This is a genomic window from Lentzea sp. NPDC004782 (assembly GCF_040609115.1).
In the GTDB taxonomy this organism is placed as follows: domain Bacteria; phylum Actinomycetota; class Actinomycetes; order Mycobacteriales; family Pseudonocardiaceae; genus Lentzea.
The window spans coordinates 122,032-167,579 of record NZ_JBEXJN010000017.1 but is presented as its reverse complement, the minus strand read 5'-3'; the positions used below and the strand labels follow the sequence as shown (position 1 = coordinate 167,579).

Annotated in this window: 38 protein-coding genes, 2 tRNA genes and 1 pseudogene; 19 read left to right on the top strand and 22 right to left on the bottom strand. The window is 66.8% G+C overall.

The genetic code is table 11. The features are described from left to right. Positions 1-98 precede the first annotated feature (98 nt). Both ABZV40_RS18485 and ABZV40_RS18480 read right to left on the bottom strand, forming a co-directional pair. Positions 99-770 carry a hypothetical protein gene (locus ABZV40_RS18485; protein ID WP_355442424.1) on the bottom strand — a complete coding sequence of 224 codons (672 nt, stop codon included), beginning with the start codon at positions 768-770 and terminating at the stop codon, positions 99-101. Positions 771-1,016: 246 nt separating this feature from the next. Continuing rightward, positions 1,017-1,229, bottom strand: a pseudogene (locus ABZV40_RS18480) (zinc-ribbon domain-containing protein); the annotation flags it as partial. Positions 1,230-1,809: 580 nt separating this feature from the next. Between ABZV40_RS18480 and ABZV40_RS18475 the strand changes: the two are divergent. Beyond that, the gene (locus ABZV40_RS18475; RefSeq protein WP_355442405.1) at positions 1,810-2,415 is read left to right on the top strand and encodes an HNH endonuclease; all 606 of its coding nucleotides are present in this window, start codon (positions 1,810-1,812) and stop codon (positions 2,413-2,415) included. A 231-nt stretch (positions 2,416-2,646) separates the two neighbouring features. Then, positions 2,647-3,945: a hypothetical protein gene (locus ABZV40_RS18470; protein ID WP_355442402.1), complete on the top strand. Its 1,299-nt coding sequence runs from the start codon at positions 2,647-2,649 to the stop codon at positions 3,943-3,945. 87 nt (positions 3,946-4,032) lie between these two features. Here ABZV40_RS18470 and ABZV40_RS18465 read toward each other — a convergent pair whose 3' ends face one another. Together ABZV40_RS18465 and ABZV40_RS18460 are read right to left on the bottom strand one after the other, a co-directional pair. Then, entirely contained in the window at positions 4,033-5,001 is a 969-nt protein-coding gene (locus ABZV40_RS18465; protein WP_355442399.1) for a bifunctional lytic transglycosylase/C40 family peptidase, read from the bottom strand. 4 nt (positions 5,002-5,005) lie between these two features. Further along, positions 5,006-5,911 (bottom strand): replication-relaxation family protein, encoded by a 906-nt coding sequence (locus ABZV40_RS18460; RefSeq protein WP_355442395.1) that lies wholly within the window; start codon positions 5,909-5,911, stop codon positions 5,006-5,008. 263 nt (positions 5,912-6,174) lie between these two features. Between ABZV40_RS18460 and ABZV40_RS18455 the strand changes: the two genes are divergently transcribed. Beyond that, positions 6,175-6,813: a hypothetical protein gene (locus tag ABZV40_RS18455; RefSeq protein ID WP_355442392.1), complete on the top strand. Its 639-nt coding sequence runs from the start codon at positions 6,175-6,177 to the stop codon at positions 6,811-6,813. Positions 6,814-6,945: 132 nt separating this feature from the next. Here ABZV40_RS18455 and ABZV40_RS18450 read toward each other — a convergent pair whose 3' ends face one another. Together ABZV40_RS18450 and ABZV40_RS18445 are read right to left on the bottom strand one after the other, a co-directional pair. After that, positions 6,946-9,486, bottom strand: coding sequence for a type IV secretion system DNA-binding domain-containing protein (locus tag ABZV40_RS18450; RefSeq protein ID WP_355442390.1), 2,541 nt, complete (start codon positions 9,484-9,486; stop codon positions 6,946-6,948). Between the two features lie 55 nt (positions 9,487-9,541). Continuing rightward, positions 9,542-10,375 carry a hypothetical protein gene (locus tag ABZV40_RS18445; protein ID WP_355442388.1) on the bottom strand — a complete coding sequence of 278 codons (834 nt, stop codon included), beginning with the start codon at positions 10,373-10,375 and terminating at the stop codon, positions 9,542-9,544. Between the two features lie 381 nt (positions 10,376-10,756). Here ABZV40_RS18445 and ABZV40_RS18440 point away from each other — a divergent pair, with 381 nt between their 5' ends. Genes ABZV40_RS18440 through ABZV40_RS18430 form a run of 3 tightly spaced genes read left to right on the top strand, consistent with a single transcriptional unit; the run spans position 10,757 to position 13,933 of the window. After that, positions 10,757-11,842, top strand: a complete 1,086-nt coding sequence (locus ABZV40_RS18440; RefSeq protein ID WP_355442386.1) for a tyrosine-type recombinase/integrase — start codon at positions 10,757-10,759, stop codon at positions 11,840-11,842. Positions 11,843-11,846: 4 nt separating this feature from the next. Continuing rightward, positions 11,847-12,158, top strand: a complete 312-nt coding sequence (locus ABZV40_RS18435) for a helix-turn-helix transcriptional regulator (protein WP_355442383.1) — start codon at positions 11,847-11,849, stop codon at positions 12,156-12,158. After that, complete coding sequence (locus ABZV40_RS18430; protein ID WP_355442380.1) at positions 12,155-13,933, top strand: hypothetical protein; 1,779 nt, start codon at positions 12,155-12,157, stop codon at positions 13,931-13,933. Before ABZV40_RS18435 ends, ABZV40_RS18430 begins: the two co-directional genes overlap by 4 nt. Positions 13,934-13,998: 65 nt before the next feature. Here the strand turns inward: ABZV40_RS18430 and ABZV40_RS18425 are convergent, their stop codons facing one another. From ABZV40_RS18425 to ABZV40_RS18405, 5 genes are all read right to left on the bottom strand, one after another. Then, entirely contained in the window at positions 13,999-15,828 is a 1,830-nt protein-coding gene (locus tag ABZV40_RS18425; RefSeq protein ID WP_355442377.1) for a DUF87 domain-containing protein, read from the bottom strand. After that, complete coding sequence (locus ABZV40_RS18420; protein WP_355442375.1) at positions 15,828-17,039, bottom strand: PrgI family protein; 1,212 nt, start codon at positions 17,037-17,039, stop codon at positions 15,828-15,830. Before ABZV40_RS18420 ends, ABZV40_RS18425 begins: the two co-directional genes overlap by 1 nt. Beyond that, a complete protein-coding gene (locus ABZV40_RS18415) occupies positions 17,036-18,601 on the bottom strand; it encodes a hypothetical protein (RefSeq protein WP_355442372.1) in 1,566 nt (521 codons plus the stop codon). The genes ABZV40_RS18420 and ABZV40_RS18415 overlap by 4 nt, the downstream gene beginning before the upstream one ends. A 335-nt stretch (positions 18,602-18,936) precedes the next feature. Further along, on the bottom strand, positions 18,937-19,260 hold the full coding sequence (locus ABZV40_RS18410) for a hypothetical protein (protein ID WP_355442421.1): 324 nt from the start codon (positions 19,258-19,260) through the stop codon (positions 18,937-18,939). 149 nt (positions 19,261-19,409) lie between these two features. After that, on the bottom strand, positions 19,410-20,342 hold the full coding sequence (locus ABZV40_RS18405) for a hypothetical protein (RefSeq protein WP_355442369.1): 933 nt from the start codon (positions 20,340-20,342) through the stop codon (positions 19,410-19,412). 784 nt (positions 20,343-21,126) lie between these two features. On the opposite strand from ABZV40_RS18405, the gene ABZV40_RS18400 reads away from it, so the two are divergent. From ABZV40_RS18400 to ABZV40_RS18375, 6 genes are all read left to right on the top strand, one after another. Further along, positions 21,127-21,912: a hypothetical protein gene (locus tag ABZV40_RS18400; protein WP_355442366.1), complete on the top strand. Its 786-nt coding sequence runs from the start codon at positions 21,127-21,129 to the stop codon at positions 21,910-21,912. Between the two features lie 64 nt (positions 21,913-21,976). Then, the gene (locus ABZV40_RS18395; RefSeq protein WP_355442364.1) at positions 21,977-22,792 is read left to right on the top strand and encodes a DNA methyltransferase; all 816 of its coding nucleotides are present in this window, start codon (positions 21,977-21,979) and stop codon (positions 22,790-22,792) included. A gap of 272 nt (positions 22,793-23,064) precedes the next feature. Next, positions 23,065-23,529, top strand: a complete 465-nt coding sequence (locus ABZV40_RS18390; protein ID WP_355442360.1) for a recombinase family protein — start codon at positions 23,065-23,067, stop codon at positions 23,527-23,529. Positions 23,530-23,668: 139 nt separating this feature from the next. Further along, the gene (locus ABZV40_RS18385) at positions 23,669-24,241 is read left to right on the top strand and encodes a site-specific DNA-methyltransferase (protein WP_355442357.1); all 573 of its coding nucleotides are present in this window, start codon (positions 23,669-23,671) and stop codon (positions 24,239-24,241) included. Beyond that, positions 24,238-25,092 carry a site-specific DNA-methyltransferase gene (locus ABZV40_RS18380; RefSeq protein ID WP_355442354.1) on the top strand — a complete coding sequence of 285 codons (855 nt, stop codon included), beginning with the start codon at positions 24,238-24,240 and terminating at the stop codon, positions 25,090-25,092. The genes ABZV40_RS18385 and ABZV40_RS18380 overlap by 4 nt, the downstream gene beginning before the upstream one ends. Next, on the top strand, positions 25,074-25,361 hold the full coding sequence (locus ABZV40_RS18375; protein ID WP_355442351.1) for a helix-turn-helix domain-containing protein: 288 nt from the start codon (positions 25,074-25,076) through the stop codon (positions 25,359-25,361). Before ABZV40_RS18380 ends, ABZV40_RS18375 begins: the two co-directional genes overlap by 19 nt. 354 nt (positions 25,362-25,715) lie before the next feature. On the opposite strand, the gene ABZV40_RS18370 is transcribed toward ABZV40_RS18375, so the two are convergent. Beyond that, positions 25,716-26,399 (bottom strand): hypothetical protein, encoded by a 684-nt coding sequence (locus ABZV40_RS18370; protein WP_355442348.1) that lies wholly within the window; start codon positions 26,397-26,399, stop codon positions 25,716-25,718. Between ABZV40_RS18370 and ABZV40_RS18365 the strand changes: the two genes are divergently transcribed. After that, a complete protein-coding gene (locus ABZV40_RS18365; protein ID WP_355442418.1) occupies positions 26,313-27,134 on the top strand; it encodes a site-specific integrase in 822 nt (273 codons plus the stop codon). The genes ABZV40_RS18370 and ABZV40_RS18365 overlap by 87 nt on opposite strands. Here the strand turns inward: ABZV40_RS18365 and ABZV40_RS18360 are convergent. Further along, positions 27,096-27,169: transfer RNA gene (locus ABZV40_RS18360), tRNA-Lys, on the bottom strand. The two genes, ABZV40_RS18365 and ABZV40_RS18360, sit on opposite strands and share 39 nt — an antisense overlap. A gap of 281 nt (positions 27,170-27,450) precedes the next feature. Here ABZV40_RS18360 and ABZV40_RS18355 point away from each other — a divergent pair. After that, positions 27,451-28,584, top strand: coding sequence for an Ig-like domain-containing protein (locus ABZV40_RS18355; protein ID WP_355442346.1), 1,134 nt, complete (start codon positions 27,451-27,453; stop codon positions 28,582-28,584). A gap of 156 nt (positions 28,585-28,740) precedes the next feature. After that, the gene (locus ABZV40_RS18350; protein ID WP_355442343.1) at positions 28,741-30,741 is read left to right on the top strand and encodes a PQQ-dependent sugar dehydrogenase; all 2,001 of its coding nucleotides are present in this window, start codon (positions 28,741-28,743) and stop codon (positions 30,739-30,741) included. A gap of 1 nt (position 30,742) precedes the next feature. On the opposite strand, the gene ABZV40_RS18345 is transcribed toward ABZV40_RS18350, so the two are convergent. The 3 genes from ABZV40_RS18345 to orn all read right to left on the bottom strand — a co-directional run bounded on the left by ABZV40_RS18345 (position 30,743) and on the right by orn (position 33,244). After that, a complete protein-coding gene (locus tag ABZV40_RS18345) occupies positions 30,743-32,368 on the bottom strand; it encodes an ABC-F family ATP-binding cassette domain-containing protein (protein ID WP_355442340.1) in 1,626 nt (541 codons plus the stop codon). Between the two features lie 131 nt (positions 32,369-32,499). Then, positions 32,500-32,572 (bottom strand) — tRNA-His (locus ABZV40_RS18340). Between the two features lie 66 nt (positions 32,573-32,638). Next, on the bottom strand, positions 32,639-33,244 hold the full coding sequence (orn, locus tag ABZV40_RS18335; protein ID WP_355442337.1) for an oligoribonuclease: 606 nt from the start codon (positions 33,242-33,244) through the stop codon (positions 32,639-32,641). A 72-nt stretch (positions 33,245-33,316) separates the two neighbouring features. Between orn and ABZV40_RS18330 the strand changes: the two genes are divergently transcribed. Further along, on the top strand, positions 33,317-34,831 hold the full coding sequence (locus ABZV40_RS18330; protein ID WP_355442334.1) for a helicase HerA-like domain-containing protein: 1,515 nt from the start codon (positions 33,317-33,319) through the stop codon (positions 34,829-34,831). On the opposite strand, the gene ABZV40_RS18325 is transcribed toward ABZV40_RS18330, so the two are convergent. Then, positions 34,763-36,043 (bottom strand): MFS transporter, encoded by a 1,281-nt coding sequence (locus tag ABZV40_RS18325; protein ID WP_355442331.1) that lies wholly within the window; start codon positions 36,041-36,043, stop codon positions 34,763-34,765. The two genes, ABZV40_RS18330 and ABZV40_RS18325, sit on opposite strands and share 69 nt — an antisense overlap. Before the next feature lie 71 nt (positions 36,044-36,114). Here ABZV40_RS18325 and ABZV40_RS18320 point away from each other — a divergent pair, with 71 nt between their 5' ends. After that, positions 36,115-37,056 carry a helix-turn-helix domain-containing protein gene (locus ABZV40_RS18320; RefSeq protein ID WP_355442328.1) on the top strand — a complete coding sequence of 314 codons (942 nt, stop codon included), beginning with the start codon at positions 36,115-36,117 and terminating at the stop codon, positions 37,054-37,056. Here the strand turns inward: ABZV40_RS18320 and ABZV40_RS18315 are convergent. Continuing rightward, positions 37,035-38,576 carry a PH domain-containing protein gene (locus ABZV40_RS18315; RefSeq protein ID WP_355442325.1) on the bottom strand — a complete coding sequence of 514 codons (1,542 nt, stop codon included), beginning with the start codon at positions 38,574-38,576 and terminating at the stop codon, positions 37,035-37,037. The two genes, ABZV40_RS18320 and ABZV40_RS18315, sit on opposite strands and share 22 nt — an antisense overlap. After that, positions 38,573-38,998 (bottom strand): PH domain-containing protein, encoded by a 426-nt coding sequence (locus ABZV40_RS18310; protein ID WP_355442415.1) that lies wholly within the window; start codon positions 38,996-38,998, stop codon positions 38,573-38,575. Before ABZV40_RS18310 ends, ABZV40_RS18315 begins: the two co-directional genes overlap by 4 nt. A 344-nt stretch (positions 38,999-39,342) precedes the next feature. Between ABZV40_RS18310 and ABZV40_RS18305 the strand changes: the two genes are divergently transcribed. Further along, on the top strand, positions 39,343-40,581 hold the full coding sequence (locus ABZV40_RS18305) for a helix-turn-helix transcriptional regulator (RefSeq protein ID WP_355442322.1): 1,239 nt from the start codon (positions 39,343-39,345) through the stop codon (positions 40,579-40,581). 213 nt (positions 40,582-40,794) lie between these two features. Here the strand turns inward: ABZV40_RS18305 and ABZV40_RS18300 are convergent, their stop codons facing one another. The 3 genes from ABZV40_RS18300 to ABZV40_RS18290 form a co-directional block, all read right to left on the bottom strand. After that, positions 40,795-42,123: a LuxR C-terminal-related transcriptional regulator gene (locus tag ABZV40_RS18300; protein WP_355442319.1), complete on the bottom strand. Its 1,329-nt coding sequence runs from the start codon at positions 42,121-42,123 to the stop codon at positions 40,795-40,797. A gap of 168 nt (positions 42,124-42,291) precedes the next feature. Then, entirely contained in the window at positions 42,292-43,794 is a 1,503-nt protein-coding gene (locus ABZV40_RS18295) for an AMP-binding protein (protein WP_355442316.1), read from the bottom strand. A gap of 53 nt (positions 43,795-43,847) precedes the next feature. Beyond that, positions 43,848-44,048, bottom strand: a complete 201-nt coding sequence (locus ABZV40_RS18290) for a hypothetical protein (RefSeq protein ID WP_045317853.1) — start codon at positions 44,046-44,048, stop codon at positions 43,848-43,850. A gap of 189 nt (positions 44,049-44,237) precedes the next feature. Here ABZV40_RS18290 and ABZV40_RS18285 point away from each other — a divergent pair, with 189 nt between their 5' ends. After that, positions 44,238-45,425, top strand: a complete 1,188-nt coding sequence (locus tag ABZV40_RS18285) for an FAD-dependent oxidoreductase (RefSeq protein ID WP_355442312.1) — start codon at positions 44,238-44,240, stop codon at positions 45,423-45,425. The last annotated feature ends 123 nt before the right edge of the window (positions 45,426-45,548 follow it).

Below are 45,548 nucleotides of genomic sequence, written 5' to 3'. Positions count from 1 at the left end.
GTCGCGAGGGTGTCAATGTCGGTCGTCACAACCCGTACATCGACACCCTCGCCCCAGGTCTCCAGGTGCCTACCCCTTGGACTTACTCATCTAGCGCGCTAGTCGGTCCGCGGGGTGAGGTCAACGATGTGGACGCCCGCGACTGGCCGGACTGGTCCACGGTGCCACCGCACCCAGATCGGAACGCCACCCGCTCGATGTGCGAACTGCAACTTCTCCGCACTCCACCCCTTGTTCGTCGAGTCGATCTCGACCACCAGGTCGGGCAAGCCTGGTCGCTCGATGACCAGATCGACAATCCCCGACAGCGAGCCACTTTCCCGTATGACCGGTACAAACACCTCGCGGTGGCAGATCCAGCGGTGCCCAGCACGCCTGCTCGCACATGCCCACCGCACGATGAGCTCGGTTAGCTCAGCAGTCCCCGCGGCCACACCTCCTTCGCTAACAGCCTTAGCGACTGCCTGTGCCCGATCGCGCAGACGCTTGCCAAGGCTCGCTGCAGTTGTCGAGCCATCGACGGGACTGGGAGCCTCCATGCCGGCGATGTGGCGGATACCGGCAATCCAGAACTCCTTGTCCGTCAAGCCGATGTGCGCGACAGAGCGTGGTTCATCGCTTAGCGTCGAGAGCATCGCCAAGGCGTCTTCGACTTGCTCGCTCGCTCGCCGCATGAACCAGCTGAATGAGCGGCAATCGCCTTGTCTCACCTTCACTAGGGCCTCTTCCCCGCTACACCACCACTTCGAGCGCCACTCGCGGTACAGCACGGGTGGCAGTGCGGCTGAAGCTTGCGCGGCAAGCCTTGTGAACAGGAGCTCGGCCTGTAGTTCTGACACGAGGAAGGCTGTGGAGCCGTCAACGCCGGTGCGGATGTACGGGCTGCTTAGCTGCGACCAAGCCACTTTCTCGCAAGCGTGACACCTGCGCTCAGGCCGCGCTTCATACGCCGTCACGATCAGTTGATGGCCACACCGAAACGTTGTATCCCGCCAGTGGCCTGTGCACTGATGGCACGCGGCAAGGTCACCGCTCTTCCAACGGTCTGGGCGCACTCGATCAGCCACGGGCTCGCGCCACTCATGACCATCCTGGCAAGCCCACCAGACGTCGAGGACGCTCGTGGCTGGCGTGCCTGTTGACGTTCTCTTCCCGTTCTTCGTCGGATGCCACGTAGCGGCTACGGACGGGAACAACGCAGCCAACGACTGTGCCGGTCTGGAGCCCACAACTCGGACAGTACGCCGAAGGCGGTCCAGCGGACGGTCGTCGCTCGTTCCTCGGCGTTCGGCGTAAGCATGGCGCTGCTACCAGCGAACACAGGGAACCGAGCACCAACGGACCCATCATGCGCAAGGTCAGGCACTGACGTCATCGTCAGCCGCCGAAGCGGTGATCGGATCACACGGGGACCTGAGCTGAGGCGAAGCTCCAGCCGCGGCCGGGCTTGGCACCAATGTCGGTGCCTCCTGCCATTGTGGGCGCATGTGGGTACCTGTAGATGATGTAGCTGGGTGCAAGACCTCGTTGAGGCTGGACCATGATGGCTACTTCTGTGCTCTGCTGGCTTGTAGACCACGCTCAAGCTCCCGTCAGGATTCCTGGGAATACCGCAACTATGAGGAAGCGCTTGAGCTGCTGCTTGAGCGGCTACGGCGTATGCAGGCAGTGGTCGAGTGGGTAGCTGCTCGTGCGCGTCGAGGTCCTCAGTCACAACATGGGGCCAACAACCTGAAGAACGGTCCCATACCCTTGGCGACCGTAAAATCGATAAGCGACCTCCGCCGCGAGATTCTTACCCTTGATGACTTGAATGACTATCCTGTGCCGAAGCGGAGAATGGTTGAATTCGGGCCTATCCGTGAGTACGTAGAGCTATGTTTCTCCGTGCCTGGGTTCGGGGCTTCGGACATCGACCTCCTGGCTGCAAAGTTGAGTGTGCCGTCACTGCGGGAACCCGTGTGTGACGACATCTCGATTTCCCTCAATGGGCCCGCCTCCTTTGACGGGGAACTTGAGGGTGAGGCGTGGGTGCATGTCAGGCGCGAGCAAGTCAAGTTGCGAAAAATTCTGACAGGCGACGGCGAAAGTGCCTGCTGTGCAATATGTGGCGACCGGTATCCGTTGGAGCTTCTCGTTGCCGCGCACATCAAGAAGCGTTCATTGTGTAGTGAAGAGGAACGTCGCGACCTCTTCAACGTGGCCATGCTTGCCTGCGTCCTAGGCTGTGACGCCCTTTACGAAGCTGGCTGGATTACCGTTAGTGGTGCCGGATACATTCAAACTGCTGATTCCTTGGAGCCTTCCGCGCTAAAGAGTCGTCTCATCGCCTTGGAAGGCAAGCGATGCACGGCACACTCTGCAGGTTCGGAGCAGTATTTCGCCTGGCACCGCTCGACGGTCTTTCGGGCATAGAGGACGTATGTCTCGCCGCGCTGACTGAGCATCAGTAGGCACGAGCGCGATGAGGCAGCGCCAAGATCCAGGTTCGCAAGGCTAGTGCATTTGGGTGAGTTGCTGGCGTGGGCGCTTGTGACAGATGAAAGCAACGGGTAGTTAACGATCATTGCCTAACTCAATTCCGGTCAGAACACTACGGGGGTGAGCGTGAGTCAAGCGCCCGACGGGAACCAATTTTCGCCTCGCATGAAAGGCGGTCAAGTCGCCAGCCGTATCGAAACTCAAGATTCGGTTGCCTTGATAGTCGCGATTGAAGCTATCGGTGGTCGATTGGCTGATGCTCCCTACGATGTCGTTGAGCGAGTCGGCAGGGTCTCGTTCGAGAAAGTGGATGACATCGAGGTTCGATGGGATCACGGTGTTATCGTCGTAAGTGTCAAGGATAAATCTCTCGGTCTTTCAGATCTGAAGGCTGAACTTGTACGGTTTGCGGCCCTTGGCATGTCTTCGAGCTACATGTACGCAGCCTTTAGAATCGAGGCTCCATCTCTGTCGGGCTCAGGGGCGCGCACGTTTGCAGACGATCTAGAACGGTTACATTCGGTTGCTGCGTCCGGTATCATCAGCGAATGGATCCAATGCCGGAACGACTTTGATTCTGTTTACGGCATCAGTGCCAAGGTTGCCGCCAATACAGTACTCTCTGTGCGGGACCTGCGTCGTGATGCGGCGACAACTAGGGCGATTTTTGCTAGTACGTTCCGATCTGTCTTTCCTGTTCAAAACTTCAGTGACGTGGCTCTTGTTTCGCTATTCGATGAGTATACGTCTTCGCACATGGCAAAATCGCGTCGTCGCCGCCGAACCGTCCTGCTCCGCGAGCTGCAGGACGCGATCTTGCTTCCTCTGCTTCCTGTGGACTTCATTGCGTCATCGTCGAGCTATCTTCGGACTCCGATAGGCTACGTGCTTGATCCAAGAAGGCAGGTAGCGAATGCGCGGGACTACTCACTGAAGCGTGCAGCATATAAGAATATCCTTCGCCGCTGGTGGAAACATACTTGGAAGATGACTCTCGCCGACTTCCTCTACCGCGGGCCAATTAGGTGTCCAATGTGCAACCATGCTGTGGTGCGTGCAATGATCGGTACTAGGGGGTTTGTCTGCTCTGGGTGTGGGTATCAGCCATTTCTGACAGTGCTATACGCGTGTGACTGCCGTAGTGCAGTTCCTCTAGTTCGCCAGCCCTCGACGGATGGGTTGGCGGTGTTCACTGAGCTAGTTTCGGAGATTCGGCGGGAGCCTCGTACGTGCGACAACTGCAATCGGAGAATCTTGCCGGAGAACATGTTTGGACGCATCTTTGGTTTTTCGGCACCATGGCCGGTTGAGAGCTTCAGTCAGAAGATGCTGATTGATTTCAGAATATCGATTGGCTGGAATGGTTTCCAGTTCAGAGTGCCCGGAGAGACCCCCTTGACCCTGCTTAACAAGGGCGCTTGGGACCCTGCAGACCCTGACGCGTTCAATCCAAGCGTGCAATAGAGCGGGTGGGTACTCGAGGTTCCTTCGGACGGAGAGACGGTCCCCAGGGTCGACAAGTGATCATGTGGCGGCCACGGTATAAGGAGGTTAAGCATGTGCGGAAGTCGTATCAGCTATGCCTCCGACTGGCCGCGAAGCGGCCAGGTAGTCGTCGCCGGCCCAGCGGTACGGAGCAATGGTGACCGGTTGTCCGAACGTCGGTGCATGCACCATTTTCCCTGCGCCGATGTAGAGACCGACGTGGTGAACGTTGCTTGGTGTGCCGTAGAGGACCAGATCTCCAGGTACCAGCGGCTGCCCGTTAGGGACTAGTGGTCCGGCCTGGTATTGGGCTTGGGTGTGGCGGGGGAGCTTGATTCCTGCTGCGGCGTACGCAGCAGTGGTCAGACCGGAGCAGTCCCATCCGGATTCGCCGTTGCCGCCCCAGACGTACGGGTCGCCGAGCTGGTCGCAGGCAAACCGAATGGCGATGGCTACAGCTGGGTTGGGCGCCTGGACGTTGTTGCAGTCGCCCGTACCGACCATGGCGACGCGGTACTTGCGCGCTTGTTCGAGGACGTCGTTCACGTACCAGTCTGCGTTGTTGTAAGCGAAGATCGCTTTACGGAGATCCTTGGGGGCACCCGAGTCACACAGGTAGTAGGCCGCGGCGTAGACGGCGTCGTGCTTGTTCCAGGGTGACGGCGGGTGACTACCACCTGGGGGAAGCGGGTGCCTGGCTGCGACAGTGTCGAAGGTTGGTTGAAGGAACTGCATGGGGCCGCGCGCTCCTGCGACGTTCTCTGTTCCGTCGGCGACTCCGGTCAGGGAGCTGCGGCCATGGTTGCTCTCGATCTTGCCGATGGCGGCGAGGATCGACCAGTCGAGTCCAGGACATGCCTGTGTTGCTGCTTGGTAAAGGGCGAGGTAGTCGCTGGGGATGTCGGTGAGTGCTTCCTGGCTGGGTTGGTTGCCACTGTTGCCGAATAGAGCGCCGACGACGGCGTAGCCGGCGCCGCCAACGGCAACGGGGATGGCGATCACTGCAGCGAGGGTGGCGGCGATGACGATCTTCACGTTGTCACCTCGGAGAGCAGTTCGCTGAAAGTGGGGGTGGAAGGGGGTTCGGTGCCGCAAGTTCTGTGAGTGAGTGGCGTGGCGAGAACGCATCCGACGACGGTGTTGCTGCGGGCGGGATGGCGTGTGGCCAGAGCTGAGCGAGATCCAGAAGCCGTAGTCGGCCGAGGCGCTGCGATGTTGTTCCGGAGACCGGCAGCCACCTGGCGACTGCCGGGTTGTTCTCGCCTGCCACGCCAGAAACGTCTGCAGCGCTTGTGGCTACTGGCACCAGCGCGGGGCGGTCCAGTTCGGACAGTGCGAGTGCGAGCGCCGTGCGGGCGGAGGTCTCACGGCGGTTGGTGGGCAGCCACACCAGGACTGGTGTGGTGATTCCCGTTGTGGTGGCGAGCTTGGCGTAGTCGTGAAGCTTGCGTGCGAGCTTGCCAAGTTCCTCTGTGCCGAAATCGAACTCGAGGAAGAACTCGATCTGCTGGCCGTCTTCGCGCCAGCGGCCGTAAGCGTCGGGGCGGACCATGTCGCCGAACAGGCGCTTGCAGCGCAGCTCGGACCACCATGCCGTGAGCCGCCCGCGTGCACCTGGCCGGCGACTGAGGGCGATCAGCTTCGTGAAGAAGCTGTTCGTGCCCACGGTGTGTGCCAAGCGCAGGGAGTGGGCGATCCCTATGGCGTCCTCGTGTCGGTAGCGCAGTTTCCTGGGGTCGATGCCGTCTTCGTAGGCCAGCGCGACTGAACCGGCGATGTCGAGCACGTAGTGCATCGGCGCGGTGCCGGAGGTAACGAACGGCTGGAACCTGTCCACCACCCGCCACTTGTAGAGATCCAAGAGTCGGTGGTTGGCTGAGCGCGTGCTTGGGTAGCAGAGCTCGACGATCTGCTGGGTGGTTAGGACCTTGTGCTCGGCCAGCATCCGTGCGAGCCATCGGTCGCGAAGGGTGAGCCGACTCGCGAGCTGGGCGTGATGCTGTCCGGTGGTGGCTGCGCGTGGCGTGGGCCGCTGAGGCATGTGTCCGCGGAGTGCTCGCTGCGGAGTTTGATTCGAGATCATGAGTAGGAAATTCCGTTCAATTAGGGGACTTATGTCTGGGAGTTGGTGGGGGCGGTTGTGTGGCGCGGCGGGCGCTTTTTGTAATCCGGTGGTGCGGGTAAGAAAGTTGCTCCATACTGCTCTGTGTGGGAGAACAGCAGCCGATGCCGCCTGAATGGGACGACCTGCGTGACGACTCGCCAAGGCCTGACGAATGGAGTCTTCAGGCCCCCGAGTTCGGTCCGCGGGTACGTGAGTGGCCGGACATCCTTGATGACGCCTACCGGCGTCCTGACGAGGACGGGCGAGGTGAGCCCAGAGGCTATGACACGGCCGACATGCAGCAGCTCCGCGGTCTAATCATGGTCCAGGCGGCTGAAACTGAAGCCGTACTCGGCCGCATTCTGTGTGTGCTGGATCCGCAGGAAAATCCTGGAAGGATGATGGCTGGCGCGCTGCTGAAGAAGATCTGGGACAAGCTTTGTGACCGTGACAAGGTTGCTTTCCAATCGCATGTGCGCCAGATTCGCAAGGCGCAAGCGAGGCGCAATCATGCTGTCCATAACAGGGTTGACACCGGCTACAGCTGGGTTAATTACGCCGGTGGCGGTGGTGAATGGGTTCCTGTGATCACCACGATGGGGGTGGAAGCCTGCGACGAGCAGGAGTTGAGTCACGATCTGGCGCTGCAGCAGACGTCAACCGTCGTCGCGATCAAGATGCTTCATGCGCTGTCGTGCTCCGAGCACGATCCGGCCGACGAGTGCCCTCGTTGGTGGGGGTAGCAGGTGAGGGAGGCTGAATGAGTCGACCACCCAGATGCTTGAGCTGGCCCGCGCCCACGGCGGGGCCGTAAACGATGTGCCGTGCGCAGTAGGCCCAGGCTTTGGGCACGTCCTGGAGACCCAGTAGGCGGATCATGCTGTCCTGCGAGGATCCGCAGCGGTGTTCGTGAGGGTGGGTATGGCATCACCAGGATCGATGACTGGCGCGCGGGTGTTGATTCTCGCTGCCTGACGGATCTCCTTTGCCCGTCCGGGGATCGCGGGCCGCAGCTTCTCAGTAACCATGGTGAACGCGGGCGCTTCCTCTCCGCCCATGACCAGACGAACGGCAGCGTGGTAGACGCCGAGGTTGGACAGGTCGTGATCGGAGAGCCGTGGCGTGGTGTGGCGTGCGAGCCGCCTTGCGTCCTCTGGGCTGGCGTTGAAGAAAATCTTCGATCGGGCGTTGGTGCTGATGCCTTCTTCGAGCTCCTTCGGTAGCTGCCCGAGATACTGATGTGCCAGCGTCATGGACAGGCGGTAGCCACGAGCCTCGGCGAGCATGTCCTCCAACGGGTACGCGAGGTTCAGGAAGTTATGACACTCGTCGACGTACAAGCCGCAGTCACGGCGTAGGCGCTGTGGAACACGAGCGCGGCGACTGGCCGCCTGCCAGGTGCGAGCCACGACGATCGAGCCAACCAGTCGCGCGGTCTCCATGCCCAATGCATCGCGACCGATCCGGACAAGGCAGATACCGCCGGTGTTGAGCACGTCGTCCATGTCCACTGTGGATGCACCGCCAGCGATGGCGGCGCGGACGAAGGGTCGCAGCAGGAATCCGCGGACCTTGTTCATCAGCGGCGCGATCACTTGGGCTCGGCTGGCCTCCGACAGGTCGTCGTACCAGGACCAGAAGCCCTTAAGCACCTCATCGTTGATTTGGCCGCATGCCAGCTGCCGGAATGACGGCATGGTCAGCAGCTTGGGCAGATCGGTGAGCGTCGGTGTGCCTGGCATCGCGGTTAGCGTGAGCAGTCCGGCGCGCAAGATGTCATCGGTGCGTGGTCCCCACGAGGAGGCGTAGATCCGGGAGAAGATGCTGACGAGGTTGTCGACCGCGCGAGCCTTGTCCGTTCCCTCCAACGGGTTGAGGATCGGTGGGCGGGACTTGCTGTCGGCGTCGAACAGCACGACCTTGTGGCCGAGCTCCTGAGGTAGTCGCATCAGGATGTCCGAGACAAGGTCCCCCTTGGGGTCGACCACCACGACGCCGCGGCCTGCCTCGGCGTCGTCGAGGATCATTCGTGCCATCAGCTCGGACTTGCCGGAACCGGTGGCTCCGATGATGTGCACGTGGTGGCGTGCATCGGCGACGTGCAGGCCGATCGGGCGGGAGTGTCCGGAATCCGACAAGCCGAGTGGCTTGATGAGGTCACCGGTCGTGGCGATGCCGGGTGGGGGTGGCACGGCCTTAGCACCGGCTCGCTGCAGGCCTGGAGTGGCGTCGTCGGTCGGCAGGTGTGCGATCGCGGCGAGCTCCGGAATGGACAGTAGATCACCTTTGTTCAACCGGCGTTCCGCGAGCGTCGTGATGGGCTGGCGCAGCCTGACGCGGCGGTAGTAGTTGTGCTCGGAGTAGGCGGAGAACGCGGAGGCGATCGCGTGTCCGCGGCCCCGCAGCACTTCCCGCACGGCTTGGATCTCGCCAGGCGTCGTGTCGGCGGGCACGGTGGTGCCCACGGCGTAGCGGATGCGGGTTTCGAACTGGTTGGTGCGTAGCTTGTCCACGACCGCGCGGTCCTGGGCGGCGTACTCGAGGCTGGTCTGCCGGTCCAGCTGCGGGGTTCGCGTGCTGGTGGTGGGCCTGGCGGTTTTGCCGGGTGTGATGGCGTCGAGCAGCCGACCGATCAAGTTGGCTGAGCTGCCCGTGTGCACGTGGCGCGCTGCTCTGCGTGCTTTGGCCACCCGGTGCCCGGCGACCGGTCGTGCGAGGACCTGGACGCAGGCGCGCTCGTGTGGTCCGAGCCCGACAGGTGCGCCGAGTAGCGCCCGGAGCGGGTCGGCTGGGTGTTCGATGCGGATGGGCAGCGCCTCGGAACGCGCGAGCCGGAGCTCACCGCCGATCGCTATGACCTGGCGGGCCGCAGCGGCGCTAAGCGGGATCGGAGGCTTAGCTGGAGCCGTGCGGGTGTGTGCACCGGGCCACGCAGCTTCGATCGCGCGTTCGACCATGCCGGGTGGTACGAGACCAGGTACCCAGAATCGGATCTGGAGGCCGTCGTCGGTGAACGTCAGCTCGAACCCGAGGTGGGGCTGGCCGCTGAACCGGCGCAACCATCCCGGTCGAAGCAGGCCGACGAGGTTCGACCACACCGTGAGCGCGCCGGACGGGTCGACAGTCGGTGGTGCCAGCACCGTGATCACTCGGGCGTCAGCGGCCAGTTTGTCGTGGTAGCGGAGACGCCACTGTCGCCGGGCGATGGCGGCTGCCGCGACGGCGAGCGCGATGATCGGCCCGACGATCGGGCCCCAAGCAGTCGCGAGGTCACGCAGGTAGGCCAGGGCATTGCGGAACACGCCGAGAGGGTCGCGCAGGTAGTCGCCGACCGGTGAGCCGAGAACAGCCACGTGCAGCGCGTCCCGCTGTAGCTGGAGCAATGACAGCGGTGCGGCGATGATCGGATAAGACATCGGGAGCTCCCATCAACGATCGCGACGGATCGAGGCATGTGCAGGGCGTGTCGGGTCAAGCCGCTTCCTGCTGTTCGATCGGCGTTTGCACGTGGTCGGGCGTGCGAGGCTTGGTGGTGGGCCGGGTGTTGTCGACTGCCAGGCGCAGGTGTCGGCGAGCCGTGCGTTCTGCGTCGACTTCGGCCTGCCACTCGGAGAACCTGCGCCCAGCCAACCGTTTGAGGTAAGCGGGAATCTGATTTGCTGGGACGCCTACAAGTCGCGGGCCGAGGACTGCCAGCAGGTCGCTGGCTTCCTGCGACGCCCATCCGGCGCTGGCGATCGCTTGCGCGTCGGGGAACACGTCGGCCACGCGATCCACGCCGGGGTCCAGGGCAGCGTCTTGTGTTCCGCCATAGGAGTAGACCCACAGGAAGTTCGCGGGTGGGTTCGGCTCGACAAGACGACGGAACCTGTCGACTTCTTTGGTGTACGCGTAGAAGTTCACGTCCGGACGGGCGTGGCAGATCCGCAGCCAGGCCAGCAGGTAGGGATCGGAGAAGAAGTCACCGCTGTCGTGAATCCGGATCCATGCTCCGTGGAACTTCGCCGCGCTTAGCTCGGTGAGCATGGAGCTTTCCCAGCCAGCCAGGTCGTCCAGGACGAACGTGAGATTCGCCCGGTGCTTGGCTTGCACGACCGGCCATGTGTACGTGCCATGGCGGGCGTAGCACGCTTGCGCGCAGACTCCTGCGCTAGGACAAGTCTTGACGGCTCGGCCGTCGGCTAGGCGCACTGCCAAGGCGGGTAGTGACCAGTTCCATGCGCCGATCTTGCGCATCTCGCTGTTCTGGGTGAGCAGCCGTGTAGGTCGGTCAGCGTTCTGGGAGCCGGGCAGTGAAGCGGGCATGGGTGTCCCCTAAGAGGTGAGTCGGCGGTCGAGTTAGACGGTGCGGCGCAGGGACTAGGTCAGGCGGCGTCGAGTTCGATCTGGGAGGCATCGCCATCGTCGAAGGAGTCCGACTTTTCGTCGTCGGTGGCGAGCTCGACGAAGGAGTTCGTGATTCCTGAAGAGTTGTCGGAATATCCGGCGAGTTCTGCTGGGCTGTGCCGGAAGTTCCCTGAGTTTGTTCAGACAGTGCGTTGGCCCTGAGTGACGTTGCGCTGGCCAGAAGCAGCGGCCCAGGCTGCTGCGGGTGTTCGAAGGAACTTCAGGATTCCTGAAGACTTGTCGAGATTTGGGGCGTATCGTCACTGCTGGCCGACTCAGGGATGGGCCGCGGAGGTGCCCATGGCACTGGCGGTGGTGCGGTCGCTGGCCGCTCCACGACGACTTGATGATGTTCAGGACGCGCAGGACTTCGAGCAGGAGCTCGTGGACCAGTACTTGCTGGCCTCGGTTGGCGCGGGCTTGGGCGATAGCGCGGTGGGCAACGACCGCGCGGTGTTGTTCGAGTTCATCGGGTTCCTGGGGCGTCCGGTCTGGACCGCGCAGCCCGATGACGCGGATCGTTTCCTTGCTCACCAACGTGTTCACCTCGATCGTGCGCGAATCACTGTGCAGCACAAGGCCTGGGCCATCGGCCACTTCTTCGACTTCCTGATCGCCCGCTACCAGACCGACATCGAGCTGCTGACTGGACACGTCGTCACCCAGCCGATCGACGAGTACAACCGGCCCGCCAAGGCCGACTACGGACAGCCGCGCATCCCTCCCTCCGACGAGGAAGTCGAGGCACTGTTCGGCGCGTGGCGGGATTCCTTGCAGCACAAGCGGAAGTTCCTGATCGCGGCCCGCGACTACCTGGCGGCGTCGTTGTGGCGCCGGGCCGGCTTGCGGATCCGCGAGACCTACATGCTCGACATCCGCGACTGGCGGCGCGACCTGGGCGAGTTCGGCAAGCTGCATGTCCGGTTCGGCAAGGGCAGCCACGGTCGTGGCCCGAAGTCCCGGCTGGTGCCCGCGATCAACTCGGTGGCCGCCCTGCTGGACTGGTGGCTGGTCGATGTGCGGCACCAGTTCGGTGATGACTGGCAGGACCCGGATGCGCCGTTGCTGCCCAGCGAACGCGGCGACACCTTCACCGGCTGCTGCAGGCGGGCGTGCGACCAGTCGTTGCGCGACGGTTTGGCCGAGGCGACCCGGTTGTGGTTGCCGGGCTGGGTGGGCCGTCTGACGCCGCACACGCTTCGTCACTACTGCGCCTCGTCGTTGTACGGGCGCGGCATGGATCTCAAGGCGATCCAGGAGATCCTCGGGCACACGTGGCTGTCGACCACGACCCGCTACATCCACGTCCGGGACGAGCACATCGAGCACGCGTGGGCCAGGGCCAACCGCCGGGTGGCCGCCCGGCTGGGACAACAGGAGGGGTGAGCCGATGCGGTGGGAGCTGCGGATGGTGGCCGCGCAGCGGGGGATCTGGAAGTCCACCGAGATGCGCCGCCGCCTGGGTGAGGCAGGCTTGGAGATCAGTGCCGGCAAGATGTCGGCGCTGTGGACCGGCACGCCGACGTCGATCCGGCTCGACGACCTGGACGTGATCTGCGCGGTGTTGCAGTGCGACGCCGCCGACCTGCTTGTCTGCGAGCCCGAACAGGTCGCCGCGCGCAAGCCAGAGCCGCCTGAACCGGTGCCCGGTTCGGTGATCACGCCGAGGCTTGGGCGGCACCGGTCGGTGCCACCGGCGTGACCGGCCGCCCGCACCGCTGCGAGGTGTGCGGAGTACGCCCGCCCGCCATGGTCGGCGTGCCGTTCTGCTTCCAGTGCTGGCCCGGCGGGCCGGTCACTCCGCCACCGTGCCGCAAGTGCGGGTCCACACAGGACTACTACATGTCGGGGTTGTGCGCCCGGTGCCACACCCACGCGCCCGGTGAACGCTCGCCGGTGTGGCGCCAGCCCGGACCGCTCGTCCAGCCCCGTGTGGTGGTCGATGCCTGCCCGGACTGTCACGCCTGGGGTGTGACCCGCACCTACGGCTGGCTGTGTTCCGCATGCCGTTCCTGGCGGGAAACCCACCCCCAGGTGGGAGACTGCCGCACCTGCGGGCAGCATGTCGCCCTCAATGCTCAGGGCTCGTGCCGGTTGTGCCGCAAGACCCGCAGCCTGCTCGCTTACCGCCTGGGCTGTCGGCCTGCCGCCATCAGCCTCGCGGAGGCCAACCGGCACGGCCAGCAATTGTTTCTCGCCGGCTTGTGGCATCGCACCGGACACGGCCGTCGTCCCTACGCCCGCACCACGATCCCGCCGGACATGGCTCTCCTGCGTCCTGTCACCTACGCGCAGCTGGTGCTGTGGGAGTTGCCTCGCGACTTGAAGACCGGACTGCACAAGGGTTTCCCTCCACCACCGGATCCCGCCCGCATGGCGGCGTGGCACGCGTTCGTGCGCGAGTTCGCGGACACTCACGGCTGGGGCATCAACGTCACCGAGCAAGTGCACCGTGCGTTCCGCATGCTGCTGGGCATGCAGAACACTCCTGGCGCGGCGATCCGCGCGAGCGAGGTGCTGCCGTTGTCGGGCATTCGCCACCCGGTGCGGCCTGTTCTCGACGTGCTGGCCGCGGCCGGGATGCTCGCCGACGACCGGGTGCCTGCGGTGGTGCGCTGGTTCGACACCCAGATCGCCCTGCTGCCCGAACCGATGCGCCGCGAACTCGCCGTGTGGTTCGACGTCGCCCGCCACGGCAGCCCGACGCCGCCAAGGTTCACACCTCGGGACGACCGCACCGTGCGCGCTCAGCTGTCCTTCGCGATGCCAGCCCTGCGCACCTGGGCACACGCCCACGACTCGCTGCGCGAGATCGGCCGCGACGACGTCCGCGCGGTCCTGCCCGCCAGCGGCAGCCCACGCTCGACCACGCTGCAAGGCCTGCGGTCCATCTTCCGGATTCTCAAGGCCCGCAAACTGACCTTCATCAACCCCACCGCGCGCATCAGCGTGCCCACCCCGGACAAACCGGCCCCACCGGCGATCGACCTCACCGCCCTGCGAGAAGCACTCGACTCCGAGGACGCCACCCGAGCCGCACTCGCGGCACTGCTGGCCTTCCACGCCATCCGCATCCACCAGCTGTGCACGATGCATCTCACCGACGTGCACGACGGTCGGCTGTACATCGACGACCGTGTTATCCCGCTGGCGATTCCAGTCCGGCTGCGGCTGACCGCCTACCTGAACTACCGGCAACGACACTGGCCCGGCACGGCCAACCAGCACCTGTTCATCCACTACCGCAACGCCACCACGACCAGCCCGGTCACACCGTGGTGGATCCGTAAGCGCCTCGGCATGAGCGCCCAGTCCATCCGCCAGGACCGCATCCTCGACGAGGCGCACGCCAGCGGCGGCGATGTCCGCCTGATCTGTGACCTCTTTGGACTGTCGATCGCCGGCGCCTACCGCTACACCGCCACCGTCGACCACCCTGGCATCGCCGAGTACGCCCGAACAAGCATGCCCACCTGACCACACAACGGTTCCCGGCGCCGGCACCATCCCCAGGTTCCGCGAACTCCGGTACGCGTCTACCGTCATGACAGGTCCACCCACCCTGAGTTCGTTTCGGAATCCTGAAGAGTTGCGAGGAACTCCGGGGAAGTCGTGACCAGGTAGTGCTCGGCCGGCGACGCGATGGACTGGAACGCCACCCTTTGCGTTCCGGTCGACAAGAGGCCTTGGCCGCGGTCCGCGGAGAGCAAGAACTGGCGCTCACCCATGGACAGATCGAAGGTGCGGCAGATCTCGTCTATGGCTTGCGAGGCCTGCCGCAGCAGGATCTGCGTGGCCGCGTTCGCGACCACAGCCTTACCCAGATCCGAGCCGAGCACGTCGGCGGTGTCCTGCGTGGCGACCGTGAGACCAGCCCACTGCTTACGCGACGCCTTGGCCATCCTGAAGAGGAACTCGGCGCCCGCAGGTTCTTTCATCAACAGCCATGCCTCGTCGACCACGACCAGCCGCGGTTTGCGGATGGCAGGGTTGGAGACCTGCCGCCACACCGCGTCCAGCGTGAGCAGGGTGCCGATCGGCTTGAGCTCGTCGGCGAGATCCCGCAGCGAGAACACCACCAGATGTCCCTCAGGACGTGTCGACGTCGGCCCGGAGAAGAGGCCGGAGAACGCGCCCGCGACATACGGGTGCAGGCGCGCCGAAAGCTCGACGCCTGCCGGTTCTTCTCCCTGGACGAGAACCTCCGCGAGGTCTCGCAGCAGCGGTGCAGGGCGGGTCCAGGTCCGCGGATCCGAGGTGATCCCGGCGCGCTGGTAGGTCGCGGTGATCGCCCGGTCCAGTGCCGCGCGTTCGGGGGCGGCCAGTTCGCTGCCCAACAACACGGAGATCACGGTGTGCAGGAACAACGACCGGCGGATCAGCGCATCGCGGGGCGCGGTGCGGCGTCCGTCTGGGCGAGTGTGGATCGGCAGGTCCAGCGGGTTAAGCCGAACCTGCTCAGCGCCGAGGTGGACATAGGTTCCGCCGACTGCCGATGCGAGTCGGGCGTATTCGTCCTCGGGGTCGATGACGTGGATCTCGATGCCGCGGTACAGCGACCGCAGCAGCTCCAGCTTCACCAAGTACGACTTGCCAGCACCGGAGCGCCCGAGGATCACGGAGTTGTGGTTGTCCAACGCGAACCGGTCGTGGTGCACAAGCCCTTGGCTTCCGACGTTGAAGCCGTAGAGCACTCCGGTGGGCGCGGCGACGGAGGTCGGGTCCGGTGGCGGCAGGTCCGGTGAAGTGAAGGGGAACGCCGCGGACAATGCGCTGGTGTCGAAGGTGCGGCGCATGCCGACGAGGTCCAGGCCCATCGGCAGACTGGTAACCCAGCCCTGCAAGCTGCGGTATGTGGTCGGTTTGCAGTCCAGCAACAGAGACGCTGCCAGCGCACGTACGGCGGCGATCTCCTCGTTGAGGGCTTCCTCGGTCGGGGCGTGGACCGTGAGGTACAGGCCCATCCGGTACAGCTTGCCCTCGCCGCGGGCGACCCGTGCGGCCAAGTCGTAGGCGTCCTCAGTTGCCGCTTCGACCTGAGGGTCGAGCAGTCGTCCCTTCTCGCTCGTGTGCCGACGTCCGGACTCGAGTTTGGACAGCTGCTTCTTCAGGCGGTCGGCTGCGGTGACCGGGTCTATCGGCTCGATGTGCAGCGACACGTCCACACGGCCGGGATAGGTCAGCAGCGGCTGCAGCCATCCGTTGTGCACTTCACGCGGATAGCCGGTGACTGCGAACGACGAGACCCACTCGCCACCGACCTCCAGCGCGCGTGGGTGCACCGAGATGGCGTCCGGGGTAAACGCGCCCGCTCGCCCGAGCGGTGGCCGAGTAACCGAGCGCTTAGCTCGGCGCTTGTCCTTGGCCTTCATCAGCGGAACCTCCTTACTGCGCTGTCGTAGTCGTCGACTTCTTCGGAGGTGTCGTCGAAGTCGTTGCCCCAGCCGTCGTCTGCGTCGGAGGACTGCTCGTGAGAGGTGAGGACGGACGGGCCAAACGCGTTCTCGTCCCAGCCCTCGGCAGGAACAGTGGTGATGACCTCGTCCGACGCGGCCAGCCCAGCGCTTGGCGAAACCAGGCTGTCGGGGTTGCAGGCCGCGGCCAGCACCGCAGTGGCCTGCCCTGCATCGAGCGGTGTGACCGTGATGCCGGAGGGTGAGAGCAGCTCGACCGCCTCTCCGAGCCGACGCGCCAGCCGTGCTTCTGAGGCGCGCCGGGTGGCGTCGTCGACCAGACTGGCTTGCTTAGCGGCGCGGCGTCGGGCCGCCAGCGCTGCTAGCGGTGAGACACCCCCGAGCCCGTCTGCCGGGCCACCAGCGACCAGCGGCTCTCGCAGGATCAACAAGACTTGACGACGAAGCAGTTCGGTCGCGCGGCCGAGTTGGTCGAGGTACTCGGCGTGCTCGCGCGCCGCCTGCTCCAGCGCCGGATGTGGCAAGCCACCGGCTTGTTCGCGAAGCTCGGCGACCTGCCCGGACAGGTCCAGCCGTTCCGCGCGGATGAGCACCTGCACGGGTGCGGTGAGCGAATGCAGATACCGCCCGAAACTGGCCACCAAGGACTCCTGCTCCGCAGGCGTGCGGAGCCCGAAGTTGATCGTGGAGCACACCGCGACCACCGCGACGCCGTCCTTGCCGAGATCGATGACGCCGGTATCGGTGACCGCCTCCGCTGGCAGCCGCAACGCGGCCGGCGACACCACAGCTGTTGAGCTGTGAGGCGTGTTGGCATTGCCGTGGCCGCCTATGTTCGCTTGGTGGGCGAGCCACTCTGGCGCCGGATGGACACCTTCTGGTGCGGTGACCCGGTACCGCGGACTCACACGTTGCCGCAGTGCTGCCAACACCAGTCGGTCCATAGTGATGCCGTCGCGCTGACCGAGCGCGAGGAATGCGGCGGTCACTCCGATCGGGATGGCACCGATGAGGAACACTGTCAACGGAACGAAGCCTCGGGTGATCGTGTACGTCCCGTACAACACGACTCCGGTGACGGCGAGGATGAGCAGCTGCCGCGCGGTCAGCGAACCAATGACCCGGTCCTCGCGATCGACGTCGGCGGGAATCCTTACCGGAAAACTCATTTCCCGTCACCTCCTGGGGCGGGCTTGGGCGCACGGAACACCGGCGGCGGAACTGAGTGCGTCCGCCGGTAGGCGTCACCGATGCGAGGCTCTGGCTGTGCCTGCCGGAACACCGGTGCTGCAGGCGCGGATGCGGGCTTGGCAGGGCTTGAGGGCTGAGGCGGTGTCGGTCCGGCTGTTTGGAACCGCAGTTGCGGCGGTACTGACGCCACACGAATCGGGCGAGCCGGTGCCGGTGCAGGACCACGGTGACGAGGCCCGCCAGCAGCCTGGAATCGCGGTGCCGAACCGGGCCGCGGTTGCCGCGGCGAAGGACGGGCGATGGGGACGCTCGGCAGTGGGGCCGAGCTGAACTCAGGCTGGGTCGGGCCAAGGGGTGCGGGGATGACAGCGGGATCGTGGACGGTCTGCTGGGGTTGCGGTTGCAGGAACTTGGGGGCTTGCGACGGCACGGCCGAGCGGCGCGCAGCGCGAACGCGTTCCGCGTCGTAAGCCGCCTTCATGCGCTGAGCGACCATCTCCGGAGTGAGCTGCCCGCGCATGTGCATCGGGGCCGGTTGCCGGGGTGCGGAAGCGGGACGTGCGCTGCCGGACGAGGCAGCTGAGGCCACATGCCGTCCCGCGCCGTGTGCGCCGAGCAGGCCCATCGCTTTGCCGAACACGAACGCACGGGCCAGCCCACCGACAAACGAACGCCGTCCTCCAGATGGCTTGGCTTGATGTAGCACCCAGCCGGGGATCTTCACCAGGATCCACAGCAGGGCGATCAGCACGATGAGGTTGACAATCCCGTTCGGAGTCGCGGTGCCGAAGAAGGCGAACCCGCCGGGCTGCAGGAACACCTTGAGCGCGCAGATCAGGGTCAGACTCTGTCCGACCTGGATGCCGAGGACTCCGGCGCCGGTGCGCCAGAACCAGTACGCCACGCCCTCGGTCTGCGGCAGGCCGTGGCACATCAACGCCAGCGGCGCACCCCCGAGCAGGATCACCGTGAGCGCGACGCGTTCGACGTAACCGATCCCGAGCGCGACCAGCAGGATGGTCACCACCAGCGACAGGAACCCGGCGAACATGCCGCCGTCGACCACCGAGCGGGCCACCATCGCGACGAACAGCTCGGCCATCGCGCTGCCGGTTGTCTGCGGATCAAGGCTGTCGCCCAGCACGGCGACCGAGACCGCGTTGGCGAAACGGATCGCCTGGTCACCAAGAAACAAGCTGAGGTTGGCGGCGATGAACCCGATGACTATCCGCGGAGCGATCTCCCGAAACGAGGAGCGGGACTGCACACTCTCGTGCCCCATCAGCACGATCCCCGCGATCAGGACGAGCAGGGAGTACGCGGCGACGACGAGCAGGCGGGACTGCTCCCAGATCTCGCCGATGCGCGGCAACTGATCGAGCGTCGGCGTGGACAACAACGTGCTGCCGATCCACCGCAGCAGCATGTTCAGCGCCTCGCCGACCAGCTTGTTCACAAAGGCCGAGATGCCTTCCCCGACGCACGCACTCGGATTGGTGAAACCACACTCACCGCCTGAGACGGTTGGCGCGGTGCTCACCTGCGGGAGCGATGGGGGCGTCGGTGACGCAGTGGTCGGTTGCGGCAGACAGCCAGGAGGCCGGGGCTGGCCCGGCGGTGACGCCGCGCACGATGCAGTTGTGGTTGGGGTAGGGCTGGACGGCGTGGTGCTAGGTGTCGTGGGCTGAGCTGAAGCGGAGAGCTCGAACGCTCCGCCGAGCACGATCAGCAGACTGCCAAGCAGCATCCACCCCGCCCACCGGTGCGTACGGCTGGACCGCGTTTTGCTGATCGAGCACTTGGCCGTGGACGCATCCGGACCTACCGGTACCGGCTGCCGAGCGCCGCGTTGAGTGGGGTGGGTGCTGGTCATGATCAGGCCCCCACGATCCCTTTGAGGATCTCGACCACGAGCGGGGCCAGCGCAGCGCCGCCGTAGCCCCAGCAGGCCGACTTGAACGCGGTCTTTGACTTCTCCATCTCGCCGGGGTCACCCGAGCCGGCGATGCGGCGCACGAACGCGATCGACAGGAACACCGTGGCCAGGCCCGCGAGGATGCCCATGATCCAGTTGCGGATGTTCGTCAGAACTTCGTCCACGGACGCTGCCAGCGCCACCACATGCACGGTGTCCGCAGCCGCGGATGGCACGGTCCACACGAGCACCGTGAGCGCTGCGAGCGTCGTAGGCAGCAACAGCCGCAAGCGCCAAGAGATCGGATCAATGAGGCTGATTCGCCTAGCGGGTTCCTTGCTCGTCAGCTTGGCTGAGGCCGGCTTCGCTCCCGCTGGGTGTGAGCTTGTCGGGCCTGCTGAAGTGGGCTTGGACGTGGCGGGTGCGTGAGTGGTCAGGCGCATGGGGGCACCTCCGAAGGTCGGGCGGAGCGCGGGTGTGTCCCGCAGCCCTTAACTCCGGATTTCGCGTCCGTTTTGGACACACGACCCTGAACTTTCTGCTCGTCTTCATCGGTCCCGGCGGACACAGAGCGTGACGAAATCGGCAGGACTCGAACGGGTCTGACTGGACGAGACAGCGCGATCGCGGTGGCGACCTGGTCGGTGAGAGGATCAGCCGGATCGGACTCGGCTGCGCTGTCTCGCAGGTACGCGGCAAGGCGTAGCTCGGCGCGTTTGCGAGTCTTGTAAGCCGCCCACTCGCCGGTCTTGTGCTGCGCGGCCCACTCCGCGAGAGGCACCTGTTCCAGCCGGGTCGCGCCGATCAAGGCGGCCTCAGTCTGGGTCAGGACTCCCTCCGCGACCGCACGAGCGAGCACCAGATCCGGATGCCCCCACGGCGCCTGCGGCGGCGTGGATCGGAAGCCCGGCGCGACCGGGGTCGGACCCGAGAGGGCTTTGGTGAGCTCGTCGTAGCCGGACCTGTATGCGTCCCACCGCAGTCGCAGCATGATCCGCGGCGAACGCAGGTCAACGGTCGCCAACGCGGTCAGGAACCCCCGCAGCACCTCGGCGTGCACGTCGGCCGGATCGCTGGCGAAACGGTCAGTCAAGGTCGCTGCAACCGAGATGAGCGCGGGCAGTGCGACCCCGACCGCGGCGACGGTCCAGGTCGCTCCTTCAGTACGGGATCGCAGCACCAGGTGTGCCCATACCGCGTCGCGAGTCTCCTGCGGACAGTGACGCGCCAACAGCCGGTCACGGACCTCGTCCAGCGGGACGAGTCGATCAGGCAGACCCGCGAAGAGCCGGCCGTTCAGTGACACCGGATGAGGTCCGGTCACCAACCAGTTGAAGGCATCCCTTGCAATATCCAACGAGTTCACCGCAGCTTCGTCGCGACTGCGGTGAGGTGTTGAATCCTGAGGCATCTCATGGCTCCCAGCTCTTCGATGTGAAAGGCGACGAAGCTAGGAAGCCATGACCGATACCAGCGAAATACCACGGCGCTACTAGAGCGCAACCAGTGTGATACCAGGCGGATACTATTTGATCTTCTGCTCACCTCTTATACGGTCCACCGGTTGGGGCTTAAGCAAAGTCGAACCTTGATCGGCTCGGGTATGCCCTGAGCTGGACATTTGGTAGATCACTAGTAGTGCGCTGGTATGCGCTGGCATATGGCTGCTGGAAGTCGTGTGATCGCTGGAACTGCCCTCCTAAAAGATCTTGAGAATATTTTTTCTGGCTGCACTCGCGGGTGAGGTGTTGCGTTCTCTGGCATCGCTGGACAGACGTATGGGCGTGCGCCTCGGCAGTCCCGGCCGAAGCGGCAACCCCTGAACGCTGCCGGTAACCGTCGGTGGTCAGAAAGAAAAACAGGTGGGCCTGTCCAAAATGTGGCCGAAAAACGGAGTTAAGGGGTGTCAGGACGCCGGGGCACTTCATCCGTCGGAGGCACTAACGATGACACCAGCACACGGCAACAGCTCCTCAGAAGATGACTTCAAGCGCGGTGCTGCCGAGTTTCCGCCTGCCTTGCTACCGCGACTGCAGGCGCGGCGAACACTGCGCTCGCGCACCCGCTACCGCGCGGTGCCCCCTGGGCGTACAGCTCGGCCGAGCACCGTGTGGCTGTGCGCTCGGGACGACCGCAACGAGGGCACGGGCTTGCTCGCCAACTGGCTACTCGGCGCCGTCGTCAAGATCGTCACTACCTACACCAAGCCAGGCCAGCGAGTGCTACTGCTGGCTCCCGCCGCGTACCTGTCTTGTCCTGCGGGGCGGGTCTCACCACTGCGACGTAATCAAGCTCAGGCCGACCCTTATGTCGGCCTGCATGAAGCGAGCTGGACCGTAGTCCGACTAGGCCGCGGCGTTCAGGTCGCGACCGCAGTCGCAGACTCTGAACTCCTCACCGAGGCCGTCGCCGACAAGCCCGCCGGACCGCAAGACGGGCCTGGGCGGGACACCACGAGCGCGTCCGACGAACACGTGGTCGGACAGCCAACGGAACGGCTGCATGAACCTGACTCCATCACGACCGCACACGGTCCGGACCTCTACGACCTGATCATCGCCGCAGCCGGACCTCACACGCTGAGCTGGTTCCGACCCACGGATTGGGCGAACGTACTCACCCCGACCGGCACGCTTGCTGTCATCACCCACGGTGACAGCTCCGACAGTCGGTTCATCGACCCAGCGAGGCAACTGGTGCCCGCTGCGCGTCACGTCGGGCTGCAGTACCTCGATCGCATCGCGCTTCTGCGAGAACCCGTCAGCCCCGGACCGCTCTCGCCGGCTCGCTGCGTCGGGCGCGACCGTTCCCCGATCCTCCCGAGACGATCGACCGTCCCGGTCCGACACAGGAACGCGTACACGGATCTGTTGCTGTTCACGCATCAGCGCGCCTTAGCTCAGGTCGTCGACCGCGTGGAGGCCTCCGATGAATGACGGTCAGAGCCCTCTGTGGCGAACTCCGATCTCGGTCTGGGCAACTGGCCAGCGTGCTCTGCTCATGCAGCTCCGCGACAGCGACTGCGCTCCCGGTACCGAGACTGATTCCGACCTGATCCCGCCGACCGTCGCCCGTTACGCGATCGAGGCGTACACGCGCCCTGGCGACCTTGTTCTTGATCCTGATTGCGGCTCCGGGACCGCCCTGGCCGAGGCGTTGAGGACCGGCCGTCATGCAGTCGGACTGACCACCGACAGCCGATGGTGGGCGCTTGCCCGCGCCAACATCACCGCGGCCAGGGCAGCTGGCGCGTGGCGCGACGGCGGGGTTCTTGATGCACGGCCGAAGGTCCTCGCGAGCGCTCTCGCCGCCGGAATGATTGGGCAAGTCGGACTCGTTCTGACCGCACTGCGAGCCACATCCGACCGGGTCCACGACGCGACCTCCGCCACCACTGGTCTCGCTCGCACCATGCAGTACTGCGAGCCGTTGCTCCGCTCTGGCGGACACCTCGTCGTTGTCGCCCGTCCACGCAGGCACCCGGACGGCTCGCTGCTCGACCTCACCACTCCTCTGATCACTGCCGCGACCGCCGCAGGGTTGGCACCGGTCGAACGATGCATCGCGCTGACCGCAGAACTGTACGGCGCTCGACTGAGCACCCACGCGTCTTTCGCCGAACGCCGCGCCGCGGACCACGCCCGCGCGGCCGGGACACCTACGGCACTCACGGCGCACCTCGAGGTGCTCGTCTTCCAACTCGCCCACGACGCCGAGCTGGCCTCTGCAACCGCCATGCCACCGCCGGTCAAGGACAACGTCCTGCACACCCCGGTCGACCGTGCCGAGCAGTCCGGTAGGAGGCGAGCTGCATGACAACGCGTCTGCATTGCCCTGAGTGCGACTGGCACCCCAAGTTCCTACGTGAGCGAAGCGCACTGCGCGCCGCAGCTGGCCACCACTGCACCAGCACACCGCTAGCTGAGACTTGTCCACCGTGGTGGTCACGGCTGTGGACAGGTCTCGTTGGCCAATCGGCCGCCAGCGAGCCAGTCATCGAGGAAAGCTCGACCAGTCGTGGCGACCGCATCCAGTGGGCCGCCCTTAGGGCACACCATGCCGAGACGACTCGACGAGCCCGCGCCGCAATGGTCGACCTTGTGCGCGCCGGCTACCAGATCGGACCGCCGCCCTACGGCTATCGCGCGCTAAGGATCCGCGTCATCCAGCTGACCGGGCACAGCAAACTGCGCGCGGTCCTCGTTCCCGAATGGCACACCGCTGCGGTCGTCAGGCAGATCTTCGTCTGGCGTGCCGATGACGGTCTGCCGTTCGAGGTCATCGCCGAACGACTCAACAGCGACCTGCGTCAGTACCCGCCCCCGACACCCAACGGCCGGTGGACGGCCAGGGCGGTTGCGCGGATCGTCACCAACATCAAGTACACCGGCCGCCAGGTCTGGGCTCGCACCGCAGCGGGCCGTCCCGTGCCGGTGGAGCAGTGGGTCATGTCAGTGCCGATGGTGCACGAGCCGCTCATCGACGAGCGCACTTTCCGTCAAGCCCAGCCCAAGCAGGTGGAAGCGGGAGGTGGTCATGTCAGTGCCGCGTAACCACCTCTCCGGACGTCTCTGTGCACGTTCCGGCCTCGCGTCGGTGAACGGGCTTGGCGCCGTTGAGCGGGGCGTGTCTCAGCTTGGAGAGCGGTCGGTTCACTGCGCTGTGTCGCGCTTGTCGAACGAGGACCTGGCGATGCGCCGAGTCGTCGCTTACGTTCGCGACGTCTTCGATGACCTTAAGCGCGTGCTGATGGATGACGGCACTGCCTGGTTGAGTGTCGGGGACGTTGTCGCGGGCGCGCGAGGGGGCCGTGGTTCCTCGATGGAGGGCGTCCCATGGCGCATCGCGTTGGCGTTGCAGCGCGACGGTTGGGTTCTGCGCAATGCGATCGTCTGGTCCATCGCCGACGAGATGAGCCGGCGGACCTTAGCGCTTAGCAGCAGCTACGAAACGTTGCTGCTGTTCGCTAAGCAACGCAAGTACAGCTTCGACCTCGATGCGGTTCGTGTCGCATCGCGAGGAGGCCAAGCGCAACCGCGGAATCCGGGTGATGTGTGGTTCAGCTCGGCGGCTTCGTCACCGCGACCGGAGCTGCCGTTCGACGTCGCATCCCGCTGCATCACAGCCGGATGCCCTCTCGATGGCGTGGTCGTCGATCCGTTCCACGAGGCCGCGTCGGTGGAGTTCGCCGCAGTGCAGTGCGGGCGCCGGTTCGTCGGCATCAGCTCCGAGCGATCTGACGAGAGGCACCGGTGGGTGGCATGAACAGCTGGACTGAGCTCGTACACCATCACGCGCCTGGCGTCACGCTCTTCAAGGGCGACGCGTTGCGGGTGCTGCGCACCCTGGGCACGGCCACGGTCGACTGCGTGGTCACGTCTCCGCCGTACTGGGGCATGCGTGACTACGGGGTCGACGGTCAGTACGGAATGGAACTCACCGTCGAGGATTACGCCGCGTCGCTGCGCAGAGTCTTCGCGGAGGTCAAGCGCGTCCTGACGCCGACTGGAACGTGCTGGGTGAACCTGGGCGACTCCTATGGCGGCTCGTGGGGCAACTACGTTGCGTCCGGCTCGTCCTCCCGAACCGCACAAGAGCGGGTACGCGAACGGCGGCATGGCGCTCATCGTCCGCCGCAGTCGCGGATGCCACGCAAGTCCTTGATCGGACTTCCTTGGCGAGTGGCGTTCGCGATGCGCCAGGACGGATGGTTGCTGCGCAGCGCCGTCGTCTGGCACAAGCCGAACGCGGCCCCGGAATCGGTCCGCGACAGGTTCAGTACTTCCTACGAAACCGTGTTCCTGTTCGCCGCGTCCGACCGCCACTACCTCAGCTCGACCCGTGAAGCGGATCTGTGGAGCGTTCCGGTGCGGGCCTACCGCGGCGCGCACAACGCAGTGGGGCCGGTAGACATCGCAGCGAAGGCGATCGAACTCGGTTGCCCCCGTCGAGGCGTCGTACTCGATCCCTTCAGCGGCACCGCGACGACCGGAGTGGCAGCGCGGGCGCTCGGCCACCGCTACATCGGCATCGACCTCAACCCTGCATTCCACGACCTCGCGATCGCCCGCTTCGCAGAGCAGGAAGGGGAGACGCCGTGGCAGCCAAGCCGCTGACCGTCGCCGAAGTCATGGCGCTGCCCGCCGTCGTCGACATCGTGGTCGCGGGCCGCGCTTTCGGACTCGGACGTACGACTGCGTACATGCTCGCGCGCAGAGGTGAGTTCCCTTGCCGCGTTGTACGCGTCGGTTCCGCCTACCGCGTTCCGACCGCGGACTTGCGGCGGGAACTCGGACTTGAGTCGGTGCCGACGCCGTCGGCTCCGAGTGCGCGACCACAGCCGATCGTGGCCAAGCTCCAGGACAAGCGTCGGACTCGTCACTGACAGTCCACACTCGACACGAACGGATTCCTATGCCTCGGGCCAAGTTCACCCATTTCTCGGGCTCGCTCGGGCCCCCCTCGCAGCGCGAGCATCGTAGTCATGCGATCCAGAAGGGCTGACCCGTCGAAGGGCGTCGCGCTCGGCTCCACCTTCAAACGCTGCTCGTGCCGCAACCCGGAAACGGGCAAGCCGTTCGGTCTGTCCTGCCCGAAACTGCGCCGGAGTGAACACGGCTCGTGGGGCTACCGCATCGAGCTGCCCGCGGACGCGAACCGTGAACGGCGACCACGCCGCCGCACGAGTTTCGACTCTGAGACGGCGGCGCAGGAGGAACTCGACCTCGTTCGGCGTCTGCTAGCGATCCCCAGGCAGGGTGACACCAAGGCGCTCACACAGGTCGGCGATCTGATCGCGGAAGCTCTCAGCAACCAGGCGGCTATCCCCGACGAGGACACCGTGCGTCGGCGGGTACGGCCGAAAGGCGGCCTGCGTGACCGCATCCAGGTCGGTCCCTACTTCCAGGACTGGTTGTCGAAGCGGAAGGGCATCTCGAAGAACACCTACCGCAGCTACGAGTCCCACGTCCGGCTGTACCTCGTTCCGTACCTCGGCGAGATCTGGCTCGACGAGTTGGAAGGTGCGGACTTCACGCTCATGTTCGAGCGGATCGAGGAGTTCAACGAACGGATCGAGGAGCTGCGCAACAGCCCGGACCCGGATCAGCGAGCGCTGGTGAGGTACCGCCGCCCGGTCGGCGTCGCGTCGATGCACCGAATCGTCGCCACAGCGCGCAAGGCTCTCAACGACGCGATGCACGGAGAATCGAGGCTGATCACCTTCAACCCGGCCGTCAAGGTCGAGCTCCCGCCCGAGGTGCGCCCCAAGCCCCTCGTGTGGACCGAAGCTCGCGTCGCGCGCTGGCTGGAAACAGGGGAGATCCCCGGCAAGGTGATGGTGTGGACGCCGGAGCAGACGGGCACCTTCCTCGACTTCATCGCGCACCACCGGCTGTACGCGTTCTTCCACCTGCTCGCCCACGCCGGGCTCCGCCGCGGCGAGGGGTTGGGGCAGTACTGGGCCGACCTCGACGAGAACGCGGCATCACTCGCCATTCGGTTCCAGCTGCTCCAGGTCGGCTGGGAAACCGAATTCGGGACCCCGAAGACCGACAGCAGCGTGGCAATCATCACGCTCGACCGCGGAACGGTTCTGGAGCTGTGCGCTCACCGATCCCGGCAGCAACGTGAGCGTGAAGAGGCGGGAGACGCATGGGTTGACCTCGGCCTGATGTTCACCCAACCCGATGGCTCACCGTTGCACCCGGCCGACGTCACCGACCTGTTCAACAAGCTTGTCGAGGAAGCTGGCCTGCCACCGATCCGACTGCACGACCTTCGGCACGGCGCCGCGACCTTCGCGCTGGCGTCAGGGGCGGACATGAAGGTCGTGTCCAGCATGCTCCGGCACTCCTCGATCACCATCACCGCGGACACCTACACCGGCGTGCTGCCCCAGGTCGCCCGCGCGACCGCTGAGGGAATCGCCCGCCTCGTGCCGCGCAAGGTCGCCTCGGTACGCGTCATGCCGGAACGTCCGGCGATCGAAGATCATTCGCGTCTCGGGCTCATCTCGGGCTCGCAAAGCAAGATCCACAACACCGAAGAGGAGCGCAACAATGGGTACGAACAATGCAAAGAAGCAGGTAGAGACGAATCTCTACCTGCTTCTCCGAAGTACGCCGCCAGGGACTCGAACCCCGGACCCGCTGATTAAGAGTCAGCTGCTCTAACCAACTGAGCTAGCGGCGCTTGTTTGTGTGCCGGTCACTTGCCGTTCCGACGTGAAGAACGTTAGCACAGCGGATCGGCACACTCCCAATCGGCTGGTCAACGGCCGTTTGAGCGACACCGCCCACGTAACGATCCGGCCACTCGCGCAACTTCGGGGTACCCCGTGTCGTCACCTTGTCGGGGGACGCCAAAACGACTTCGTGCAGGCAGTCTCGGGAGCGGGCGACAAGTAGATCGGAAGTACGTCGATGGGGATGTGGGGCAGGCGCGGTCGTGGGGTGGTCGCGGCGGGGCTCGCTGTGATTCTGATCGCAGGCTGTTCGGGTGGCGGTGGGGACTCGAAGGGGGCCGCGGGCACGTCGTCGAGCGCTCCGCCGCCGCCGAAGCCCGTCACGTTGACGCTGGCGCTGAACAACGGCGCGGTCGACGTGTCGCCCGGGCTGCCGGTCATCGCCACGGCGGCGGACGGGAAGCTGACCGAGGTCAAGCTGACCAACCCCGACGGCAAGGTCGTCGAGGGCAAGATGAACGCCGAGTCGACGCAGTGGACCAACACCGAGCCGCTCGGGTACGCGAAGACGTACAAGCTCACCGCGACGGCGACCGGTGAGGACGGCAAGCCGCAGACCAAGGAGTCGTCCTTCACCACGGTGAAGCCGCGGACGTTGACGTACGTGTCGACGAACCCCATGGACGGCACCACGATCGGCGTGGGCCAGCCGCTCGCCTTCTACTTCGACGAGCCGGTGGCCGACAAGGCCGCGGCCGAGAAGATGCTGGAGATCACCACCGAGCCCAAGGTCGAGGGCGCCTTCTACTGGTTCAACAAGAAGGAGGTGCACTGGCGGCCGGAGAAGTTCTGGAAGCCGGGCACCAAGATCACGATGAACATCAAGGTCTACGGCAAGCACATCGGTGACGGCATCTACGGCCAGGAAGACCGCACCATCACCACGACGGTCGGCGACGAGGTCATCTACGAGGCCGACGGTCAGACGCACCAGGTCAACGTCAAGGTCAACGGCCAGGTCGTGCGGACCATGCCCACCTCGATGGGCAACGCGGCCAACACCACCCCCACCGGCACGTACGTGCTGATGGAGAAGCACGACCGCATGATCATGGACTCGACCACGTACGGCCTGGCGCTGGAGAACGGCGGCTACAAGGTGCCGGTCAGCTGGGCGTTCCGGATGTCGAACAGCGGCATCTTCTTCCACCAGGCCGAGTGGTCGATCGGTGACCAGGGCCGCCGCAACGTGAGCCACGGCTGCCTCAACCTCTCGCCGGAGAACGCCAAGTGGGTGTACGACACCAGCAAGCAGGGTGACGTCGTGATCGTCACCAACTCCGGCGGGCCCGCGCTGGAGCCGTGGGACGGCTTCGGCGACTGGCAGGTGCCGTGGACCCAGTGGGTGCAGGGCAACCGGTAGACCGGCCCGCAAGCAGCTCGATGAAGGGCTCCTTCCTCCACCTCACGTGGATGAAGGAGCCCTTCATCGTTCGGCGGCGCCGGGGCCCTGGCGAGCTGAAAACGTTTGTGAAAGGCTGAACGCCGCCACCGCCGCCCGACCTACCTGGGAGGCATCGTGGCTCCGCTGCGAAGACTGATCGTGGTCATCAGCGCCCTGGCGCTCACGGCGGTGGCGGCACCACCCGCACACGCGGACGACGTGCTGCTCTCGTTCGCCCGACCGGCAACGGCGTCGAGCGAGAGCAACGCGAGGCACGTCGCGTCGAAAGCAACCGACCTCGACCGCCGGACGACGTGGCGCAGCGAGGGCGGAGACCGGCAGTGGATCTCCATCGACCTCGGCTCGATGTCCACGATCAACCGGGTCGTGCTGCGCTGGGGTTTCCTCTGCGCGAAGAGCTACACCGTCCAGACCTCGCCGGAAGGCGTGTACTGGCGCGACGTCTACCGCACCGACAAGGGGCGCGGCGGCGACGACAACACCGAGCTCACCGGTTTCGGCCGCTGGGTCAGGGTTTCGCTGACCAGGCCGTGCTTCCGCGACTACGAGCTGCGGGAGTTCGAGGTCCACGGCACGCCGGGCGTCGTCGACACGACACCGCCCACGGCGCCCGGCGCCCTTTCGGTGAAAGCCTTCACCGCCACCTCGGTGAACCTGCAGTGGGGCCCGGCGAGCGACAACGTGGCCGTCGCCGGTTACGAGATCTACCAGTCCGGCCAGTTCGTGAAGTCGGTTGCCGGTGACGCGCTCTCCAGCAACGTCACGCGCCTCAGCCCGGGCACCACGTACTCCTTCTACGTCAACGCGAAGGACGCCGCGGGCAACCTCTCCCAGGCCGGCAACACCGTCACGGTCACCACGCCGGCCGCCGTCGTGGACGTCGAACCGCCTTCGGTGCCCTCCAACGCCGTTGTCACCAAGGTCAGCGCGAACAGCGTCTCGCTCGCGTGGGACGCGTCGAGCGACAACGTCGGCGTCGTGAGCTATGCGGTGTTCTCGAACAACGCCCAGGTCGGCACCACCACCGGCTCGCAGACGACCATCGCGGGCCTCAAAGCGCAGACGCCGTACCAGTTCCAGGTCAGGGCGATCGACGCCGCGGGCAACGTCTCGCCGTTCACCACCCCGCTCGCCGCCACCACCCGCCCAGGCCGTGACGCCGTCGGTGAGGTCACCAAGGTCACCGACGACAAGGACGTGCCGTGGGGGCTCGAATTCCTCAGGGACGGCACGGCCTTCTACGCCCAGCGCGACACCGGCGACATCATCCGCATCGCGCCCGACGGCACCAAAACCGTGGCGGGCCACGTCCCGAACGTCGTCAGCACCGACGGCGAGGGCGGCCTCCTGGGCCTCGAGTACCGCGACGGCTGGCTCTACGCCTACCACACCAGCCCGGTCGACAACCGGCTCGTCCGGTTCCGGCTGGTCGACGGCAAGATCGACGTGAGCACCCACCAGGTGCTGCTCACCGGTGCCCCGCGCAACAAGTTCCACAACGGCGGCCGGCTGCGGTTCGGCCCGGACGGCAAGCTCTACGTCGCCACCGGCGACGGCCAGGTCGGCTCGAACGCCCAGGACCTGAACTCGTTGGGCGGCAAGGTGTTGCGGGTCGACCCGGACGGCAGCGTGCCGCGCGACAACCCGTTCCCCGGCAAGTACGTCTACAGCTACGGCCACCGCAACGTGCAGGGGCTGGCGTTCGACTCGCGCGGGCGGCTGTGGGAGGCCGAGCTCGGCAACTCGGTGATGGACGAGATCAACCTGATCAGGCCCGGCGGCAACTACGGCTGGCCCGCCTGCGAGGGCACGTCCGGCGAGTGCGGCGACCCGACTTTCCTGAAGCCGCAGCACACCTGGCCGGTGTCGCAGGCCTCGCCCAGTGGACTGACCGTTGTGGACGACGTGCTGTACCTGGCGGCGTTGCGCGGCCAGCGGCTCTACCGGATCCCGATCGGTGGCGAGCCGCAGACGTTCTTCGAGGGCGCCTACGGCCGCTTGAGGACGGTCGAGAAGACGCCGGACGGTGACCTCTGGCTCACGACGTCCAACGGTGACAAGGACTCCATCCCCAACAACAGCAACACCCAGATCTACAAGGTGGAGCTGAGGTAGCTCAGGAAACCGTCACCTGGCCGTTCGCGACGGTCAGGTGACGGTTCACCCGGACCGCCTCCAGCATCCGCCGGTCGTGCGTCACCAGCAGCAACGTGCCGGGGTAGTTCTCCAGCGCCTGCTCCAGCTGCTCGATCGCGGCCAGGTCCAGGTGGTTGGTCGGCTCGTCCAGCACCAGCAGGTTCACCCCGCGCCCCTGCAGCAACGCCAGTGCGGCGCGTGTCCGTTCGCCGGGGGACAGCGATGCCGCCGGGCGCAGGACGTGGGCCGCCTTCAGCCCGAACTTCGCCAGCAACGTCCGCACGTCCGCGGGCGTCATGTCCGGCACGGCCTCCTGGAAGGCGTCCACCAGCGGCAGCTCGCCCAGGAACAGTCCGCGCGCCTGGTCCACCTCGCCGACCACGACACCGGAGCCCAGCGTCGCGTAGCCCGACGTCAGCTCTGCCCTTCCGAGCAGTGCGGCGAGCAGCGTCGACTTGCCGGCACCGTTCGCACCGGTGATCGCGACCCGGTCCGCCCAGTCGATCTGCAGGTCCACCGGGCCGAGCCGGAACGAGCCGCGTTCGACGACCGCCGCCCGCAACGAGGCCACGACGGCACCGGAACGCGGGGCCGCGGCGATCTCCATCCGCAGCTCCCACTCCTTGCGCGGCTCCTCGACGACCTCCAGCCGTTCGATCATGCGGTCGGTCTGGCGGGCCTTCGAGGCCTGCTTCTCGGTGGCGTCGGCACGGAACTTGCGGGCGTTCTTGTCGTTGTCGCCCGCCTTGCGCCGGGCGTTCTTCACGCCCTTCTCCATCCACGCGCGCTGCATCCGCGCACGGGCCTCCAGCGACGCCTTGGTGTCGGCGTACTCGTCGTAGTCGTCGCGTGCGTGCTGACGGGCCCGTGCGCGTTCTTCGAGGTACGACTCGTAGCCGCCGCCGTAGAGGTGCACGGCGTTCTGGTGCAGGTCGAGCTCCAGCACGCTGGTGACCGTGCGGGCCAGGAACTCGCGGTCGTGCGACACCAGCACCGTGCCCGCGCGCAGCCCTGTGACGAACTTCTCCAGCCGCTCCAGGCCGTCGAGGTCGAGGTCGTTGGTCGGCTCGTCCAGCAGGAAGATGTCGTAGCGGCTGAGCAGCAACGACGCCATGCCCACCCGCGCGGCCTGACCGCCCGAGAGCGACGTCATCAACGCGTCCAGGCCCACGGTCAGGCCGAGCTCGCCGACGACCTCCAGGGAGCGTTCCTCCAGGTCGGCACCGCCCAGCGCGAGCCACTGGTCCAACGCGTCGGAGTAGCCCTCGTCGTTGCCCGCGGTCAGCGCCTCGGTGGCGGCGTCCAGAGCGCTTTGAGCCGCGGCGACACCGGTCCGCCTGGCCAGGAAGCCGCGGACGGTCTCGCCCGCGCGCCGTTCCGGTTCCTGGGGGAGGTGGCCGACGTTCGCCGAGGGCGGGTTCAGCGACACGCGGCCCTCTTCTGCGGGGATCAGTCCGGCGAGCGTCCGCAGCAACGTCGACTTGCCCGCGCCGTTCACGCCGACGAGCCCGATGACGTCGCCGGGCGCCACCACCAGGTCCAGTCCGGAGAACAGGACGCGGTCACCGTGACCGGCGGCGAGGTCCTTGGCGACGAGCGTGGTCATGAACACTCCGGCACACAGGGATGGGGGTCCGGGGGCTTGCCCCCGGCGTGGGGTCTGGGGGCTCGGCCCCCAGAAAACACAACGAAGCCGGATTATGTTCGCGCTTTCCGCGAACATAATCCGGCTGTCAGGGTGAGTGACGGGACTTGAACCCGCGACACCTGGGATCACAACCCAGTGCTCTGCCAGCTGAGCTACACCCACCATCACCGGTCCGTGACCGGCGAGGAAAGCATAGCAACGTCATCCACCGATAAAGAAATCAGGGGGTCATTCGGCCTTCTTGAGCAGCTCAGCGGCCACGGCCTGGGCCTGTTCGGTCGTCGGGCCGGGCTGCGGCACGAACGCCGTGCGCCGGTAGTACGCGAGCTCCCGGATCGACTCGACGATGTCGGCGAGCGCCCGGTGTGCGAGGCCCTTGCCCGGCTGCGCGTAGTAGATGCGCGGGTACCAGCGCCGGCACAGCTCCTTGATCGACGACACGTCGACCATGCGGTAGTGCAGGTGGGCGTCGAGCGCAGGCATGTCGCGGGCGATGAACCCGCGGTCGGTGGCGATGGAGTTGCCCGCCAGCGGCGCGGTCCTGGGATCGGGGACCCACTCCTTGATGTAGGCCAGCACGGCCGCCTCGGCCTCTTCCAGCGACACCGAGGACGCGCGCACCTCCTCGGTCAGGCCCGACTTGGCGTGCATCTCCATGACGACTTCCGGCATCGAGGCGAGCACGTCGTCGGAGGCGTGGATCACTATGTCCACGCCGTCGCCGAGCACGTTCAGCTCGGCGTCCGTGACCAGTGCCGCGATCTCGATCAGAGCGTCCTTGCCCAGGTCGAGTCCGGTCATCTCGCAGTCGATCCACACCAGACGATCCATCACGCCCGGAACATTACTGCGCGGAGCGTCAACTTCGAGTGGCGGCGTGCAGCAACCTGGTTACGCTCCCCGTGCATGACGGCTCAAGCTGAGATCGCTGCCGGGTACGCGTCCGAGAGCGCGGCCATCGAGCTCGGCGCTGTGCTGGTCGACGGAACCGTGGAGTCGACGGCACACGTCCGCATCCCGTTGTCCATGGTCAACCGCCACGGGCTCGTCGCGGGGGCGACGGGCACCGGGAAGACGAAGACGTTGCAGCTGCTCGCCGAACAGCTGTCGAGCAACGGCGTGCCGGTGCTGATGGCCGACGTGAAGGGCGACCTGTCCGGTCTGTCGCGTGAAGGCGAGCGCGGCGACCGCACGGACACCCGCGCCAAGGAGACCGGGGACGACTGGCAGCCGCAGGCGTACCCGACGCAGTTCCTGTCGATCGGCACGGGCGGTCTCGGCGTTCCGCTGCGGGCCACGATCACGAGCTTCGGGCCGATCCTGCTGTCGAAGGTGCTGGGCCTGAACGACACCCAGGAGTCGACGCTCGGCCTGATCTTCCACTGGGCGGACTCGAAGGGGTTGCCGCTGCTCGACACCAAGGACCTGCGCAGCGTCATCCAGCACCTCACCGGCGACGAGGGCAAGGAGGACCTGAAGGGCATCGGCGGGGTGTCGAGCTCCACGGCGGGGGTCATCCTGCGGGCGCTGGTCAACCTGGAGGCGCAGGGCGGCGACCGGTTCTTCGGCGAACCCGAGCTGGACCCGGCCGACCTGATGCGCGAACGCGACGGCAAGGGCGTCATCAGCCTGCTCGAACTGGCCGAGCTGCAGGGCAACCCGCAGCTGTTCTCCACGTTCCTGATGTGGTTGCTGGCGGAGCTGTTCCAGACGCTGCCGGAAGAGGGGGACGTCGAGAAGCCCAAGCTCGTCTTCTTCTTCGACGAGGCGCACCTGCTGTTCGCGAACGCGTCGAAGGCGTTCCTCGACCAGATCACCCAGACCGTGAAGCTCATCCGGTCCAAGGGAATCGGCGTGTTCTTCTGCACGCAGCTGCCGACCGACATCCCGAACGACGTGCTGTCGCAGCTCGGCGCGCGCGTTCAGCACGCACTGCGCGCGTTCACGCCCGACGACCAGAAGGCGTTGTCCCGCACGGTGAAGACGTATCCGAACACGCCGCACTACGACCTGGAGAAGGCGCTCACGTCGCTCGGCATCGGCGAAGCGATCATCACCGTGCTGAGCGAGAAGGGCGCGCCGACGCCGGTCGCGTGGACCCGGCTGCGGGCGCCGCGGTCGTTGATGGACACCATCGGCAACGATGCGATCAAGCAGGCTGCACAGGCGTCAGACCTCCACGGCAAGTACGCGGAGACCGTCGACCGCGAGTCGGCCTACGAGCAGCTGATGCAGAAAGTCGCGCCGCCCCAACAGGAACAACAAGCCCCGGAACCGCCAAGGCACGAGAAGGAGGAACCGGGGCTCGTCGAGAAGGTGCTCGGCAACAGCGCCGTGAAGTCGTTCCTGCGGTCAGCCGGCAGCGCCCTGGCGCGCGAGATCACGCGGGGCATCTTCGGCACCTCGCGCAAGCGGCGCTGACCGCAACGACGCCGACAGCACCGCCGCGCCGAGGCAGAGCGCGCCCGCGACGTACCAGGCCAGGTCGTAGCTGCCCAGGTGGTCGCGGGTGAGCCCGGCCGCGGACGCCGCGATCGCCGCGCCGAACTGGTGCGACGCGAACACCCAGCCGAACACGACCGGGCCGGACAGGCCGAAGTACTGGCGGCACAACGCCACCGTCGGCGGCACGGTCGCGACCCAGTCCAGGCCGTAGAAGATGATGAACACCAGCATCGACGGGTGCGCCGACTCGCCGAACAGCTGCGGCAGCAGCATCAGCGACAGCCCGCGCAACGCGTAGTACGACGCGAGCAGCACCGCTGAGTTGACCTTGTCGGTCAGCCAGCCGGACACGACCGTGCCCACGATGTCGAACACGCCGACCAGCGCCAGCAACCCGGCCGCGGTCGTCGTCGGCATGCCGTGGTCGTGCGCGGCGGGGATGAAGTGCGTGCCCACCAGCCCGTTCGTCGAGGCACCGCAGATCGCGAAACCACCGGCCAGCAACCAGAACGGCTTGGTGCGCGCCGCCGAACCCAATGCCGTCAGAGCGCGCCGGGCCGCACCACCGGACGGCGGCGGGGGAGTGTCCTCCGTCGCCCCGAGGGGCAGGAGTCCGACGTCGCGCGGGTACTCGCGCAGGAAAAACGCCGCGAGCGGCACGACGGCCAGCGCGGCGATGCAGATGACCAGCGACGCGGGCCGCCAGCCGTAGGCCGCCGACAGCCACGCCACCAGCGGCAGGAACACCAGCTGCCCGGCCGCGCCACCGGCCGTCAGCACGCCCGTGACCAGGCCGCGGTGCCGCACGAACCACCGTCCGGTGATCGTCGCGACGAACGCCAGCGCCATCGAACCCGTGCCGAGCCCGACGACGACACCCCAGAGCAGCACCAGCTGCCACGACGCGGTCATGAACACCGTCAGCCCGCTGCCGATCGCGACCATCGTCAGCGCGTAGGTCACCACGACCCGCACGCCGAACCGGTCCATCAGCGCGGCCGCGAACGGCGCGGTCAACCCGTACAGCAACAGGTTGATCGAGATGGCGAGCGAGACCGTGCCGGTCGACCAGCCGAACTCCGCCCGCAACGGCTCGATCAACGCGCCGGGCGCCGCGCGGAACGACGCGGCACCGACCAACGCGATGAAGGACACCCCAGCGACCACCCAGGCCCAATGCAGTCTCACGGCGACAAGGCTCCGTGATGGTGGATCCGACAACCAGTGGCCGAGAAGCCAACATGTGAAAGAATCGGGCCATGGCCCACCGGATCGCCGTGCTCGCGCTGGAGGAGTCGGTCGCCTTCGACCTCGGCACCGCCACGCACATGTTCAACCATCTGAACGACCGCTACGAGGTGCTGGTCTGCTCGCCGGACCGCCGCCCGATCGCCACGACCGGCGGTTACTCGATCACGCCGGACCACGGCCTCGACGTGATCCGAGACGCCGACACCGTGCTCGTCCCGGGCACTCGTTACGTGCCCGCGCGCACGGCGGGGACGCTGGAACCCGCGGTGCACGACGCGCTCACCACCACTCGTGCCGAACGGATCATGTCGATCTGCACCGGCGCGTTCGTGCTCGCGGCGGCGGGAATCCTTGACGGCCGTCCCGCCACGACGCACTGGGGCACGACCGACCAGTTCCGTGCGCTCTACCCGAAGGTCAGGCTCAACCCGGACGTGCTGTGGGTCGACGACGGCGACGTGCTCACCTCGGCGGGCGTCGCGGCGGGCATCGACCTGTGCCTGCACGTGATCAGGTCCGACCACGGCAGCGAAGTCGCGAACCGGGTCGCGCGCCACTGCGTCGTCCCGGCGTGGCGGCAGGGCGGCCAGTCGCAGTTCATCGACCGGCCGGTGCCGCACGACCCCGGCTCCTCCACCGCACCCGCCCGCGCGTGGGCTCTCGACCGGCTCGACGAGCCGCTGGAGCTCGCCGCGCTGGCCGGGCAGGCCAGCATGAGCGTGCGCACGTTCACCCGGCGGTTCCGCGCGGAGACCGGCATGTCTCCCGGCCGGTGGCTGACCCAGCAGCGCGTCGAACGGGCCAGGCACCTGCTGGAGTCCACCGACCTGCCGATCGACCAGGTGGCGCGGCACGCCGGGTTCGGGACGGGGGCGGCGCTGCGGCAGCAGCTGGCGGCGTCGATCGGGGTGTCGCCGTCCGCCTACCGTCAGACGTTCCGCTCGGCTTGACCCTCCACAGTGGACGATCCGACCAGGAACGGCCGCAGCAGGCCGGGGACCGCCGCGTCGGCCAGCGCGAGCCCGTCGGTCTCACCGACGTCCGTCACGTGGTACACGCCGGCACCCGCCGCGGTGGTCGCGCCGATCGTCATCAACCCGCTGCGGCGCTGGAAGAACGACCGCCGGATGCGCCAGCCGATGATCCCGGTGCGCTGCAACGCCACGGTGCTGCGCACGAGGGAGTTGTTGCGCGTCACCAGATAGTGCTCGTCGAGCGCGTTGCCGAGCGAGCGGTAGTTGTCCCAGCCGACCAGCGCGGCGAACGGGATGATCACCGCCGGGATCGGCCACGCCCACGACGGCGCCCAGAGCGCGAGGCCCGCCGTGATCACCGCCCACGGCAGGACGTGCCGGACCACGCTGCGGCGCAACGCGGCGAACGGGTGCCTGCGCAGCTTGCGCGTGGTCGGGTCGTCCTCGACCTTCAGGACGTCGCGCGCGACCTGGTGCGCCACGGCCAGCGGCGCGGGCGGCAGCAGCAGGTTGCTCTCGCCCTTCGTGCCCAGACCTGTCGTCACCGCAACGGTCTTCGCGCCGCGGCCGGCGCGCACGAGCAGCGGTTCCTGGATGTCGACACCGCGCAGGCGCTGCTCCTCGACCGTCACCGAGCGGGTGGTGAGCAGGCCGCGCTGCACGTGCAGCGTGCCGTTGGGCTCGCGGGTCAGCCGGTAGTTCCAGAACTGCAGCACGTAGAGCGGCACCGACAGCACCAGGCTGAGCACGGCCAGCGCGATCACGGCGCCACCGATGAACGTGACGCTCGGGTGGGAGAACAGCCACTCCCACAGGTCCTGGACCGGGTGCAGGCCGAGGTCGTCGGCGTAGTTGGACAGCACGCCGAACACGGCGCCGATCGCGACCAAACCGGAGAGAGACAGCGGCGCGAACCTCAGCCACTTCAGGTCCAGCTGGGAGATCACCTGGGACGGCTGCTCCACCGCCGCACGCGGTTCGCCCGTCGCCTGGGATGCGACCACCTTCCGCAGCAACAACTGCCGCAGCCGGGCCGCTTCCTCGGACGTGACGGCGTCGAGCGTGAGGCCGTCCGTGCCCTCCGTGTGCTGCTGCCCGGTGCCGATCCGCACCGCGGACAGCCCGAAGATGCGGTGGCCCGGCTTGGAGGTCAGGTCGACCGTCCTGATGCGATCGCGCGGCACGGCGAGCTGCTTGCGGGTCAACAGACCCGTGTGCAGCTCGACCTTCTCGTCGGTGATGCGGTACTTCGTGGTGCGCCAGGCGAAGTAGCTCACCGCGAGGATCAGTGCGACGGTCACGCCGCTGGCGCCGAGCCGCCACGGTTCGCCGTTGCCGGTGAAGAGCAGCACCGCGATCGGCACCAGCAGGGCGATGCCCTCGTTGAGCGGGCGCACGAGCAGCATGCGCACGTTCAGCCGGTGCCACTCCGGGACCGGTTCGGTGAGCTCCGGTGCGGCGGGCAGGCCCGCGGGTACTCCTGGGGGAGTGCTCACGTGGCATCACCCGGCGTGGCCTGGGTGGTGTCGGTCAGTTCGACCACGAGCTGCTGCGCCACCTCGTGGTCCAGGCCCTCGATCTCGACCGGACCCGCGGCCGACGCGGTCGTCACCGTGACCGTCGCGAGGCCGAGCAACTGCTGGAACGGCCCGCGTTTGGTGTCGATGGTCTGAATGCGCGACACGGGCGCCACCCGCCACTCCTGGTTCAGCCAGCCGGAGAGGGTGTACACGGCGTCCGGCGTGGTCTCCCAGCGGTGGACGCGGTAGCGCCAGCTCGGCTCGACCGCGGTGTGCACGACCCCGACGACCAGCGTCGCGATCAGGAGCGCCAGTTCCCACGTGGGCGGGGAACTCACCAGCAGGAACACCACGAGCTGTGGCACGAAGAGCACCAGCCAGAACGCGGCCGCCTGCATCGTCCACAGCAGGACCGACCTGGAACTCACCTGGTGACGAGGCGTGCGCAGTTGCAGAGTCACCCCACAAGGGTGCCTCACGCACCACCGGCGATGTGGCCAGGTGTGCCAATTGATGCGGAGGTGGCGAGGTGGTCTTGCTTGCGAGGGAGGCAAGACCACCTCAACCGGGCGAAACGATCAGGGCGTGGTGCAGTACGGCGGCAGGAAGCTGCGGTCAGGCGTGTCCGCTGCGGCTGCACCGGCCGCCGCTGCCAGCGCCCCCAAACTGAGGATCACTGCTGCGACGATTCGAGCGATAGTGTTCAACTTCATTGAGGGGCTCCGTTCGATTGGTGGCGGCCGTGGATGAGGGCAGGAAGTCGTTGACGAGGTTCGGGGCGCGGTTGCGGGCGGTCCGGTTGCAACGCGGCTTGTCGCAAAAGGACCTCGCGTGCCCCGGCGTCTCCATGAGCTACGTGTCCCGGCTGGAGTCCGGCGAACGGGTGCCGTCGCCCGCCGTGGTGCGCAGGCTGGCCGAGGTGCTCGGCGTCGACCCGTCCGAGCTGATGGTCGACGAGGACCGCACCGCGATGCAGGACGAGGCGCTGGCGTGGTGCGAGGCGCTGCTCGCCTACCACGACGGCGACCTGGTGATGGCCGTCGACCTGCTGGAAACGCTGGGAAAGCGGTCCGACGAGGAGATGTTCGGCTGGTGCGTGCGGTGGACCCGGCTGGTGATGCTCTCGCGGCAACGAGACCACGAGGGCCTGCTGCTGGCGGCGGCGAAGCTGCGCAAGTCGTGGTCTCCCGGTCCGGCGGTGGACGCGTTGGTGGAGATCCTGCGCGCATCCTCGTTGCGGCGCCTCGGCCGGACGGCCGAATCCGTGCGGGCCGCGAGCGAGGCCGTTGAGCTGGCCACCGGTGACGGTGAACGGGTGCGTCGGGTCAACACGCGCGCGCTCATCTCGTTGTGCGCGGAGCTGACTTCGGCCGGACGGCTGGCCGACGCCGAACAGGTGGTGGACCAGCTTTCCGCGCGGCTGCCCGAACTCGGCCGCGACCGGCTCGCGATCTCCACGTGGTGGGCGCGCGCCAAGGTCGCCGACCGGCTGGGCGACCGGACCGAGGCCGCGCACTGCATCCGACAGGCCGTCGGCATGCTCGACGACTTCGACGGTGATCCCGAGTACCGCTGCCGTGTTCGCCTTGCGGGAGCGTCGATCGCGCTGCGCACGCCCGGCGCGAACCTCGACGAGGTGGTGGCGTTGCTGGACAAGGTGGAGACGACCGTCGCCGCGATGCGCCGGCAGGACGGTCTGCTCGCGCACGCACGGGCGTTGCGCGCGGAGCTGGCGTTGCGCGACGGCGAGGTCGACCGGGCGCGTGAGCTCGCGGAGCAGGCCATCGCGACCGGACAGCTCGACGCCGAGCAGCAGCTGCGGTGCCACCTCCTGCTCGTGCGGGCGGCGGACGAGGTCGACCCGGAGGGCAGCGCCGGCGCGCGCACGGCACTGGCCGCGCTGCTGGAGCACATCAACCCCGAAGGCGTCGACCCGCTCCTGTGGCGCGACGTGGCGCGGATCGCCCTCCGCAAACACTGACGGGGCGAGCAGGCGACGTTGCCCGGTCATGACCGCCCCTCGCTGGTTAACTGGACATCTTGTTAACGGAGCATGACACAGACCAGTTACCCGTCACATCACCTAATTCCACGCCGCCGACGTGGGTAAATCACCCAAGAACCGCGACCACCCCGTAGGCGGCAAGCGGCCGAACGGGCGATCACACCTCGGTCTGCTCGGACTATTTGTCAATTACTTGACAATGGATGACTGATCAGAGGTCAGGTTCATCCACCACACGACGGCACCGGCCCGGCCGTTGACGGCGAGGGTCGCGTAGATGCGCTGGAGGTGGTTCTGCACGGTCTTGGGGGACAGGCCGAGCGACTCCGCGATCATCGCCGTGCTCGCTCCGGCCGCCAGGAGCCGCAGCACCTCGATGCCGCGTTTGGTGAGCCCGGCCCGCAGCGCGCGGGCGATCCGGGTGTTGGTGTGCTCCGCCGTGCCCGTCTCGTGCAGCTCGCCCGCGTGCGGAACGCGCACCACGGCGTCCTCCCGCTTGGGCTCGAAACGCCTGTGCGCCAACTGTTCCACGAGTCGCGACGACAGGTCGTGCTCGCGCATCCTGAGCAGGTCGCGGCCCTCCTGCAGCTCCCACAGGCGGTACTGCTCCAGCTGGAGCCGCGCGTGCCGCAGCGCCCGCTCGAAGTCGCCGGACCGTTCGTGGGCCTCGCTCAGCTGCTGGTGCGCGTGCACCGCGACCTCCCGGGCCAGGCAGCTCATCGCGAGCTCCGCGGCCTGGGTCAGCTGGCTGATCTGGTCCGCGTACCGCTTGCGCGCACCGGACAGCCTGGCCCGCGCCATCAACGCCTCCGCCCGCGCCACCGGCCGGTTCCTTCCGGCAAGCAACTGGTCAGCGCGCTGCCAGCTGCGGTGCGCGCGGTCAAGTTCACCCAGATCGATGCGCACGTGTGTCAGCAGCACGTTGACCATCGCCATCCGCACCGGGTCGCCGACCTGCTTCCACCGGTCGCGCACCTGTGCGCACAAGGCTTCCGCACGCCGCAGCTTGCGCACGCACGGTTCACCGTCGAGGCTGCAGCGGCTCTCCTCGGTGCGGATCATGCAGTGCTCGTGGTACTGCATGCGCATCACGCGGGCCTGCTCGAAGAGCACCGAGCCGATCAGCTCGTTGTCGCCGGTGAGCTCGGCGAGCCCGAGCGCGCGAGCGAACGAGTTGAAGCTGCGTTCGCGCGAGTCGAGCCGCAGTTCCACGACAGCGCGGGAAAAGCTGCACCGGGCCTGCAGTCCGATGTGGCGGTTCGCCGCCGCGATCTCCTGCACCCGGTCGATCGTGTCGAGCGCGCTCGGCCACAACCCGCGCTTGCCGAGCGCCACCGACTGCGCCAGCACGCCCTCCGCGACGCCCTCGGCGTCGTCCAGCCACGCGAACGCGGCAACCGCTTTCTCCGCGTACTCCAGCGCCTCGCCCGGCCTGCCCTCGTCCAGTGCGATGCGGGCCTCGCGCAGGTTGTGCACGGCGTTGGACCGAGGATCGGCGGTCCGGCCGGGAACCGTCATGGATCAAGCCCCCTGTTCTGGGGCCGAGCTTAGTGCCGCGAGGCGCCCTGCTGAGCACCGCAGGCGCGGCGAAGGCTGGGCAGTTATGTGGATGAAGGGCGCCTTCCTCCACGCCAGGTGGAAGAAGGCGCCCTTCATCCACCTCACCAGCCGGTTCCGGCTACCTGCTCAGTGCTGTTGTTCGCGCAACTGGCGTTTCAGCACTTTCCCGGCCGCGTTGCGGGGCAACTCGTTGACGAAGAAAACATCCCGCGGCACGGAGAACCGGGCGAGGTTCGCCCGCACGTGTTCACGTACGTGTTCGGCCGTCAGGGTTTCGTCGCCGACGACGAACGCCGCGAGCCGCTGCCCGAACTCCTCGTCCTCCACGCCGACCACCGCGACCTCGGTGACGCCGTCGAGGTTCGAGAGCAGGGCCTCGACCTCGCCCGGGTAGACGTTCTCGCCGCCCGACACGATCATCTCGTCGTCGCGCCCGGCGACGAACAGCAGGCCGTTGCGGACGTAGCCGAGATCGCCGGTGGACATGAGTCCGTTCAACGACTCCTTGCTCGTGCCGTTGGTGTAGCCGTCGAAGAGCATCTCGTTGCCGACGAAGATCCGGCCGGTCTCGCCGGGCGCCACCGGGTTGCCCTGGTCGTCCACAATGGCCAGCCGGGTGCCGAGCGGCGGCCGTCCCGCCGTGCCGGGCTCGGCGAGCATCTCCTCAGGCGTCGCGATGCTCGCCCAGCTGACTTCCGTTGAGCCGTAGAGGTTGTAGAGCACCGGGCCGAACTCCCGCAGGGTGCGCGTGGCGACGCGCGGCGGCAGCGCGGAGCCGCTGGAGGCGATGACCCGCAGCTTCGGCCGGTGCGGGGTCTCCAGCATGCGTTGCAGCATCACGGGAACGACGAACATGGCCGTGCACTGCTCCGCGTCCTTCAGCGTCTGCGCCGGGTCGAACCTGCGGCGCAGCACCAGCGTGGCGCCGAGCACGAGCCCGAGCTGGAACGCGGCGAGGCCCCAGGCGTGGAAGAGCGGCGAGGTGATGGCGATGACGTCACCGTGCCGGAGCGGGATCCGCGACAGCAGCGCGGCGGCGGGGGCGAGGCTCGCGGGTTCCGGCCGGCGCGCGCCCTTCGGGGTGCCGGTCGTGCCGGAGGTGAGGAGGGTCAACCGGCCGCGCGGAGGTCTGCGGGGCAACGGGGCCCGCGGTCCGTTGCGGATCAGCGACTCCAGCTCGTCGCTGAAGTAGGTGGGGACGTCGGGCAGCACGTCGGCGAACTCGCGGTCGGCCACGATCCGGTCGAGCTTCTGGTCCTGCGCGACCTGGGCCAGTTGTCCTCTGCTCAGGCCGGTGTTGAGCAGGACGGCGTCGGCACCGATCTTCGTGCACGCGGTCATCGTCTCGATGAAACCGCGGTGGTTGCGGCACAGCAGGCCCACGCGCTCCCGGACGCGGAAGGCGTGCGCGAGGCGGCTGGTGCGCTCGTCCACCTCGGCGTAGGTGAGCACGCCGTCGTCGTCGACGATCGCCGCGCGGTCGGGGTGTCGTCCCGCGCCGGTCTGGTAACCCCACGCGAGCGTGATGTCCCACTGCAGATACCCGCGCGCGGTCGCGGCGAGGCCTCGCGGGCCCAACGGCCGGATCACTCCGGCTTTGACCAGGGTCAGCAGCACGCGGGTCACCATGGCGCCCACTCTGCCATCTACCTACTTGCGAGTAGGTAACGCTGTGACGGCGGTCACAGCTCCGTGTCGGACGCGGCGACGACGGCTTCCCTCAGCGCGGCCCGCAGGCGACCGACCTCCAGCGGTGTCAGCACGGCTGCCTCTCCCGGTGGCACGTTGATCACGATGTGCCCCTGGCTGACGAACACCGTCAAGTCCCGTCGGCGCGAAGCGATGTCGCGGCAGCTCACCTGCCACTCCTCTTTGGCTCCCACGGGTTTCTTCCTCCAGCTCACTCGGCGCGCCGGGCCCGGTGGTTCCGGCGCTCGCGCGGATGAGACGCGTGCGGCCGCCGGTCATGACGAAGGTTCCGCGATTCCCGGTGATGTCTCCGTCAAGCGACCGTGCCGAGCTGCGGATAGCGTCGCACGAGAGATGAGAGTTGGTCACCAGGAGGGGTGAAAATGGCGGAACCGCAACGCATCGTCATCGTCGGCACGGGCCTCGCCGGTGCCTCCGCGGCGGGCGCGCTCCGAGACCGCGGCTACGGCGGCAAGATCACCATGTTCGGCACCGAACACCATCGTCCGTACGAGCTTCCCGCGCTGTCCAAGGACGTTCTGCTCGGCAAGGCCGCCGAACCGCACTGGGTGCACGAGCCGTCCTTCTACGCCGACAACGAGATCGACCTGTTGCTCGGCGTCTCGGTGCTGGAGCTGCGACCCGGTGAGCACGCGGTCGTTGACTCCGATGGAGCAGTGCATTCCTACGATCGGCTCTTGCTCGCGACGGGTTCACGTCCCCGCGTTCTGCCTGGCGCGCAAGGACATGTGCTCCGGACGATCGACGACTCGCTGGCGTTGAAGTCGGCGCTGCGCGAGGGCAGGCACGTCGTGATCATCGGCGCGGGCTGGATCGGCTGCGAGGTCGCCTCCGCCGCCCGCGCGCACGGCTGCCGCGTCACGGTGGTCGACCCGCTGTCCGAACCGCTGGTGCGCGTGCTCGGCACGGAGATGGGCCGGGTGTTCCGCGGCCTGCACGAGGAGCACGGCGTCGAGTTCAGGCTCGGCACCGGCGTGGCGGGCTTCTCGCCCTCCGGCGTGCTCCTGGACGACGGCACCGAGCTGCTGCCGGACGTGACGCTGCTGGCCGTGGGCGCGACCCCGCGCCTGGAGCTCGCCGAGGCCGCCGGTCTGGAGCTGGCCGACGGTGGCGTGGCCGTTGACGCGGCGTTGCGCACGTCCGCACCGGACGTCTTCGCGGCCGGCGACATCGCCGCGCACGACCATCCGCGTCACGGCGGACGGGTCCGGGTCGAGCACTGGGCGAACGCGAAGAACCAGGGCACGCACGTGGCGGGCTCGCTGCTGGGGCTGGACGAGCCGTACCAGAGGTCGCCGTACTTCTTCACCGACCAGTACGACCTGGGCATGGAGTACCGGGGGCTCGCCGATCCCGCCGACGAGGTGGTGGTGCGCGGCGACCTGGCCGCGCGTCAGTTCATCGCGTTCTGGCTGCGCGACGGACGGGTGCGGGCGGCCATGAACGTCAACGTCTGGGACCAGGGCAAGGCGCTGGGCGCGTTGGTGGACGCGCAGGCGACCGTGACACCGGAACAGCTGCGTGAGGCCGACCTGGGTTCTTTGGTCTGAGCAGGTAACCGGAAGCCGTGTGCGCAACTCGCCGTCTGGTTACGTGGATGAAGGGCGCCTTCATCCACCCCAGGTGGAGGAAGGCGCCCATCATCCACGTAACTGCCCGGCAGGCCAGGGCGC

Bases quoted from the DNA above. Each gene is read 5' to 3' on its own strand.
- ABZV40_RS18470 (WP_355442402.1), top strand. From the start codon at position 2,647: ATGAAAGGCGGTCAAGTCGCCAGCCGTATCGAAACTCAAGATTCGGTT.
- ABZV40_RS18460 (WP_355442395.1), bottom strand. From the start codon at position 5,911: ATGCTGGCCGAGCACAAGGTCCTAACCACCCAGCAGATCGTCGAGCTC.
- ABZV40_RS18450 (WP_355442390.1), bottom strand. From the start codon at position 9,486: ATGTCTTATCCGATCATCGCCGCACCGCTGTCATTGCTCCAGCTACAG.
- ABZV40_RS18445 (WP_355442388.1), bottom strand. From the start codon at position 10,375: ATGCCCGCTTCACTGCCCGGCTCCCAGAACGCTGACCGACCTACACGG.
- ABZV40_RS18440 (WP_355442386.1), top strand. From the start codon at position 10,757: ATGGCACTGGCGGTGGTGCGGTCGCTGGCCGCTCCACGACGACTTGAT.
- ABZV40_RS18435 (WP_355442383.1), top strand. From the start codon at position 11,847: ATGCGGTGGGAGCTGCGGATGGTGGCCGCGCAGCGGGGGATCTGGAAG.
- ABZV40_RS18425 (WP_355442377.1), bottom strand. From the start codon at position 15,828: ATGAAGGCCAAGGACAAGCGCCGAGCTAAGCGCTCGGTTACTCGGCCA.
- ABZV40_RS18420 (WP_355442375.1), bottom strand. From the start codon at position 17,039: ATGAGTTTTCCGGTAAGGATTCCCGCCGACGTCGATCGCGAGGACCGG.
- ABZV40_RS18395 (WP_355442364.1), top strand. From the start codon at position 21,977: ATGCAGCTCCGCGACAGCGACTGCGCTCCCGGTACCGAGACTGATTCC.
- ABZV40_RS18390 (WP_355442360.1), top strand. From the start codon at position 23,065: ATGGTCGACCTTGTGCGCGCCGGCTACCAGATCGGACCGCCGCCCTAC.
- ABZV40_RS18385 (WP_355442357.1), top strand. From the start codon at position 23,669: ATGCGCCGAGTCGTCGCTTACGTTCGCGACGTCTTCGATGACCTTAAG.
- ABZV40_RS18380 (WP_355442354.1), top strand. From the start codon at position 24,238: ATGAACAGCTGGACTGAGCTCGTACACCATCACGCGCCTGGCGTCACG.
- ABZV40_RS18365 (WP_355442418.1), top strand. From the start codon at position 26,313: ATGGTGTGGACGCCGGAGCAGACGGGCACCTTCCTCGACTTCATCGCG.
- ABZV40_RS18345 (WP_355442340.1), bottom strand. From the start codon at position 32,368: ATGACCACGCTCGTCGCCAAGGACCTCGCCGCCGGTCACGGTGACCGC.
- ABZV40_RS18330 (WP_355442334.1), top strand. From the start codon at position 33,317: ATGACGGCTCAAGCTGAGATCGCTGCCGGGTACGCGTCCGAGAGCGCG.
- ABZV40_RS18320 (WP_355442328.1), top strand. From the start codon at position 36,115: ATGGCCCACCGGATCGCCGTGCTCGCGCTGGAGGAGTCGGTCGCCTTC.
- ABZV40_RS18310 (WP_355442415.1), bottom strand. From the start codon at position 38,998: ATGCAGGCGGCCGCGTTCTGGCTGGTGCTCTTCGTGCCACAGCTCGTG.
- ABZV40_RS18300 (WP_355442319.1), bottom strand. From the start codon at position 42,123: ATGACGGTTCCCGGCCGGACCGCCGATCCTCGGTCCAACGCCGTGCAC.
- ABZV40_RS18295 (WP_355442316.1), bottom strand. From the start codon at position 43,794: ATGGTGACCCGCGTGCTGCTGACCCTGGTCAAAGCCGGAGTGATCCGG.
- ABZV40_RS18285 (WP_355442312.1), top strand. From the start codon at position 44,238: ATGGCGGAACCGCAACGCATCGTCATCGTCGGCACGGGCCTCGCCGGT.